52 protein-coding genes, 2 tRNA genes, 1 other RNA gene and 2 pseudogenes (2 of these 57 only partly in view) are annotated in these 57671 nt (G+C 47.4%); 14 read left to right on the top strand and 43 right to left on the bottom strand.

Annotated elements, in window-relative coordinates; translation table 11 throughout:
• Both BUQ78_RS08885 and purE read left to right on the top strand, forming a co-directional pair.
• On the top strand, positions 1–129 hold the 3' portion of the coding sequence (locus BUQ78_RS08885; RefSeq protein WP_074199954.1) for a LysR family transcriptional regulator. Its footprint begins 795 nt before the window's first position; only the last 129 of its 924 coding nucleotides appear in the window; its start codon lies beyond the left edge, outside the window; its stop codon occupies positions 127–129.
• Between the two features lie 18 nt (positions 130–147).
• Positions 148–666, top strand: coding sequence for a 5-(carboxyamino)imidazole ribonucleotide mutase (gene purE, locus BUQ78_RS08880; RefSeq protein WP_074199953.1), 519 nt, complete (start codon positions 148–150; stop codon positions 664–666).
• A gap of 66 nt (positions 667–732) precedes the next feature.
• Here purE and BUQ78_RS08875 read toward each other — a convergent pair whose 3' ends face one another.
• Positions 733–2007 carry a serine hydroxymethyltransferase gene (locus BUQ78_RS08875; protein ID WP_074199952.1) on the bottom strand — a complete coding sequence of 425 codons (1275 nt, stop codon included), beginning with the start codon at positions 2005–2007 and terminating at the stop codon, positions 733–735.
• 233 nt (positions 2008–2240) lie between these two features.
• Between BUQ78_RS08875 and deoC the strand changes: the two genes are divergently transcribed.
• The gene (deoC, locus tag BUQ78_RS08870; RefSeq protein WP_074199951.1) at positions 2241–2903 is read left to right on the top strand and encodes a deoxyribose-phosphate aldolase; all 663 of its coding nucleotides are present in this window, start codon (positions 2241–2243) and stop codon (positions 2901–2903) included.
• 97 nt (positions 2904–3000) lie between these two features.
• Here the strand turns inward: deoC and BUQ78_RS08865 are convergent, their stop codons facing one another.
• On the bottom strand, positions 3001–4389 hold the full coding sequence (locus BUQ78_RS08865; RefSeq protein ID WP_074200217.1) for an alanine/glycine:cation symporter family protein: 1389 nt from the start codon (positions 4387–4389) through the stop codon (positions 3001–3003).
• A gap of 207 nt (positions 4390–4596) precedes the next feature.
• Between BUQ78_RS08865 and BUQ78_RS08860 the strand changes: the two genes are divergently transcribed.
• On the top strand, positions 4597–5850 hold the full coding sequence (locus tag BUQ78_RS08860; protein ID WP_318259598.1) for a B12-binding domain-containing radical SAM protein: 1254 nt from the start codon (positions 4597–4599) through the stop codon (positions 5848–5850).
• 48 nt (positions 5851–5898) lie between these two features.
• On the opposite strand, the gene BUQ78_RS08855 is transcribed toward BUQ78_RS08860, so the two are convergent.
• From BUQ78_RS08855 to BUQ78_RS08805, 11 genes are all read right to left on the bottom strand, one after another.
• Positions 5899–7158 (bottom strand): argininosuccinate synthase, encoded by a 1260-nt coding sequence (locus BUQ78_RS08855; protein ID WP_014807207.1) that lies wholly within the window; start codon positions 7156–7158, stop codon positions 5899–5901.
• Positions 7159–7594: 436 nt separating this feature from the next.
• Positions 7595–8929, bottom strand: coding sequence for an NAD(P)-dependent malic enzyme (locus BUQ78_RS08850; protein ID WP_074199949.1), 1335 nt, complete (start codon positions 8927–8929; stop codon positions 7595–7597).
• Between the two features lie 33 nt (positions 8930–8962).
• Positions 8963–10039: a poly-gamma-glutamate system protein gene (pgsW, locus tag BUQ78_RS08845; protein ID WP_074199948.1), complete on the bottom strand. Its 1077-nt coding sequence runs from the start codon at positions 10037–10039 to the stop codon at positions 8963–8965.
• The gene (locus BUQ78_RS08840; protein ID WP_074199947.1) at positions 10026–10424 is read right to left on the bottom strand and encodes a poly-gamma-glutamate biosynthesis protein PgsC/CapC; all 399 of its coding nucleotides are present in this window, start codon (positions 10422–10424) and stop codon (positions 10026–10028) included. Before BUQ78_RS08840 ends, pgsW begins: the two co-directional genes overlap by 14 nt.
• Positions 10424–11419, bottom strand: a complete 996-nt coding sequence (locus tag BUQ78_RS08835) for a Mur ligase family protein (RefSeq protein WP_014807218.1) — start codon at positions 11417–11419, stop codon at positions 10424–10426. The genes BUQ78_RS08840 and BUQ78_RS08835 overlap by 1 nt, the downstream gene beginning before the upstream one ends.
• Before the next feature lie 107 nt (positions 11420–11526).
• Positions 11527–13170 carry a dipeptidase gene (locus BUQ78_RS08830; RefSeq protein WP_074199946.1) on the bottom strand — a complete coding sequence of 548 codons (1644 nt, stop codon included), beginning with the start codon at positions 13168–13170 and terminating at the stop codon, positions 11527–11529.
• A gap of 108 nt (positions 13171–13278) precedes the next feature.
• Positions 13279–14442, bottom strand: coding sequence for a M14 family metallopeptidase (locus tag BUQ78_RS08825; RefSeq protein WP_014807220.1), 1164 nt, complete (start codon positions 14440–14442; stop codon positions 13279–13281).
• A 188-nt stretch (positions 14443–14630) separates the two neighbouring features.
• Positions 14631–15959 carry a C4-dicarboxylate ABC transporter gene (locus tag BUQ78_RS08820; protein WP_041459789.1) on the bottom strand — a complete coding sequence of 443 codons (1329 nt, stop codon included), beginning with the start codon at positions 15957–15959 and terminating at the stop codon, positions 14631–14633.
• A 77-nt stretch (positions 15960–16036) separates the two neighbouring features.
• The gene (locus BUQ78_RS08815; protein WP_074199945.1) at positions 16037–16627 is read right to left on the bottom strand and encodes a DUF6305 family protein; all 591 of its coding nucleotides are present in this window, start codon (positions 16625–16627) and stop codon (positions 16037–16039) included.
• 134 nt (positions 16628–16761) lie between these two features.
• On the bottom strand, positions 16762–18378 hold the full coding sequence (locus BUQ78_RS08810) for a dipeptidase (protein ID WP_404792158.1): 1617 nt from the start codon (positions 18376–18378) through the stop codon (positions 16762–16764).
• A gap of 526 nt (positions 18379–18904) precedes the next feature.
• Positions 18905–19585, bottom strand: a complete 681-nt coding sequence (locus BUQ78_RS08805; protein ID WP_014807225.1) for a GntR family transcriptional regulator — start codon at positions 19583–19585, stop codon at positions 18905–18907.
• A 278-nt stretch (positions 19586–19863) separates the two neighbouring features.
• Here BUQ78_RS08805 and nifS point away from each other — a divergent pair, with 278 nt between their 5' ends.
• Genes nifS through BUQ78_RS08790 form a run of 3 tightly spaced genes read left to right on the top strand, consistent with a single transcriptional unit; the run spans position 19864 to position 21896 of the window.
• Positions 19864–21033, top strand: coding sequence for a cysteine desulfurase NifS (gene nifS, locus BUQ78_RS08800; RefSeq protein WP_074199944.1), 1170 nt, complete (start codon positions 19864–19866; stop codon positions 21031–21033).
• Between the two features lie 6 nt (positions 21034–21039).
• A complete protein-coding gene (nifU, locus tag BUQ78_RS08795) occupies positions 21040–21453 on the top strand; it encodes a Fe-S cluster assembly scaffold protein NifU (protein ID WP_014807227.1) in 414 nt (137 codons plus the stop codon).
• Positions 21438–21896 carry an MOSC domain-containing protein gene (locus BUQ78_RS08790; protein ID WP_014807228.1) on the top strand — a complete coding sequence of 153 codons (459 nt, stop codon included), beginning with the start codon at positions 21438–21440 and terminating at the stop codon, positions 21894–21896. The genes nifU and BUQ78_RS08790 overlap by 16 nt, the downstream gene beginning before the upstream one ends.
• A 55-nt stretch (positions 21897–21951) precedes the next feature.
• Here the strand turns inward: BUQ78_RS08790 and BUQ78_RS08785 are convergent, their stop codons facing one another.
• The 9 genes and pseudogenes from BUQ78_RS08785 to BUQ78_RS08755 all read right to left on the bottom strand — a co-directional run bounded on the left by BUQ78_RS08785 (position 21952) and on the right by BUQ78_RS08755 (position 30693).
• A complete protein-coding gene (locus tag BUQ78_RS08785; RefSeq protein ID WP_041459790.1) occupies positions 21952–22887 on the bottom strand; it encodes an oxalate oxidoreductase subunit beta in 936 nt (311 codons plus the stop codon).
• Positions 22888–22901: 14 nt separating this feature from the next.
• Entirely contained in the window at positions 22902–24089 is a 1188-nt protein-coding gene (locus tag BUQ78_RS08780) for an oxalate oxidoreductase subunit alpha (protein WP_014807230.1), read from the bottom strand.
• Between the two features lie 12 nt (positions 24090–24101).
• On the bottom strand, positions 24102–25061 hold the full coding sequence (locus BUQ78_RS08775; RefSeq protein WP_014807231.1) for an oxalate oxidoreductase subunit delta: 960 nt from the start codon (positions 25059–25061) through the stop codon (positions 24102–24104).
• Positions 25051–27105: an AAA family ATPase gene (locus BUQ78_RS08770; protein ID WP_074199943.1), complete on the bottom strand. Its 2055-nt coding sequence runs from the start codon at positions 27103–27105 to the stop codon at positions 25051–25053. Before BUQ78_RS08770 ends, BUQ78_RS08775 begins: the two co-directional genes overlap by 11 nt.
• A 102-nt stretch (positions 27106–27207) precedes the next feature.
• Positions 27208–27378 (bottom strand): hypothetical protein, encoded by a 171-nt coding sequence (locus BUQ78_RS10045; protein WP_159432097.1) that lies wholly within the window; start codon positions 27376–27378, stop codon positions 27208–27210.
• Positions 27379–27397: 19 nt separating this feature from the next.
• Positions 27398–28501 carry an L-lactate permease gene (locus BUQ78_RS09965; protein WP_318259596.1) on the bottom strand — a complete coding sequence of 368 codons (1104 nt, stop codon included), beginning with the start codon at positions 28499–28501 and terminating at the stop codon, positions 27398–27400.
• 43 nt (positions 28502–28544) lie between these two features.
• Positions 28545–29024 (bottom strand): annotated as a pseudogene (locus BUQ78_RS09960) (L-lactate permease); the annotation flags it as partial.
• A gap of 318 nt (positions 29025–29342) precedes the next feature.
• A complete protein-coding gene (locus BUQ78_RS08760) occupies positions 29343–29981 on the bottom strand; it encodes a cysteine hydrolase family protein (protein ID WP_074199942.1) in 639 nt (212 codons plus the stop codon).
• The gene (locus BUQ78_RS08755; protein ID WP_074199941.1) at positions 29974–30693 is read right to left on the bottom strand and encodes a class I SAM-dependent methyltransferase; all 720 of its coding nucleotides are present in this window, start codon (positions 30691–30693) and stop codon (positions 29974–29976) included. The genes BUQ78_RS08760 and BUQ78_RS08755 overlap by 8 nt, the downstream gene beginning before the upstream one ends.
• Positions 30694–30840: 147 nt before the next feature.
• On the opposite strand from BUQ78_RS08755, the gene BUQ78_RS08750 reads away from it, so the two are divergent.
• The 3 genes and pseudogenes from BUQ78_RS08750 (at position 30841) to BUQ78_RS08740 (ending at position 34147) form a co-directional block, all read left to right on the top strand.
• On the top strand, positions 30841–32040 hold the full coding sequence (locus BUQ78_RS08750) for a hypothetical protein (RefSeq protein ID WP_200779706.1): 1200 nt from the start codon (positions 30841–30843) through the stop codon (positions 32038–32040).
• Between the two features lie 46 nt (positions 32041–32086).
• Complete coding sequence (locus BUQ78_RS08745) at positions 32087–33694, top strand: gamma-glutamyltransferase family protein (RefSeq protein WP_074199940.1); 1608 nt, start codon at positions 32087–32089, stop codon at positions 33692–33694.
• A gap of 14 nt (positions 33695–33708) precedes the next feature.
• A pseudogene (locus BUQ78_RS08740) lies at positions 33709–34147 on the top strand (pyridoxamine 5'-phosphate oxidase family protein).
• 56 nt (positions 34148–34203) lie between these two features.
• Here BUQ78_RS08740 and BUQ78_RS08735 read toward each other — a convergent pair.
• From BUQ78_RS08735 to hpf, 10 genes are all read right to left on the bottom strand, one after another.
• Positions 34204–35631, bottom strand: a complete 1428-nt coding sequence (locus BUQ78_RS08735) for an RtcB family protein (protein ID WP_074199939.1) — start codon at positions 35629–35631, stop codon at positions 34204–34206.
• Positions 35632–35647: 16 nt separating this feature from the next.
• The gene (locus tag BUQ78_RS08730; RefSeq protein ID WP_014807241.1) at positions 35648–36052 is read right to left on the bottom strand and encodes an archease; all 405 of its coding nucleotides are present in this window, start codon (positions 36050–36052) and stop codon (positions 35648–35650) included.
• On the bottom strand, positions 36053–36832 hold the full coding sequence (gene surE, locus BUQ78_RS08725; protein WP_074199938.1) for a 5'/3'-nucleotidase SurE: 780 nt from the start codon (positions 36830–36832) through the stop codon (positions 36053–36055).
• 35 nt (positions 36833–36867) lie between these two features.
• The gene (locus tag BUQ78_RS08720) at positions 36868–37470 is read right to left on the bottom strand and encodes a site-2 protease family protein (RefSeq protein WP_014807243.1); all 603 of its coding nucleotides are present in this window, start codon (positions 37468–37470) and stop codon (positions 36868–36870) included.
• Positions 37471–37477: 7 nt separating this feature from the next.
• Entirely contained in the window at positions 37478–40108 is a 2631-nt protein-coding gene (locus BUQ78_RS08715) for a CBS domain-containing protein (protein WP_074199937.1), read from the bottom strand.
• Positions 40105–40998: a dephospho-CoA kinase gene (gene coaE / locus BUQ78_RS08710; RefSeq protein WP_074199936.1), complete on the bottom strand. Its 894-nt coding sequence runs from the start codon at positions 40996–40998 to the stop codon at positions 40105–40107. The genes BUQ78_RS08715 and coaE overlap by 4 nt, the downstream gene beginning before the upstream one ends.
• The gene (locus BUQ78_RS08705; RefSeq protein ID WP_074199935.1) at positions 40958–42943 is read right to left on the bottom strand and encodes an ATP-dependent helicase; all 1986 of its coding nucleotides are present in this window, start codon (positions 42941–42943) and stop codon (positions 40958–40960) included. Before BUQ78_RS08705 ends, coaE begins: the two co-directional genes overlap by 41 nt.
• Before the next feature lies 1 nt (position 42944).
• The gene (gene hypB, locus BUQ78_RS08700; RefSeq protein WP_014807247.1) at positions 42945–43604 is read right to left on the bottom strand and encodes a hydrogenase nickel incorporation protein HypB; all 660 of its coding nucleotides are present in this window, start codon (positions 43602–43604) and stop codon (positions 42945–42947) included.
• Positions 43582–43950, bottom strand: coding sequence for a hydrogenase maturation nickel metallochaperone HypA (gene hypA / locus BUQ78_RS08695; protein WP_074199934.1), 369 nt, complete (start codon positions 43948–43950; stop codon positions 43582–43584). Before hypA ends, hypB begins: the two co-directional genes overlap by 23 nt.
• A 97-nt stretch (positions 43951–44047) precedes the next feature.
• Positions 44048–44584, bottom strand: a complete 537-nt coding sequence (gene hpf, locus BUQ78_RS08690) for a ribosome hibernation-promoting factor, HPF/YfiA family (RefSeq protein WP_074199933.1) — start codon at positions 44582–44584, stop codon at positions 44048–44050.
• Between the two features lie 171 nt (positions 44585–44755).
• Here hpf and BUQ78_RS08685 point away from each other — a divergent pair, with 171 nt between their 5' ends.
• Positions 44756–45949 carry a pyridoxal phosphate-dependent aminotransferase gene (locus tag BUQ78_RS08685; RefSeq protein WP_074199932.1) on the top strand — a complete coding sequence of 398 codons (1194 nt, stop codon included), beginning with the start codon at positions 44756–44758 and terminating at the stop codon, positions 45947–45949.
• A 143-nt stretch (positions 45950–46092) separates the two neighbouring features.
• Here BUQ78_RS08685 and arcC read toward each other — a convergent pair whose 3' ends face one another.
• From arcC to rpsB, 5 genes are all read right to left on the bottom strand, one after another.
• Positions 46093–47061 carry a carbamate kinase gene (arcC, locus tag BUQ78_RS08680; RefSeq protein ID WP_074199931.1) on the bottom strand — a complete coding sequence of 323 codons (969 nt, stop codon included), beginning with the start codon at positions 47059–47061 and terminating at the stop codon, positions 46093–46095.
• A gap of 184 nt (positions 47062–47245) precedes the next feature.
• A complete protein-coding gene (frr, locus tag BUQ78_RS08675; protein ID WP_014807252.1) occupies positions 47246–47809 on the bottom strand; it encodes a ribosome recycling factor in 564 nt (187 codons plus the stop codon).
• Positions 47796–48551: a UMP kinase gene (pyrH, locus tag BUQ78_RS08670; RefSeq protein ID WP_014807253.1), complete on the bottom strand. Its 756-nt coding sequence runs from the start codon at positions 48549–48551 to the stop codon at positions 47796–47798. Before pyrH ends, frr begins: the two co-directional genes overlap by 14 nt.
• Positions 48552–48630: 79 nt before the next feature.
• Positions 48631–49224 (bottom strand): translation elongation factor Ts, encoded by a 594-nt coding sequence (gene tsf / locus BUQ78_RS08665; RefSeq protein WP_014807254.1) that lies wholly within the window; start codon positions 49222–49224, stop codon positions 48631–48633.
• Between the two features lie 3 nt (positions 49225–49227).
• Positions 49228–50079: a 30S ribosomal protein S2 gene (gene rpsB, locus BUQ78_RS08660; protein ID WP_074199930.1), complete on the bottom strand. Its 852-nt coding sequence runs from the start codon at positions 50077–50079 to the stop codon at positions 49228–49230.
• A 208-nt stretch (positions 50080–50287) separates the two neighbouring features.
• On the opposite strand from rpsB, the gene BUQ78_RS08655 reads away from it, so the two are divergent.
• Positions 50288–50599: a metal-sensitive transcriptional regulator gene (locus BUQ78_RS08655; RefSeq protein WP_014807256.1), complete on the top strand. Its 312-nt coding sequence runs from the start codon at positions 50288–50290 to the stop codon at positions 50597–50599.
• 56 nt (positions 50600–50655) lie between these two features.
• Here the strand turns inward: BUQ78_RS08655 and ffs are convergent.
• The 5 genes from ffs to BUQ78_RS08630 form a co-directional block, all read right to left on the bottom strand.
• An RNA gene (gene ffs, locus BUQ78_RS08650) (signal recognition particle sRNA small type) lies at positions 50656–50755 on the bottom strand.
• Between the two features lie 31 nt (positions 50756–50786).
• Positions 50787–50880 (bottom strand) — tRNA-Ser (locus tag BUQ78_RS08645).
• Positions 50881–50933: 53 nt separating this feature from the next.
• Positions 50934–51026: transfer RNA gene (locus BUQ78_RS08640), tRNA-Ser, on the bottom strand.
• Entirely contained in the window at positions 50980–51489 is a 510-nt protein-coding gene (gene tadA, locus BUQ78_RS08635; protein ID WP_084532393.1) for a tRNA adenosine(34) deaminase TadA, read from the bottom strand. The genes BUQ78_RS08640 and tadA overlap by 47 nt, the downstream gene beginning before the upstream one ends.
• Positions 51490–51611: 122 nt before the next feature.
• Positions 51612–52916 carry an acetamidase/formamidase family protein gene (locus BUQ78_RS08630; protein ID WP_014807258.1) on the bottom strand — a complete coding sequence of 435 codons (1305 nt, stop codon included), beginning with the start codon at positions 52914–52916 and terminating at the stop codon, positions 51612–51614.
• 170 nt (positions 52917–53086) lie between these two features.
• Between BUQ78_RS08630 and BUQ78_RS08625 the strand changes: the two genes are divergently transcribed.
• Together BUQ78_RS08625 and BUQ78_RS08615 are read left to right on the top strand one after the other, a co-directional pair.
• A complete protein-coding gene (locus BUQ78_RS08625) occupies positions 53087–53605 on the top strand; it encodes a DUF4113 domain-containing protein (protein ID WP_074199929.1) in 519 nt (172 codons plus the stop codon).
• A 256-nt stretch (positions 53606–53861) separates the two neighbouring features.
• On the top strand, positions 53862–56888 hold the full coding sequence (locus BUQ78_RS08615) for an ATP-binding protein (RefSeq protein WP_074199928.1): 3027 nt from the start codon (positions 53862–53864) through the stop codon (positions 56886–56888).
• Here the strand turns inward: BUQ78_RS08615 and BUQ78_RS08610 are convergent.
• Positions 56873–57671 carry the 3' end of an HAL/PAL/TAL family ammonia-lyase gene (locus BUQ78_RS08610; RefSeq protein WP_014807263.1) on the bottom strand. 878 nt of this gene lie beyond the right edge of the window, so the window shows 799 of its 1677 coding nt (coding positions 879–1677); its start codon lies beyond the right edge, outside the window; its stop codon occupies positions 56873–56875. The genes BUQ78_RS08615 and BUQ78_RS08610 overlap by 16 nt on opposite strands.

Here is a 57671-nt window from a genome sequence, read left to right as displayed (position 1 = left end):
GAACTGAGCTTTAATTTTTTGATGTTGACCCATAGATATGAGGAGCCAAGTTACGCTTCCTGGGCCTTCCAAAAAATCTTAAAAAGCCACTTAACAAAATCTGGCCTTGAAGTAACGTTAAAACAATAAACATTGGGAGGAATGAACATGGATAGACCGCTAGTCGGCATCGTGATGGGATCAAACTCCGACCTGGATAAACTAAGGGGGGCCTTTGACATCTTTAATGAATTAGACGTTCCCTTTGAGGTCACCGTGGCTTCTGCACATCGAACCCCCGATGACGCTGCAAATTACGCAAAGAACGCAAGGGACCGCGGCATCAAGGTTATCATCGCTGCTGCCGGTTTGTCTGCCGCTTTACCGGGGGTTTTGGCTGCCCATACTACTCTCCCGGTCATAGGGCTTCCATTGGAGGCAGGGCCATTGAAGGGCGTGGATGCCCTGTTGTCCATCGCTCAGATGCCTCCTGGAGTTCCCGTTGCGGCGGTGGGCATAGGCGGAGCGATTAACGCCGCCTTGCTTGCCATAGAGATGCTTTGTCTGTACGACCGGTCGTTTGAGGATAAGATCCGCGAATATCGGGACAAATCCTCAGAAAAAGTGCTCAAGGCCAGAAAAGATTTGGGCGACCTGCCAACGGCACCAATTGAGGCCTTCTCCTAAATTTAACGCGCGATAAATCAAAAGCCCTGTGCTTTAAGACACAGGGCTTTTGCTGGTTTAATTACTTTAACACCAAGGGTTGCTCAGTTCCGGATAAAGGGGAAAGCGGTGAGCAAGCTCCTTGACCTCACGGCGCACTTTTTCTTTTTCGCTTTCGCTGTCGGGATGAGACAACGTCCTGTCTATCAGGTCAGCGACAAGGTCCATCTCCTTTTCCTTCATTCCCCGTGTGGTCAGGGCGGGCGTTCCTATGCGAACGCCGCTTGTCACCATGGGCTTTTCTGGGTCGAAGGGTATCATGTTCTTGTTTACGGTAATCCCGACGCTCTCTAGGACCTTTTCGGCTTCCTTACCCGTGATCTTCTTGCTCCTAAGGTCTACCAGCATCATGTGGTTATCCGTGCCTCCTGACACGAGCCTAAATCCCCTGTCGCTAAGACCCTTAGCCAAAGCCTTTGCATTGGCGACAACCTGCTTGGCATACTCCTTGAATTCAGGTTGCATGGCAAGGTGGAAACATACCGCCTTGGCCGCTATCACGTGCATGAAAGGGCCTCCCTGGATACCGGGGAAGACCGTCCGATCAAGCTGTGCGCCGTATTTTTCCTTGCACAGGATCAAGGCACCTCTAGGCCCGCGCAAGGTCTTATGCGTCGTGGTCGTCACGAAGTCTGCGTATGGAACCGGGCTTGGATGTGCTCCCCCTGCAACTAACCCTGCAATGTGGGCCATATCGACCATCAAGATGGCTCCCACTTCTTGGGCTATGTCGCTGAAACGCTTAAAGTCTATGAAACGCGGGTAGGCGCTCGCACCTGCCACTATTACCTTGGGCTTATGCTCTTTGGCCAAGGCCTCAACGGCATCGTAGTCGATCGTCTCGGTATCCGGTTTGACTCCGTAAGGTACGACCTTATACCACCTGCCCGTGAAGTTCAGGGGATGTCCGTGCGAAAGATGACCACCCTGGTCAAGATTCATTGCAAGAAGCGTATCTCCCGGCTCCATCACGGAAAAATAAACGGCCATGTTGGCCTGGGTGCCTGAGTGAGGCTGAACGTTTGCATGCTCTGCCCCAAAAAGCTCGCACGCCCGCTTTATGGCCAGCTCTTCGATGTTTTCGACATATTCGCATCCGCCATAGTATTTCTTGTGAGGATATCCTTCTGCGTATTTATTGGTAAGTACCGAACCTTGGGCTTGAAGGACCGCTAGCGAAACGAAGTTTTCCGAGGCTATGAGTTCCAAACCGTCGCGCTGTCTGGCCAACTCTCCTTCCATCATCCCGAAAACTTGGGGATCCGCTTGAGTAAGCGATGAGATTAAGCTCTTTTCGATCATTTTTCTCCCCCTTAACGACGCTTTTTGTGATGCTGTCCCGCAATGACAGCAATGTACACTTTACATATTATTTTAGAGCTTCATCTTTTAAGAAGCAATTCATAATACCTTCTGTTATATGATAGTAAAAGCTAATGTAAAAGTTATTCAACGGAAAGGTTCTCATCTCGACATGCCCTTCTTGCAATGCTATTGTGAAATAAATATGCCGATATGACCAAGGAGGCGCTGATATGACCCGCGAGGAAATAGCAAGATATATCGACCACACAAATTTAAATCCGAAGGCCTCAAGCCTTGACATAGAACATTTATGCAAAGAGGCGTTGCAATATGGTTTTGCGGCTGTATGCGTAAATCCCTGCAGAGTAAGACAGGCCGCGGAGCTTCTTGAGGGAAGGGGCGTAAATGTCGCTTCGGTAATCGGTTTTCCCTTTGGGGCGACCCTTTCCGAAATTAAGGCACTCGAAACTGAACACGTCATAAGAGACGGGGCAAACGAGATCGACATGGTAATTAACATCGGGGCACTAAAGGACGACAATTGCGCGCTTGTTTTAAAGGACATATCAGCTGTGGTTAAAGCTGGCAGCGCTGCGATCGTCAAGGTGATATTAGAATGCTGTTATCTAACGAATGAGGAAAAAGTATTAGCCTGCCGTCTCTCAGCCGAGGCGGGTGCCGATTTCGTCAAGACGTCGACGGGTTTTGGAAGTGGCGGGGCTACAATTGAAGATGTAATGCTGCTTCGAAGAAGCGTACCTGCCCATATGGGAGTGAAGGCCGCGGGAGGCATCCGTGATTTTAAGACCGCTTATGCATTCATAGAGGCTGGGGCGTCCAGGATAGGCACAAGCAGCGGCCCTCAAATAGTATCTTCCTGCAGTTTGGCCTAATCCTCGGCGTGCCGACACAGCACATATCAAAGCTGGCCTTTAAGTCACGCAAACATCGTGACTGTCGCGGCCAGCTCCGTAGCGCTCAAATGCAATCTCAATCTTTTCTGATGTATACCGGCTCTACCTTGGGGTTTGCCTCGAGCTGGCGTTCATAATCTTTAAACATCTTTACAACCAGGCCGGACAGACAAAGGATGCCCACTAAGTTGAGCAGGGCCATCAATCCGTTGAAGAAGTCCGCAAGTTCCCACACGAAAGGTACCGAACTTACGGCTCCAAATATAACCATCCCAAGCACGCCAATTCTGTAGATATAAAGCATTACCCTTCCTTCCGAACCGGGGAAGAGATACATTAGGTTGCTTTCTCCGTAGTAATAGTTGCCCAATATCGATGTCCATGCAAAAAACGTCAAAGCTATGCTCAAAAAATAGGCCCCCCAGGAGCCAACGATATCAATTAGCGAAGCTTGAGTCAGTTCCACTCCTGTCAGGCCGCTGCCAAGCTGGTTTGATAGCAATATGAAAAGCGCCGTAGCAGAGCAAATCACTATGGTATCCACGAACACTGCGAACATGGCCGTAAACCCCTGCCGAACAGGGTGTTTTACTTCGGCTGTGGCATGGGCGTTCGGCGTAGACCCCATGCCGGCCTCATTGGAAAAAAGCCCCCTTGCCACTCCATATCTCAATGCCTCAGACACCGTGTGACCCATTATGCCGCCCGCGACTTGTCTGACGCCAAAGGCACTCTTAAAGATCAAGGTGATGATATCCGGAACGTGATGAATGTTTAAAATCAAAGTCACAAGAGCGATGCTTATGTACATGATAGCCATAAAAGGCACGACTACCTCAGCCACGCGGGCAATTCTTCTAAGTCCTCCGAAGATGACTACGGCCGTAACGGCTGCAACGCCTATGCCAAGATAAAGCTCTATATTTTTGGCCGAAGAGTCCCTAAAAAACGCCCCTCTGATGCCTGCAACTATCGAGTTGCACTGAACTGCGTTGAACACCAATGGCATGGCCAGTATGATGCTTATCGCAAAAAGGATGCCCATCCACCTCTGGCCAAGCCCTCTTTCAAGATAGTAAGCAGGCCCACCGCGATAAGTCCCGTCCTCGTTTTTTACCCTAAAAAGCTGGGCCAAAACGGCCTCGGCCGAAATAGTCGCCATGCCGACCAGCGCTGTCATCCACATCCAAAAGACAGCACCCGGGCCACCAGAAACAAGTGCTGTAGCTACACCTGCTATGTTTCCCGTTCCCACCTGTGCAGCCAAGCCGGTACACAGGGCCTGAAACGACGAAATTCCCTTTTCCTCGGCCTTCCTGCTTCCCAGCAGGATCTTAAACATATGTCCGAAACGCCGAAATTGCGGGAAGCCAAGGCGAACGGTGTAAAAGATCCCAGTCCCAAGCAACAACCAGATCATCAGGTTACCCCACAGGATGCCATTTGCAGCTCTTACAAGTTGCATCAACAAGACCAACACCTCCGAACGACTAAATGAAGATAACGCAGACACAGTTTTTTATTTTAGCTGCTACCAGCATTTGGGCAACCTTTCGCGGGCCAAAAAAATGCTTTGACGTGCGTTTGTCGAACTTCCTGCTTTTGGGCATACTCCGACCTACATATCAACATAATTTGATATACTTTAAACATGGGCGATTACTCATCGTTTTTGAAAAGCTTGAGCCACAAAAATATTCTCGGGATTAACCCGCCGGTCTTCGACTTCGCCTTCTTCGATCTCTGGGCAAAGCCCTTAGGTCTACTTTATATACTGGATTACTTGAGGGACTTGGGAAACGATGTCAGCCTCATAGATTGCATATACGAGGGACGCAGCAAGCCTAAAACCTTCGGACGCCATAAGACCCAAAGGGCAAGGGTCGAAAAGCCCGATGCTTACCGGGACATCCCGCGCAGGTTTTATCATTTTGGCATGACGAAGGAAGCTTTCGAGGAGAGGCTTTCCCAAGTAAAAAGGCCCGACGTAATTTTAGTCACCTCGGGCATGACGTACTGGTACCTGGGAGTAAAATGGTGTATCGACATAATAAAAAGGCATTTTCCCGATATCCCATTGCTACTTGGAGGCATATATGCTCAACTTTGCCCCGATCACGCCCAGACCCTGGGCGTCGACGGTGTTCAAACCTGTCAGCTTAACCTGCCCTTGCGTCGGCCCGCCCTGGACCTCTACGACAATCCGGAATATGGCGTCACGGTCACATCGATAGGCTGTCCTTTGCACTGCAGGTACTGCGCTTCCGGGAAGCTATGGCCACAATACAGCAGGCGTCCGACAGAAGAGGTAATCGCCGAGATATCCTTTCAGGCCAGCATCCCGACCGTCAAAGATATGGCCTTCTACGATGATGCTCTTTTGATGGACAAAGAAAGGCATTTTTATCCCTTGTGCGAGAGGTTAAAAGACGGGTTTAGCGATTTACGCTTTCATACCCCTAACGGCCTTCACGTGAGGGAAATCGACGAACTTTGCGCCCGCTATCTTTTCAAGGTGGGTTTTAAGACGATACGGTTGAGCTTCGAAGGCACAGACCCGGCCGTTCAAAGGGCAAGCTCCGACAAGGTCTGCAACCTGCAGTATGTCCAGGCCGTAAAAAACTTGCTGAAGGCGGGTTACTCCTTAAACGACATCGAGACGTATATACTGGTTGGGCTGCCAGGTCAAAGCTATGAAAGCGTAAAAGAGGCTATTTTATTTGTAAAATCCTTGGGCGCAACCGCCAAGCTGGCTGAGTACTCCCCAATTCCGGGAACGCCAATGTTTGATGAATGCGCCAAAAGCTTTCCCCAGTTCAGGACAGAACCTTTGTATCAAAATAACACCGCTTACTGCGGGTACATGACGCCTGATATCACGCAAGATCAGCTTCAGGAGCTTAAAGACCTCGCAAATGGCAGATAAAAGCGGGGTGACGTCAGAAAATACTTAGACGCCACCCCGCTTTTATCTTTAACCTTTCTGGCTCGAACCTACGGCCTCCTTGTCAACGTTAGCACCGCATGTACATTCGCCTTTCTTGGATCCGTGCACCTGCTTCCATGTGACTATGGGAAGCCCCCAAATATTTATGAAGCCGACCGCCGAAGAATGGTCGAAGGAATCTCCGGCAGAGTACGTAGCAAGGTCGTTTACATAAAGGGAATTGGGGGACTTAAGGCCTACTACTACGCTTTGACCTTTATACAACCTCACCCTCACGACGCCGTTTACCACCTTTTGGGCATCGTTGAAGAAGGCATCTAACGCTTCCCTCAGGGGCGAAAACCAGTAGCCCACGTAGGCAAGCTCTGCATATTTCAGTTCAAGGTCTGCTTTGACGGCTAGTAAATCCTTGGCCAACGTCATCTTCTCCAATGCCTTTTTAGCCTGAAGCAACACGACCGGCGCCGGGCATTCGTATACTTCCCTGCTCTTAAATCCGACAAGCCTGTCTTCGATCATGTCTATTCGCCCGACACCATATTTGCCGGCGATGTCGTTTAACTTGGCGATCAAGGTGACGCCGTCCATCTCCTCGCCGTCCAGAGCAACGGGCAACCCTTCCTTGAAGGTTATCTCGATATATTTTACGTCCTCAGGCGCCTTCCAGGGATCAACGGTAAGCGTAAAGGCATCGGACGGTGGTTCTGTCCAGGGATCCTCAAGAGGACCGCATTCGATGGCCCTGCCCCACAGATTATCGTCGATGCTGTAGGGGCTTTTCTTCGTGACCGGAATGGGGATCCCGTGCTCTTTGGCGTAATCTATCTCGTCATCCCGGGAGAAGTGCCAATCCCTTACCGGTGCCAAAACCTTCAAATCCGGCTTTAATGCCCTGGTGCAAACTTCTATGCGAACCTGGTCTTGGCCTTTGCCGGTACATCCGTGAGCAACTGCAACAGCTCCCTCGATTTCAGCGATTTTTGCCAAATACTTGGATATCAGAGGCCTCGAAAGCGCTGACGTCAAGGGATACGTTCCCTGATACATGGCATTTGCCTTCAGTGCAGGCCAAACGAAGTCATGTACAAATTCTTCCTTCAGATCCATGACGTAAGCATTGCAGGCCCCTATGAGGAGCGCCCTTTCCTTGCAGGCCTCCAAATCCACGGTCTGACCCACATCGGCAGTGAACGTCACGACATCATACCCCTGATCCATGAGCCACTTTATGGCAACGGAAGTATCGAGCCCTCCACTGTAAGCTAAAACTACCTTTCCCTTATACATCACAATTCCTCCTTCTTTGAATTATGTTCATAAAATAAAAAGGCCCGTCCCACTTAAGGGACGAGCCTTTAATTGCCCGCGGTACCACCCTTTTTGGCTAGGACCTCTTTGGTCCTGCCCTCTTGCCGGCCCTTTGTCGGAGGCCACCCGAGTTCCTACTTGGTCTTAACCTTTCTTCGGAACTGGCTCGGGAGCTCTCTTCGGTCCGGCTACTTTCGAGGAACGCTCTCAGCTACTGCATCCCCTCTCTGTCGACGAGCACAGACTTACTTTCCCCCTCATCGCCCTATTATGGGACAACTGAGCGGAACAAGGTCTTATACGTCTAGCTCGTCTTATTCGAAGAGATGTCAACATCAACATTCCACGCTCCTCAATGAACTTGAGGTTAGTTAACCAAATATTATAAAATTTGTCAATAGCCCTTTGGCCAAATTTACAGAGATTTTATCAACCCCTCTTTCATGAGAAGTTTCGTCATCTCCTGGGCAAGCCTTATCCTTTCTTCCGCCATCTTGACCAGATCCTCTCTGGAAGCGGTGAGTTTTGCCACGCCCTGTTCGATTGCCTTGACACCCACCGACGCAGCGACCTCAGGGTATACCCATGTCTGATCCATGGTAGGAATCAGGTAATCCTCGTTCAAGCCTATCTTTTCGGCGCACTCTGACAACGTCTTTGCCGCAGCTATGCACATTTCATCAGTTATGACCGATGCCCTGACGTCAAGGGTACCTCTAAAAACCGCAGGGAAGATCAAGGAATTATTTATCTGGTTCGGAAAATCGGACCTTCCTGTGGCAACTATCCTGGCACCGGCTTTTTTGGCCTCCCAGGGCCATATCTCGGGAATGGGGTTGGCGCAGGCAAAAAGCATTGCGTCCTTGGCCATCCTGGCGACCCATTCCTTTTTTACCACGTCGGGGCCTGGTTTGGTGTAACAAAACACCACATTAGCATCCTCAAAGATTTTCTCCGGTCCTCCGCTGACGTTATCGGGATTGGTAATTTGGGCAAGGTGCCGCTTTATGTCGTATTTTACGTCGTCAAGGTCGCTTCTTTCCGAGTGCAGCACTCCCTTGCTGTCTGCAATAAGTATGTTTTTGGGATTGACCCCTGCGCTTATTAGGATCCTTACCGTAGCGACGTTAGCGGCCCCGCAGCCAAAAAAGCCGACCTTTATATCTTCGATCTTCTTGCCGGTTATCTTAAGGCCGCTGTAAAGGCCTGCCAGGTTAACGGCAGCCGTTCCCTGCTGGTCGTCGTGCCATACCGGGACCTTGCAGTCCTTGCGAAGCTCGTCGAGAATATAAAAGCACTTCGGTTGGGCTATGTCTTCCAGGTTGATCCCGCCGAAGGCAGGAGTAAGCATTCTGACCGTCTCTATGAACTTATCGGGGTCTTTGGTATCAAGGCAAATTGCCACGGCGTCCACACCACCCAAGTACTTAAAGAGCATACACTTGCCTTCCATGACGGGGAGCCCCGCTTCGGGCCCTATGTCGCCCAAGCCCAAGACCCTCGTTCCGTCAGTTACGACCGCTATGGTGTTTGCCTTATTAGTAAACTCGTAAGCCAGCTCAGGGTTTTTGTTTATCTCCTTGCAGGGTTCAGCCACACCTGGCGTGTACCAGATGGCAAAGTCAGATATGTCCCTGATGCAGCACTTGGGCACCGTTTGCATCTTGCCATGGTAAAATCGATGCAGCTTTAGCGCTTCCTCGGCCGGTTTTTTAGCCTTTTCGATCATTTCGTCATTGGTAAAATCCATCAAAAACCACCTCGCTTGTCCATGAGATACAGGCTATTCAATTGTCCAACGCTCATATTTATATAAAAATACCGCAAAACACATGAGACCCAATAAAGCTCTCGGCAACCTAAAAGGAGTAGGACCAGCTTTCACAAATATTGCCCTTTCGGGGACACCGGTAATCCTGCACAGCCTTTTCACATTAAGAATATGAATTACGGGCGTTTTCCTCTTAAGCATCAAAGATATTATCCCGTTTCCGGCATTTTTTTCATGCCTCGAGCTTAAAATGCCGGGGGGCAAGGAAAGCACGCTCTCGTCAGTTCCAATGTTGGAATGGGCACCCCCAATGTGTATGACCAATGAGGGGTTAAACTTATCTAAATATCTCATCTTGGATTCAGTAATCTCCTGCAGCGATTTGGCTCGCAATACAGGAACTCCTTCCGCTTGAGCAGATTTTAACATTAAATCTATGCCCTCTTTAGGTATACCTCCGCCTATTTCGTAGTCTCCGCCTAAAGTATAAAAGGCAGCCTTCGAGGAAATGTACCCAGCCTTGCGCAACTCCGCGAGGATGCGGGATATAGGAAAATCCGGATCGTTAGCCCCGTAGGTAGAAGCACCCAGCGATATCTGAAGAAATACATCCAATCCCTTTGCTTCGGCCGCAATGATGGAAGAAATCAGAAAACCAGGGAAGGAGCCAGAACTCAAAATCGCCACACGATCGCCTTTTTTCAGGCCCAGTTCATCAAACCATCGCAGGAATATGACCGCCCAAATTGGATTGCAGGATATCTGCTTGGATTGAAGCGATCCTATTGTCGTAGAAATCGGACTCCATTCCACGCCTATCAACCCGCACTTCATAGGGTCTAATTCTTCAGGTGGAACATGTCCTTCAGTTTGAACTTTAAGATTATACAAGTAGGATTGGGCATCCCTGACCCTATCCCAAATCCTTTCCTCTTCGATGGTAAGGTTTCCTGATGGCCATGCCCATATTAAAAGACCTACGACTGTTGCGAGGATAATTAGTTTAAGATTACATTTCTTCGACAGGGGCGTGTTGCTCCCAAAGAATATGTTAAATAAACCATGAAAGAAAGCACTAAAATATCCCATAGATCAATTGCCCCGTCAAAAGCGATAGTCCAGAAACCACCAACAGCCCCAAAGTCGTAGGAAGAATACCTTGCCTTTGCATGTCTGCCGCCATGAGCCCGGGCACGATCCATCCAATCCACGGCAAGCTTGAACTTGAAATTATACCCAAAAAAGCTGCCAAGAGCAGAGCAAAACATGTCCTTTGTCTTCCATATACACCGAAGACTCTGACGAGAACTTCTAATACCAACAATATGATCATTGAATATGCTATTGCTATCGCGAATAATTGCCATGAAAAGTATTTGATGGCCAATAAACCAGGCGAGATGATGCCTCCGGTTGCTATGCCCGTTCTGTAATAAAAAATCATGCCAATAATTATGCTTATGGCGATAACCATTAAATCCTGCTGCAGTTGCCTTTCACCTCTTCACATGACAATAGTTCTAATATAGGTAGACCGGCTATATTGCCACATCCGAATACCAAGCCTCTTTTTCCCACAAACGAGACAATCTCTTCCTTGTTTTTAAAATAAATCCAACTAGCGCCCCTTATCAACCGCAGGGGGTGAGCTCCGCATATAAAAACACCATCCCATCGTTCGCTGCGAAGCCAGGGCTCAAAAGCCCTAAGCCTTCCCGGCCTGTCGCGCCTATTATTAAAAAGAATGGACGTTTCCTTTTCGTCCCAACCAAGTGACGCAAAAAGATCAACGGTGCTTTCCAGATCGTTGGCAGCAAAAGCAAACGCCAGGACGCCGTTGCCCGCCTTTAACACCTTGAACCTGCCGGGATCGTCGTCTAAATAAGCATATATCCTCTCTTTGGTCACATTTAAACCTAGTATTTTAAACGCCTGTATTGCGAGCGCAACATTGGCATCCTCAAAATTAGAAAAATTACCTTGCGTAAAATAAATTGCATTTTGATTTTTTTTCAAAAGTTCAAGCAGTCTTTTATCGTCATCCATGTTCGGCCCTAGGATAACCGCAACTTTCCTTGGTATACCCGAAAACAAAGCCATTCTTGCTCCAGCTTTAGTCGGACCCCAAGCTTCAAAATGATCTTCTCTCAAATTCGTCCAAATCACCAGGTTCGGTTCCAGCCATCTTGCAGCCAGAGGTTGAAATTCTTCCGAAACAGCACTATTTTCTGCAACTATTGCATCAGCAACCGGAGGCACTGTTGAAAGCCACCACTGAAGTTCTTTTATGTGCCCTTCCCTCGACCTTATAATCCTCCTGACACCATGAGGCGACAGCTCGGTAGGTATGACTCCAGTTATGCGAGAAAAACATGCCATGCCTGCGGACCTAAAACCTGCTGTCATTAGCCTAACCAGGCTACTTTTACCCCGTGTGCCGGTGACAAGCACCCTGTATTTCGCCTTCAAAATAATCCCCTTTCGATCAAAACCTCAAAACCAGAAGCAGTCCGACGGGAAGTTATTATCATCCCCGTCGAACTGCCGTAAGGCATAATGCCTATGCCATAGTTAATTTACTGCTTAGGTTCCATCTCTTCCTTTCCAAAATCGACAGTCTCAAGCCACCACGTCGGATAACCAACGGATTCTTGCTTGCCGTCAGGGTAGGTGATGAATCCGTCAGAGTATTTCCCAACGAGCTGCTGAGCTAAGTTCCACCATCCATCTACGACCTTATTCATACTCTTGTTTACATAATCGGTCAAATAAGATTTAGCTTTCGATGGATCTTCTTTGTAAAGCGCAACTGCCTTATCTTCAACGACTGGTTGATACATGAAGAACTCATCCTCATAAGCTTTTTGTGCCGCCTTGATGTCCTTCATAATATAGTTAAACTTTAAGTCGGCCCAATTAGAGACAAAGTTAAATGCCCAGTATGCGGAGTTCCTGTCGAACTCCGCTCGCTTGCATTCCGTAATGCTCTGAGGAAGGCTCGCAGTGCCTGCATAAATCGGCATATACACCGTGGAATGAGGCGCATCTTCTCCAAACCATAAAACACCTCCTACAGGATCGGGCAACCAACTTCTTGCCTGGGCTACAAAGCTGTAGGAGCAACGGAATATGGAAATTGCTCGAGTCCAATCTACATCCTTCCTGCCTTCAGGACGAACTTCCTTGGGCGTTGAATAACGATTTGGAGTGCCAAATGGTCCTGCTGCAAGTCCCTTCGTAAGATCAAAACGAGTTCCTTCGTAGTAATCCCTGTTTATGCTCATGAGATCTCTTGCGGATACTTTCTTATCGGGTTTTACCATAAGGGGATACATATCTGCAGCATTTTCCTTCAAATTCAAAGATGGAGCCAAAATGCTTAAGACTCTCCATTCCCTGCGTTGCTGGTAGTAGGGGCTTCCATACGGTTCGGGATTGTAAATCTTATGGAAGACAAACTGCTCTCCTGGTTTCCACCACCCCATCTCCTGGGCAAACGTCTTTATGTTGGAAGAATACATGAAGTTATCTTTATCGTTCCAATCTATCGTTCCAATCCTTGTGCGATTGGAGACAACTGTTACGCAATCATCGGGAACGCGTTGAGCAACCCAAATGGCCCCTGGTTTCCTGCTATCTTGTGTCCAAAGAGGACCCGGACCGCATATATCGAATATCCAACCTTCGTTTTTATCAATCACAAGGAGAGTTTCGCCACCATCGCCATATCCATACTTCTCTGCAAGTTGCCCCATGATTTTTATTGCATCGCGAGCTGTAGATGCCCTCTGCAGTGCAAACACTTGAAGTTGCTCTATCATCATCCAACCGTTCGGGCAATAGTTTTCGTCGCGTCCGGTCCATGTCGCCTCTCCCATTATCACTTGATGCTCATTCATAAACGGATATCCCACATGGAAATACGTATACGTTTCTTTCGCTTGGGGAATTTCACCCACCTTCACCAAGGGCATATCTGGCCTGGTGCCATGACAAAGTTCTTTGTATACCGGCGTCATTTCTCCATCTTTATGAATGCCTCCCGGAACCACTCTAACCCTGTTATCGTACCAACCGTCGCATGTGTGCGTCACCATTACGGATCCGTCCGTGGAGGCTTCTTTCCCTACAATGATCGTGGTACAAGCATCAGCTACAGGACTGAGCAAAAAAACAGCCAGCACGGATAACGACAAAATTTTTGCCAACCTTCGACTCATCTTTTTCTCTCCCTTCTCCTTGTAACCAAAATATGCTTACCTAATGCTATGCTACAATATTAGTCTTAAATAAGTTACCCCCTCCTTTCCCATCTAAATCAAAAGCGCTCAATCGTAAAAGACATGGCCATCCTTTGCTTCTTGTGGGTTATGAAGATAAGTCCCTAAAGAATTTGCAATAATCTCTTTATAGCCAGGGACCCCTGATACGACTATTGGCTTATCTGGGTACATCATAGTAAAAAACTGCAACATTGTCAGAAAGGTCGATGAATGACGCCCTACCCTAACATCTATGGGCCAACCCTTTTCATCTATTGGCGAGTAAAGCAATCCATGCTCTCCCGCTTTTACAACAAACTCATCTTTACCCGTCATGAGGAGGTACTCGTCGGTAATGCCCCTTATGCGATCAAGCATGGGCTCGGCTGATTCTACAAGCAGTGACATAGCATTGGAATGATCTCCAATTTCTCTGTGAGATAAACCTCTCAACGCTTTCGGCGAAAATTCCATGTTAAGAGGAACATCAAACAGTTGAGCAGTCAGCGTCATTGAAGTCATCGCAGCTACTGCCTGTCCTTTTTCATGCGCTACTATTGTATTGATGACAGGATACTCAAGCTCAGCCTCATGTAGGTCTACAACCATATCCATATTTTCTTCTCTAATGAGTTGCATCATGGCCCATGTAGTGCGCTCAGTAATGGCACTGTTATTTCTGCCTGGCCAACATCTATTTAGGTTTCTAAAATCCATATACGCCAGCATCTGCCTTGTCGGGTAATGAATGTATACTTCAGGGTCGGGCCAAGAATCCAAAGGATTAGAGACCCTATCTCCCATACGAAAAATTTTTGTTCCCCATGGAGTCTTTACATGGTAGAAATCAGGGTATGCCTCTCCCATTCTTGTTCCCGTAGAGGCGCTCCTGTTTGCTCTAATTATGACAAACAGGCGTCCCTTTTCTATTTTTACATTCTCTGCCACAAGAAGCGCGGTTAAATTAGTAGCCGGTTCTTCAGGATGTGTCCCCCCCAAAAGCAAAACCGTGCCACCGGGAATGCCACTATCGAAGACGTATATGTTACTGTCATTAACAGTGCCCTTGAGGGAAGGCTCATAGTCAGACAGATGTCTAACTTCTGTCAAGGATGAGGAAGGCACCATTGCTTCTTTAAAGTGCCTGTGAACATAAAAATCATGTCCACCGATTGACGCAAAGACGATAAGAAATATTATTGTAAAGATCTTTACATATTTATTTGGCATAAGTAAGCCTCCTAATTGCTACTTAAGTCTTGCTAGTCTAAGGACAAAGGGAAGCAAGACAATGCCATAAAGGACAATATCTTGAGCATTTGTCGATTTGACAAAATTACGCAGAATAGCTCCTGTAAAAAACAGGACTATACCGTAATATAGCCACATTATGATAGTATTTGCCAGTATCATCTAAGCTATCCCTCCAAGAAAGACAGATTTGTACTAAAAATAAGAAATAGCGTTCCAATTAACGCTACAAATGCCATGGGTATCAGACAAGTTTTAAGGAATTCTCCGTAATACTTACCCTTGTATTCCAATTCAATTACAGTTGCCCGACCCACAATTGCAGTTGGTGGCAAACAGTCTCCAATTGGCCATATTACAGCCATAGCTGACAGGGCAATTACCGGATCCATTCCCTTCATGTTAAAAAGCATGATGAGCGGAACTCCAATCAAGGGAGCCACAGCATACTGAAGGGCACCCTCTGAGATGGGCAAGATAAAGAAAAGCGTTGCATACAGCACTCCCAAGGGCAATGTAACTATCAACAATGACAACAATCCCCTCGCGCCGCTTAAGGCCATGATCTGGATCAACACGCCTACCACTACCATAATGCCAACCAACGGCAATAGCGAATGTACGGTAGAGCATGCAATCTGCCATATGGGCAACGGTTTTGGGCTTAGAATGACAACAGAAAGAGAGGCAAGCATAAACAATAACGGCAGCCCCAATACGGGCATATTGAAAAACCATATTCTACCGGCCAGTATTAATGCCAACAACAAAACAAAGGGGAATCCAACCCTAAACCAGTTTTGTCTCTCGGGTACCTCGGGAAGCATGCTTAAAGCTTCTTGCAACTCCAATTTTTTGTTCGCCTTACCCGCCAACCAATAGGTAGAAAACAGGGCACCCAATAACGACAGCACCAGCAACGGCTTGCCAAAACCTACGTAAGGCATATTAGCACCCGCTGCAGCCATCATTGCCCAAAGGTTAATTGGTGGTGCAGCTGCACTCATCGCAGCTCCCATAAATATAATTGCAGCCCTTTTGGTCTCATCAATCCCCATCGAGGTCAATACAGAACCCACCAGCGCACCGACAGTAAGAACTGTTGTCGCGCCAGAGCCTGTAATAGCTCCAGGAAGTAATAAAACCAATGTTAAGAACAACAAACACAAATTTCGTCTGGTGTGAAAAGCTGATACTATTTTTCTCACTATGAACGCAACGCCACCGCTATCCCTAAAGAGCGCCATAAAAAACGTCGCCGTAAGAAATATCAGACATACATCAAAATAAGTGAAAGCTCCCTCAACGATATGACGTACCGGAATGAGCGGCACAATACCCCTAGGATCAGATGCCAACCGCAAAAGAATCGAATGCGCTATAGCGGCCACTATAGCTGAAAGGAACATGGACAGTTCAGTGGTAAGTTTTAACAACTTAAATATGGCAAAGGCCACAACAATAACTACCAGAACGATCTCTGCATGTGCAAACATATGAACCATTTTCCCTTCTTAAAGATTTTAGTGCCAATAAAAGTACGTCCCGCCCAGGGGGCAGGACGTACTTTTCACTACTTTTTCACCTCAACGTATTCTTTCAACTTTGCCCCAATCTCCAGGGCATCCTTAGCTTCTATCAACGGTTTGTTATATTTTCTGGCCAATTTAGTGAAATATCCGTCAGAGTTGCTGTCTGCCACAACCAACATTACATCTCCAAGCGGCATGATTTCATCGATTGACTGCTGATCGGCACTGTCGGTGCGTCGTGCCATTCCTTCAACATGTGCAGTTATCACCAGTATTCCTTCTTTTTTGGCCTCTTCAATAACTTCCTTGCAACGAGCGATCTCCTTGTTTACGTTGGTTCCAGCAGCGCCCATGCCTTTACCGCTGGTACCTGTCGTAACGATCAGCGTCTTGTAACCCTTGCCTTTCAATTCGGAAGCCGTGATCGTATTGTTGTTCTCCACAGGCGCGATCTGAGCCTGCATTATGGACATCTTTACCATAACGGCACCAGGACTCTGGCCACAAGTCGTGATGATGATTGGCGGCTTGATAGGCGGTATCTCATTGCCTATGGCAACCATCGACAAACACAACACACAACATACACATACTAAGCTACCGAGCGCAAGAAATCTTGCTAGTTTCTTCATATTTTGACCCCCTTTTCACTAATTTCATAACGCTAGCGACGCCTAATATAATATCAGTCAAAGTTTTAAGGTCAATTGTTTTAATATTTTTGCTAATGTTAAAAAATATAAGCAAAATTAGGCTTTAGAAAATTTTATTTGACTTTATTATTATTATACTTCGTTATCAAAGTCCAATTTAAATTCCACCATGCCTTCTCTACCTTTTCCATGCAGCTTTTCGTGTATTCCGTCAAATAATCTTTTGCACTTTGCAGATTCTTCTTAGACAGCTCCAAAGCCTTTGCATCTACATCCTTTTGTTCTTTGAAAAATGTTTCTTCAAGGGGATCACGCACTTGATGCAGATCCTTAATTGCATCCTGATATCGCTTGTTAACCAGATCATCTGCCAGTATAAAGGCCCATTGAGCGGAATTCAAAGAAAAGGCATCCCTATCAAATGTGCGCCAATTTTCCCTTGTATCCAAAGCGCCGCAGTATATAGGAACATAACAGGTAGTATTAGGGTTGTCATATCCAAACCAAAGTACTGTCTTAAGCGGCGTAGGATATCCGGACCGTGCCTGAGATACAAAGCTGTATGCACAATCGTACTTGGCAACCGGTCGATAGTAAGGTATATTGAGTAACTTCCTTTGATCTGACGTCATGAAAGGAGTGGCCAAGGGGCTTTTGACCATTTTATCCCCCTCGCGCACGTACCATGCGTTATTCTCCGTCATATCAAAAGGCGTACCGGCCATGTAGCTTTTTAACATCTCCATGACATCCTGAACAGACAAGTTCTTTGCGGGCTTAATAGCGAAAGGATAGGACATCGTCTCAGCATAGGGATCCCATTCCCTGGATGGGTCTAACTTACTGTAAAGGGTATGGAGCCGATCGCGAACCCATATGGAAGACAAGGACCAATCGTCGTTGCCAGTAAGCGGAGAATAGGCTTCCTGCCAAACGAAAGGTTTTCCGTCTTTAGGGTTATACCAACCATTCTCTATAGCAGGTTCCATATAATGTTTGCATACGATAAAATTACTCTTGTCATTCGGATCTATATTGCGAATCCGACTTATGTTGGGCACGACAACTACGCAGTCATCAGGCACTCTCTGGGCTGCCCATATCGCACCCGGTTTCCCGCTTTCGGGAGTCCACATGAAGCCTGCGCTGAACATCTCAAACACCCAAGCCTCGTCGGAATCGGTAATCGTAAGGCATTCTCCCTCGCTGCCACAGGACGGCAAAAATCCATACTTTTCGGCCAATTCTCCTATAACTTTTATGGCCTCGCGAGCCGTTTTTGCTCTCTGTAGAGCAAAAACTTCCAGCTGCTCGATCGTCATTATAGCCTTACCATCCGGATAAAAGGTCTTTAAGTTTTCTTTCTGAGGTATTGTCGTTTCCCCTATGGCAACCCCGTGCTCGTTCATAAAAGGATATCCCACATGAAAATATGTATACGTTTCTTCGACTTGAGGAATTTCCCCTATCTTCTTCGGAGCATAATTCTCCTCACCAATTATGTTCCAAAAGACATCCGCCTTTGACCCCTTAGGAAACTTTTTACCCTTTATGACCCGAACATTAGCATCGTAAAACGCTCCATCCGCAGTATGAGAGGTCATTACAGAGCCATCGACGGAAGCCTTCTTCCCAACTACTATGTCCGTGCACGCTGATACTGATCCAACAAATAAGGCAACAACAGCTAATGCGGTACACAATCGGAAACACGCTTTCCTCATGTTCATTAAACTTACTCCCTTCTCTATTTTAATGTAATAGCATTCAGGAATGGAAATATACGGAAGAGGACTGGAAATTATGGTGGATACATTGACTGATATCGCTTAAAACCGAAGCTTCATTTTGTTTCTTTGCAAAAACAATTTTTAAGTTACGATAGTTATAATAGCAACTATTTCAACATGATTATACATCAAAGTTCGTTACAGTCAAACTAAAAATTGCTTATTTTAAATGTACTAAATTTTACAATGATATACAATCTTCATAAAGTTATATACTTACACGACGTGATGCTGCAGTCGCGATAAATTATTAATAATTACCTAATTTAAAAAATAAGCACCTTCAATTATGTAGCAATATAATGAAACATCGATGCTACTCTACGCTTTAGATGTAGCGATTAAGATAGATAATATGTTGATCTTATATCTACTTGATATTGATCTACAATTGGCTAGACATATTCTGAGCTCACCTTTAAAATTGCACCGAGATAGCCATGTCATCCTATCCATCGACAAATTTCTAGTATTCTTTTGATTTCTGCAGCTCCTTTATATACGCTTCCTTGGATCTTTCAATATGCTTCCTGGCCCAGTCTTCGGCCTTTTTGGGATTACGCGATATCAAGGCCTCTAAGATCTCAGCATGTTCTTTTGCGGCCTCCAATTTTCTGCCTGGAAAAGAATAACCCACGTGTGTGTAAGCCTTTATGCATTCCCTAAGGTCCATCAATATTTGATGAAGCTTTTTGTTTCCCGATAAACTGTACAAACGTTCGTGAAAGAGCATGTGGATTCTTTCAAGCCCTTCGTCGTCGTTTGTTTCGATACATCTATGCATATCGTCCATCAATTTCTTGAGGTAAGAGATATCCTCGGCAGTAACGTTATCGACGGCTTTGCCCGCGGCAAGCCCTTCCAAGACCTCCCGGACGTCATAGGTATCTATCACTTCCTTCGGCGTGGGCCTTGCCACGATTACGGCCTTCTTTGAAATCTGAACAGCCAGCCCCATTGACTTTAGGCGCTGTATTGCCTCGCGAACAGGCGTGCGCGAAACTCCCAGTTTTTCTGCAAGATCACGCTCTATAAGGACATCGCCCGGCTTTAGCTCTCCGCACTGTATTGCCTTTTTAAGTACATCAAACACCTTATCGCTGATGTTTACATCAACCAATGGTCTGATAACACTTGAATTCTCCATCCTTCATCCCCACTTAAAATAATATGTCGATCTGGATTATTGTTTTTAAATATACCAAATATCAAAGACCAATTCCAACTAAAACCTTGACCAATAACACGAGTTAAACTCGCACAAAATCCTAAACAACAAATTTCATGCTCATTCATAGGCGAACAGCTTACTCAAAGCAATATTCGAAATACGCTTATTGCATGGTATCATTGACAACCGGCGTGTCAAGGAATAAACTTCCTAATAGAAGTTAGGTATCTCTAATAAAGAGAGGCGATACAAAAATGAGCCGTTTCGTTTACTTGGACCATTCGGCAACGACGCCGGTCGATCAAAGGGTAATTGATGCTATGATGCCCTTTTTTGCGCCGGATTTCGGAAACCCCAACAGCCTGCATGCCTGGGGCAGAAAGGCAAGACAGGCAGTGGATAAAGCCAGAAATCAGGTAGCACAGCTGATAAACGCCTATCCTGCAGAGATAATTTTTACGGGAGGCGGAAGCGAGGCTGATAACCTCGCCATAAAAGGCGTAGCCTTTGCCAAAAAAGACAAGGGAAGACACATCATAACTTCTGCCATAGAACACCACGCTGTGTTGGATACATGTAACTGGCTCGCCAAGGAGGGCTTCGATATAACTGTCTTGCCGGTCGACGAGTACGGCATGATAAGACCTGATGAGCTTGAACGCGCCATTCGCCCTGACACCATACTGGTATCCATTCATTTCGCTAATAACGAGATAGGCACTATTGAGCCCATAGAAAAAATCGGAAACATATGTCGCAGCCACGGAGTGCTCTTCCACAGCGATGCCGTCCAGGCTGCCGGGCACATACCTATCGACGTTAAAAATCTTCCCGTTGATCTCATGACGATGGCAGCACACAAGATGTACGGCCCCAAGGGCGTGGGGGCACTCTATATCAAAAAAGGGGTCAAAGTCATCCCGCTCATTCATGGTGGCGGCCAGGAAAGAGGGCTACGCTCCGGCACGGAAAACACCGCAGGAATAGTGGGCTTCGGCGAGGCAGCCGCATTGGCAGCAGAAAGGCTTGCAAAGGGTGAGATGGAAAAGGAGACGCGCCTTAGAGACAAGCTGATCGATGGAGTTTTAAAAAACATCCCGGACGTCATTTTGACCGGCCATCGCCTTGAGCGGCTTCCATTTCACGCAAGCTTTTGCTTCCGCTACATCGAAGGCGAATCCATGCTTTTGCGCTTGGATGCATTGGGAATAGGGGCAAGCAGCGGCTCGGCCTGCACATCGGGAAGCTTGGAGCCCAGCCATGTGCTTCTTGCTATAGGGTTGCCCCACGAGGTGGCTCACGGATCGTTGAGGTTGACGTTGGGTAAGGACACAAGCGACGAGGACATCGATTACGTATTGGAAAATCTGCCCAAAGTGGTAGAGTCGTTAAGGGCAATGTCTCCTTACGGCAAAAGGGGGTAAAATATTATGTACACCGAAAAGGTCATGGAGCTGTTCATGAATCCCAAAAATGTGGGACGAATAGAGGATGCGGACGGAATTGGAGAGGTCGGCAATCCCGTATGCGGCGACGTGATGAAGATATATTTAAAGATAAAAGATGATCGCATTGTGGACGTCAAATTTGAGACCTTCGGCTGCGCCGCTGCCATTGCAACAAGCTCAATGGTAACCGAGATGGTCAAGGGCAAGACGCTGGACGAAGCACTTAAAGTCACCAATAAGGACGTTGCCGAGGCTTTAGGCGGGCTTCCGCCGCAGAAGCTTCACTGCTCTCTGCTTGCAGAGGAAGGAATCAAAGCTGCCATCGAAGACTACTTGGCAAAAAGGGGCAACGACAATAAGAAAGAAAGCGGAGAGAAACAATGTGCGAAGGCGTAGTGTGGGCGGTATGCATGTCTAAGGAAAAAGGCACCGTCAAGGAAGACGTGGGCGAGGCCTTACTCGTCGAAGGCCTTGGCTTGGTAGGTGATGCCCATGCAGGCTTCATGCACAGACAGGTAAGCCTGCTTGCCCTTGAGGATATAGAAAAAATGCAAGAAAAACTCCCCGATCTTAAAGCGGGAAGTTTTGCCGAAAACATCACGGTAAAGGGCTTCAATACGGAATGTTTATCCGTCGGAGATAGGTTGCAGGTAGGCGAAGCTTTGCTTGAGGTGACACAAATCGGCAAGGAATGTCACAGCAAGTGTGAGATCTACAGGATAACAGGCGATTGCATCATGCCAAAGAAGGGCATATTTTGCGCAGTCATCAAGGGCGGCAAGATAAAGAAAGGCGATAGGGTTAAGAAGCTTCCTACGAAGGATAAGATAAATAAATAGACTATAAAAACAGGCCCTCACGTAAAAGAGGGCCTGTTTTTGCTAATCCTACACTTTACGAAAGGGCAGCTATCTCTATCTCTATTGCCTTGACCTTCTGATCGACGAAGTTTTGAATCTTTTCGATGTGCTCAGGTTTCAGATGTTTAAACCTTCCCTGCAACTTGAGATACTCATCCACCGGTTTGCGCTGTTTAGGCATGTAGGATATTTTATACTTGCCGTTTTCAAGTTCATACAGCTGAAACATGCCTGTATCTAGGGCAAGTTTTGCCATCTCTATCGTCTTGCTTGAAGGGAACTGCCATCCCTTTGGGCAAGGAGCTTGAATATGGAGATATGCCGGTCCCTCTGCGTTTAGGCCTTTTCTTACCTTATTGAAAAGATCTACGGGAAACGCCGGAGACGCCGTTGCCAAATATTTCAGTTCAGGATGTCCGTGAGCTATCATCTGGGCGTTATCCTTCGGCCACAACCTTTTACCTTCAGGAACAGCAGGGCCGGAAGGCGTAAAGGTGGTAACCGCTCCCCAAGGAGTGGTCGGCGAAGTCTGAATGCCCGTGTTGGCGTAAGATTCATTGTCGTAGCATATGAAAAGCACGTCGTGTCCCCGATAGATCATCCCTGATAAAGCCTGTAGCCCAATATCCGTAGAACCACCGTCACCGGCCATCACTATGACATGTGGGCGCTCGCCTGTATATTTTCCCTTTCTCATCATTGCCTTGTAGGCAGCCTCTATGCCGGAGGCCACGCCACCGCCGTTTGTGATCTGAGCATGGATCCAAGGCACAGCCCACGGACCACAGCCGTAGCTCGTGTTAGCGACGTACATGCAACCTGTGGGACCGACGAAAATGGTGTTCGGGCCTGCAGCCTTTGCCACCAATCTATACACCAAAGCAGGGCCACATCCGGCACATGTCCTGTGACCAGGAACGTAATATTCTTCTTGAGGCATATCACGAAGGGTCTTTATGGTCTCTAACATCATCTTCACCTCCTTTAAAGCTCGTACGGCAGCCAGTAAGAGTTCTTCTCAACCTTACCGGTCTTGGCGATCTCTTTTAGCTTGGCATACATCTTATAGAATTCTTCCATCGTTATGACTTCTCCGCCGAGCCCGCCAACGAAGCCGACGGTCTTGGTCTTGTCGCCCAAGCCGTACAGGGCTGTCCTTGCTTCACTGAGCAATACCCCACCGTCGCCGGCTATTCCGAAGTTAACGGAGTTGTCTACGACTCCGACCACCTTAAACTTAGACAGCACATCTCTGACCACCTCGGTGTTGAAGGGCCTGAAGGTGCGAAGCTGTACTACTCCGACTTTTTCGCCGTGATTCCTAAGTTTCTGGGCCACGTTCTTAGCCGTAATGGTATGTGCGCCCTGCATGAATATGACAACTTCGGCATCATCGGTCATGTATTCTTCCACGAAGGGGCTGTATTTGCGCCCAAAGATCTCGCCAAATTCCTTGTAGGCTTCGGCAATGACCTTTTTGGCTTCCTGGACGGCAAGATATCTTTGATACTGAAGTGGCGGTCCCATCTCAGGTTCTATTTGGGCACCTATTATCATCGGATCGTAGATGTTAAGGGAATGTTTGTTCTTGTACGGCGGCAGAAACTCCTTGACTTGACCTTCGTCGGGGATCTCAACTTCGCCAGCTATGTGGGAGACAAAGTAGCCGTCCTGACATGCATATTGGGGAAGCAACACGCGAGGATCCTCTCCTATTCTGTAGTATAGTAGCGTAAGATCAAGAGCTTCCTGTGGCGTTGCTGCCCATCCTTGGATCCAGCACTGGTCGCGGCACGACTCGGCCTCAGTATGCTCAGATCCGAAGTCTCCCGGAGGATCAAGTGTCCTGTCGGCAATCGCCATCTGGACAGGGAACCTCTCTCCCGATATCGGGGAGTAAACCTCCATGGCGTAAGTAACGCCTACGCCCGAACTTCCGGTAAATGTCCTTGCACCGGCTGCAGAGGCGCCGTAGACAACGCTGAGCTGGGCGTGCTCGCCTTCGGCATGGACGAACTCGGCATCAAGCTCACCGTCTGCAATCATCCTTGCAAGCTCGGACATTATGCCCGTGTAAGGCCTGATAGGATAGGATGAAATCACATCTACGTCAGCAAGCCTGACGGCTTCGGCGGTGGCCACCACTCCAGTTATAAGTCTCTTCTTTCCCATGGATCTCACCTCCTAATCCTCAAAATCCAACTCTGGTACCATGGTTATAGCCTTCGTCGGACACACAGCCGCACAAAGGCCACAACCCTTACAGTATTTCAGGTTGTTAAATTCCATGGCCTCGGGAGTCTTGTAGGTTATGACAGCATCGGGACAGCTGGCCCAACACAGCAAACAGCTGGTGCAACGTTCCTTTGACCAAACGGGCCTTTCGGATCTCCAGTTGCCCGTTACCCTCTTTTCGTTTTCCTTGTTCACGGACGGCACTGTGCCGGCAAAGGGAAGGTCATCCACCCCTAGTTGTTTTTTAGGTGCAGGGACAAAGGCAGGAAAAGTAGTATTTACGGTCATCAGGTGGACCTCGTTGTAGCCATATCTGCAGGCTTGCTCGTTCTTCACCGAGGAGAATACGCTTTCGGGCTTAACGAACGGTTTAGCCTTTACAACTGCTCCTGCCAAAACCGCTCCTGCGCCTACGCCTATACCCGATGCGTCCGTAGCTCCTTCTGCTCCCGAAAGCGTCTGGACGTAACCGGCAACTCCCGTAGCATCGACGCACCCTATGGTTCCAAGATAGGTAGTGTCCTTCAAGAACTTAAGTATATACTGTGGATCCCTCTTGGTGTTTACTATCAAGACACCACCCGGCTTCATCCCTGCCAATACGTCATTTCCCTTTACCAACGCCTCTTCCGTAAGGACTACCACATCCGGATTTTCGTTCTCATATATGTACTTGCTTAAAATGGGCTCTTCGCTCACTCGAGCATAAGCACGCACAGGAACGCCCACCCTGTCCGGAAGATCGACGTAATTTTCCCATGCCTGAACATACTTGCCCTCTTTGGATCCGGCGTTAGCTAACGCAAAGACAACATCCCTGGCATCCTTGTTTTGCAGGACACCGCGCGCCCAAGTCGTGATCTGAATCAGACTAGGCTCTTCAAACAACTTCTTTGCATCAAGACTCATTAAAAAACACCTCCTGTCCTTTATTGATTTCCTGCAACGCCTCCATCATCTCTTCGTTGGTCAGGACACCACCTCCCCCTTTGAATATCATCTTATAAATCACCTTGCGGCAAGCTCTTTCCACAGACGCTTTGAGGTCCGCTCCGGAAAGGCCTTCGGTGATCTCTGCCAAATAATCCAAGGACACATTACAGTTAGGTATTTTCTTGAAGATTATTTGAAGTATTTCCTTTCTCTCCTCCAGGGTTGGCATGTTAAAGGCAAGCATCGCCGTTAACCTGTCGGCGGATATCAAAGAGGGATCTATGTTTTCAAGGGAGTTGGCGATGGCTATTATGATGTTATTGACTTCTTTATTAGCATCGAGTTCTACTATTAACTGGTTTGTAAACCGCTTTCCCAAAGCTGCGACCATTCCGTCTATTCTGTCGAAGAGCAGTATGCAGGGAGATACCCTTTTTGCCAGCTTGAACAGGTCGCTTACAGACTGCTCTATTCCCCGCTTGTGGGATAAAAGCATTGGAGGAGTGACGTGAATTAGGTTTAAGCCGGCTTCCTTTGCAATAGCATTTGCCATCAAGGATTTGCCCGTGCCGGAAGGGCCCAAAAACATGATGAAGCTGGATTTCTTTAAGCCGAATTCGTCGTAGACTTCCGAATGTTGAAGGGGTATTTTGACCAGTTCCAATAAACTCTTTTTTACATCAGCAAGCCCGCCTACGCTTTCAAATCCCACAGACGGGATCTCAACGATCATCTCTCTCAAGGCCGAAGGCTCTATCGCTTTAAGCGCCCTTTCGAAGTCTTCCTTTGTTACGGTTACGTCGCCCGTCTCGCGGCGATCCATGTATCGCTCCAAGGCGCGAATTCCGGCTTCCTTGCAAAGCTGGGCCAAGTCTGCTCCTGTGTAACCGTGCGTGACTTCCGCTATCTTTCGGAGGTTGACGTCAGGCGCCAGGTTCATCCCCCTGGTATGAATCTTGAGTATCTCTTCCCTTCCCTGAGTTCCCGGAACACCTATGAAAATTTCTCTGTCAAACCTCCCGGGCCTCCTTAAAGCCGGATCGAGCAATTCCGGCATGTTCGATGCTCCGATCACGATGACGTCGCCGCGAGATTTAAGTCCGTCCATGAGCGAAAGAAGCTGCGCGACAACCCTCTTTTCGACGTCGCCAACGACTTCAGATCTCTTGGGAGCTACGGCATCAAGTTCATCTATGAATATGATGGCGGGGGAGTTTTTCTTTGCCTCCTCGAAGATCTCCCTTAACCTTGCCTCACTTTCCCCATAGTATTTGTTCATGATCTCTGGACCGTTAATGGCGATGAAGTAAGCCCTTGAATCGGAGGCAACTGCACGCGCTATAAGGGTCTTACCAGTTCCTGGGGGACCGTAAAGCAGTATTCCTTTCGGCGGTTCGATGCCCAATTTTCTAAAAAGATCTGGGCGGGTCAAGGGAAGTTCGACAAGCTCTCTTACTTTTTTTACTTCTTCCTTGAGGCCGCCTATGTCCTCATAACTTACTCTATCCTTTTTGGAATCGAGGGTTTGATCCACCAGTATTATGCTCGTATCCTTCGTGACGAGCCCTATTTCAACGGAAGGCGCCATTCCCTGGATCCTCAGGGCAATGACGCCTCCGCTATAAAGTAGGACTGGCACTTTATTGGAGATGACTACAGCTCGACCCAGTAAGTGTTTTTTAAGCTCTTCGCTGGGAGGGACTTCATCGGGGGCAAGACCACCCTTATCCAACATTACCGTCTTCAACGGAATTGGATTGACTTTCGATACCTCAACGGCATCTCCTATGTGAACGCCTAAGTTGTCGCGGGCAACGCTGTCTATCTGGATCAACTTTGAACCGCGAAAGGCAGTGGGGCTGGGAAAGACCTTCAAAGCCACCTGCGATTTTCCTTTGACCAGGATAAATTCGCCGCTTTGCACCCCAATGGACTTCATGTCCTCGGGATCCATTCTGGCTATGTCCTTCCCCTTATCCTCTGGCAAACCTTCCTCGACATAAAAATACTGTCTATCCACATTAATCCCTCTTATATTATTTGGTATATGGTATGCCAATCTTTCGTTTAAGAATAACCTAATCTTTGGTTAACGTCAAGTCATCAAATAAGCTTGTCGAAATCAACCTTTAATAATGGGAACCAACATTGAAATGATAAGCACCAAATACCCAACTGTCTCCAAGGCAACATTTTGATGTGTAGCTCCAGGGTATAACAAAAGAGGTGGCGCTATTAACATCCCGAGGAGCGATAAACCCAGAACGGTTTGATTACTTCCCTTCTTTGCCACTTTGAACGCCCCCTTCTTCTTAATAAACGTGCTTATACAGTATGAAAAGCATGCACCATGCTATGACGCCCAAAATGAGCGCCAAGGTGACGCAATATTTCAATGTCTTGCCTATGACCTCTCCCTCGCGTCCGGTCAGGCCAACGGTCGAAGTACCGACTATGACCTTTGACGGCGCCAGCATGCTTCCAATGGAGCCACCTGCAGTTTGAGCGGCAGCGCTTATCAATGTGCTTATGCCGAGTATCTTGGCTATTTGAACCTGGAAAGCCCCAAACATGACGTTAGAGTTGGTATTGCTGCCGGTCATAAAGGCCCCAAGCACTCCTACGAGGGGGATAAAAATTGGATATATCGATCCGAAGGCATTGGCCACGCCCTTTGCCAGGGTGTAGGTCATGCCGGATTCGACCATCATGAAGGCCATCAAAACCATGGACGTGGTGGCGATGCTGGAGCTAACTCCTCCTTTTACTACCTTGGATAAGACTGCCTTAAACATTCCTGGCTTCCATACTCCCTTTGCGCGATAGATCAACATGCCCACAATGGAAGCATACACAAGAAATGCGCCGGCATGAGAAAAGATGCCCACGCTCGTAGATGACCCGGCAGGAGTAACCCATCCCAGGCCTGTTGAGTACTCGCCAAACTTGAGCTTGAGCACAAGTAACCCCTTTAGCCAATCCTCAACGCCCGGTATGAACTTTACCAACAACACTATGACTATCAAAGAGTAATAGGGAGCGAAGGCCAAATTAAAGGGTAGCTTTTTAGTAACGACCTTGCCCTTTGCCCCAGGGTTTGGGTTAGGAGTGTTAGATAAAACAGTAGACGAGAATGAAGCATTTATGGCCTCCTCTGTATTGAAGACCTTTGCCCTAGCTAAAAGGGCTGTTACAAGCATCCCGACGATTCCCGATAAAAACGTGGCCAAGGTGGGCTCCCATTGCGCAATGAACCACAGGGCGATCGACATGCTAAAGGAAACTACGAGGGTCGGCACAAGCCCTTGCCGTAAGGCCTTCATGCCTCCGTAAGCATGTACCGCAAACATTCCGCAAAAGATACCAGCAAGGGCTATGAAAAATCCACACCAAGGCGCAAGATCGGCTGCCGGCAACCCCCGTAGCTTGCTGTAAGCTTGCAAAGGATGCAGCCATATCGCCGAAAGTAACCGCCCAGGAATGTCCGATGAGAGCAATTGCCACAGCGCTTACAGGGTCAAACCCCATGCCTATGAGCAGTGGTGCCCCAACAGCTACCGGGACGCCAAAGCCGGCTACGCCCTGCAAAAAAGTGACGAAGGCAAAACCTATCATGAGAAGCTGCAAAATTTTGTTTCGCGTCATCTCTATGAAGGTAGCGCCTATACTTTCGATCCCACCGGTCACGTCTACGACGTTATATAGCAACAAAGCACCCCATACGATATAAAGCACGTAAAAAGCCATGACAAAACCCTTGGCGTTCGAGTTGGCCAACAAATGGAAGTCAGCCTTAAAGACGACCAAAGCACCAATCAGGGCCACAAAAAAACCGATAGGCCCCGCCTTTGAGGCGCTCCACTTAAAACCTATCATCAAGACGAGTATGGCCAGAATCGGAAGAGAAGCACAAATCCACCTAAAAACGTTAACTTCCATACGACACCCCTCCCATCTTATACTAAAGGCTTTAACAGGGTATCATCGTGAAGTCAAATGAAGGGGCGATCATTCGAACTTTCTCAAAAGGGGACCATAAAAGTCGAGGAATAAAGTTGTTTTTTAACGCGATCTTTGGCATACCGAATACTGCGTTCCATGCGTGTATAACAGTAGCATTATCAATTTCTTATGTCAAGAGGATGATTGGGCTTTTTATTATAAGAATATTGTATGATATATACAAAATAATCCAAAATAAAAGGGGCATACCGACCTTTATTGACCTTCGGCATGCCCCCAGAAATGGCCAAAGAATTACAAGCTACCCTTTTTCCGCTCCTCCAGATCTCTCCTAATCTTTTCTATAAGCCCATCTTTCGGCGGATTTGGCAGGCTTTTGACGAATTCATCCACGGTCATCAGTTTAGCACCGATGTTTTTCATATCGGTTAAGTTTGCCTCGTGGACCTCTTGCATATTGGCCCCCGTTCCGTCGACGAGCACGATTACCTCGTAGTCAAGCGAGTTGGCATCCCAAACCGTACCTCTTATGCAGTTGGGCGTTTGAACGCCCGTTACCACCACTTGATCCACGCCAAGCCGTTTAAGCAAGCTGTCCAGTTCCGTCTGAAAGAAAGCGCTCCACCGCCTCTTGCAAACTAAATATTCGCCTGCCAGGGGCTTGAGTTCTTCGACGATCTCTCCCCCCTTTGTACCTTCAATTAAAGCGCCGCCTACCTGCATAAATTTATCGTATCTCGTTATCTCAACATCGCTTCCGTCCGGCCTGTAATAACGAAACACATGCACTACAGGCAGTTTGTGCTGACGACAGGCCTCCAAAGCCCTTCGTATGTTCCTTGCCACCCCCATGGCTCCTTTCACCTCGAAGGGCGCCCCGGGCAGACAAAAATCGTTTTGCATATCGACGATCAAAAAGGCCGTTTTACCCATTTTCACTCAACTCCTTTTTAGGCTTATAAGATAGGGCGCAGACGAATCCTCCGTCCTTCCTTCCCTGTCTACGTGCTTCCTCCTCCAACATCAAAGCTTCATTTACCCTTTCAAAGTCAAAATCGGGTGGCACAAATAAGACAGCCTTGCCCCGCACTCCCTCTCCTGGCATAGCAGACACAAGTTCGTCTAATGTGGGAAAATGGGCGAAACGGAAGACGCTTTTGGGGTCCTTCTTTGCCTTCGCCTCGTAGTATCTGCTCCAGACGCTGTTTCCGCCTATGATACCTATCACCAAACGTCCGCCATGTTTCAGCACACGATAAGCCTCTTTAAGGGCTTCGCTTAGATCGGACACAAACTCCAAGGCGGACAAAGACACAACCGCATCGAAGGTCTCGTCATCGAAGGGCAAATCATGGACGTCAGCCTTATAAAATTTAACATCGAGCTTTTCTCGCAATGCCTTTTGGCGCGCTATGGCAAGCATGAGCTCGGATATATCTACACCTGTAACCCTTGCCCCAAGCCGTGCCAGCTCAAGCGATAAGTTCCCGGTCCCGCATCCTATATCCAGTATTTCCATACCGGGCTGTGGCTTTAAAAACTCGTACATCACCTCCTTTTCGATCTTGTCTACCAGTCTACCCTTTGGCGTTTTATACCAAGAGTCGTACTCGTTTGCCATTTGATCGTCAAAGATATCGGGCAAATTGTATCTCCCTCCTTAGATCAGCTAGTGAAAGTGATTAATTGGTATTCAAAACTAGATTTATTATACAATACATGTTAATATACGCAGCATGACATACCATATGCAACACACCATTATTTTTTCACCTAAAGGAGGTATTGTGTTTTGGTCCAATCTATGTTTCTCCTGTTCATTTGCTTAATCATTTTCACCATAGGCGATGTCTTGGGAGTCGCAACAAAGGCTAAGCTTTCATCTGTTTTTGTGGCTCTGATGATCTTTTTGGTGGGTTTTTTGACGGGCGTGCTCCCCAAGGACATCATCAATCAGGCCATGTTGTCTGATATAGCCCGTTGGAGTTCTGGTTTTATCGTGTTTCATATGGGCACAATGATTAACATGCGCGAATTGGCCCGCGAATGGAGGACGGTTGTGATGTCCTTAATAGCAATGGCCATTGCAGCTTTATCTATCATCGTCATAATACCGTTCATAGGAAAACAGGCAGCTGTCGTCAGCATACCCATAATCAACGGCGGAATAGTGGCAACACAAATAATGACCACTACTGCACTGGACAAGGGCTTGGGATTGGCAGCGGCTTTAGGGGCCATTATCTACGCTGTCCAAAAGTTCGTCGGAACGCCCCCGGCTTCGCTCTTTGGCCTAAGAGAGGCCAAATTGATATTGAAGGAGTATCGTGAAAAAGGAATGTCCGAATCGAGCGAAGTGTCAAAGGACGATCCTAAAGAAGCCCAAAAACCGCTGTTATATGAGAGATTGGGTTTGGGCAAATACTTCACTCCATTCACATGTCTCGGGGTGACGGCCTTTTTCGCTTGGCTTTCTTACTACCTCCAGTGGGCATCAAAGACAATGGGTGTCGAGATAAATTACTCCATATGGGCTCTAATCTTGGGCGCCGTCATAGGGCAAATCGGGATCGTTCCGCCAAAGATACTTGAAAAGGGCAATTCAGCCGGATTGCTCAATATGGCAATCTTTGCCGGGATCATACCTTCACTTGCCATGATAAAGGTCGGCGATCTGATGACATTGCTTTTTCAGACGGTCGCCATCTTTGCAGCCGTTCTGATCGGCACCTTCCTATTGGTATATTTCCTTCCTCTTTGGAAGATTGTCGGCTCAAGGAACCTGGCCGTTGGAATATCGATGGCACAGCTTTTGGGATTTCCCGCCACATATCTGATTTCAAATGAAATTGCCACGGCCGTAGCGGAAAACGATGAGGAAAGAGAGATAATTTTAAAGAGAATAATGCCCGCATATGTGATAGCAGGTTTTGCATCGGTTACAACGCTATCTATCGTAATAGCAGGCATATGTACTAATTTCTTGCACTAGTTATGAGTTCGAGCTGTCATAAAAATTTCTAAAGAGGTGAATATTAATGACTTTTAACCCCTACTCCCATCGCTACCCCTCGAGGAGAAATTTGGTCTTCGCCAAAAAAGGAGTTGTAGCAACAGGACAACCTTTAGCTGCAGAGGCAGGACTTGAAATTTTAAAGAAAGGCGGCAACGCCGTCGATGCGGCTGTGGCCACTGCTGCATGTTTGACCGTCGTTGAGCCGGCCTCTAACGGCATAGGAGGAGATGCCTTTTGCATGGTCTGCGTCGACGGAAGACTTTACGGCCTCAATTCCAGCGGGCCTGCACCTCAAAACATCTCTATCGAGGCGCTGAAAGACAAGGGATACAAAGAGATTCCTCCTGTTGGTTGGCCGCCTGTGACCGTGCCGGGCATTCCGGCGGCATGGGCATCCCTAATAAGGCGTTTCGGCAAATTGCCCTTGAGCGAAGTGTTGAAGCCTGCCATTCGATATGCCTCCGAAGGTTATCCCATATCTCCCGAGCTTGCGGAAAATTGGGGAAGGCGCTTTGAGTGGTACAAGAGGGTCGCCAAAGACGAAATATTCAAGCATTGGTTTGATACATTTGCTCCAAGGGGACGTGCCCCAATCCCTGGAGAGCTATGGAAGTGTGAGGTCATGGCCGACACCTTACGGGAAATTGGACAGACTCAGGCGGAGTCATTCTATAGGGGTACGCTTGCGGAAAAAATAGTTAATTTCTCTAGGCAAACCGGGGGATTTTTTGAGCTAAGCGACCTTGAAGCTTTTAAGCCTGAATGGGTAGAGCCGTTGCACATCAACTATAGAGGAATGGAAGTATGGGAGCTCCCCCCCAATGGACAGGGGCTTGTGGCACTCGTTGCCCTTAATATACTCAAAAACTTCGAGATGACCGACAAAGAAGATCCAAGATCGTACCATCTTCAAATAGAAGCGATAAAATTGGCTTTTGCCGACGGTTTGTCACTCATTGGAGATCCCAAATACTTTAAGACGCCCATAGAGGAAATGCTTTCCGAGAACTACAGCAGAAAAAGAAGTTCTGAGATAGGCGAAAGGGCAAAAGTTTACAACCCTGGCGTCGTTCCTGGAAGCAACACGGTTTATCTGGCCACGGCAGACGAAGAGGGCAACATGGTATCCTACATCCAGAGCAACTACATGGGCTTCGGATCGGGGCTGGTGGTACCCGGGACAGGAATTGCCCTACACAACAGGGGCCATTGTTTCGTGATGGATCCGAGACACCCGAACGCCTTGGCGCCCGGCAAACGTCCTTATCATACGATCATTCCGGGATTCTTAACAAGGGACGGTTCACCCGTAGGTCCTTTCGGAATTATGGGAGGCTATATGCAACCCCAGGCTCACGTGCAAGTCCTGTCTAACTTGCTCGATTTTCATTTGAACCCGCAGGAGGCATTAGACGCCCCGCGCTGGCAGTGGATAAAGGACAACGTTGTCTCGGTGGAATACGGAACACCCGAAAACATCGCGGCGGCTTTATCTCGAATGGGGCATGACGTGAAGTTAGAGCTGGAACATCATTCCTTTGGTAGAGGGCAGATAATATGGAAGACGGAACATGGTTCGTACTGCTGTGCCACAGAACCTCGAACTGACGGACATATTGCTGTCTGGTAAGAAGGCGAACTGCCATGAGGAGGAAGGACCGCGAAATAACGGACCAAAAATGGATAGAGGAAGTTTTAGAGGAAGGTAAGGTTTGCTTTTTGTCGCTCTGTAGGAATAATGAACCGTACATCGTGCCTATGCATTATGCATGGAAAGACGGCTTTCTTTACCTTCACTATTGTCAGAGAAAACCCTAGAGTTTCTTTTTGCGTAGTTCCCGAATGGAAGATTATCGAGGGACCAAGGCCTTGCGATTGGACGACACATTATCGCAGCGTGATAGGCTCAGGGATCGTTTCATTCGTCGAAGACGAAACCGAAAAAAGAAAAGCGCTGACCACCTTCGCTGAAACCTTCGTCCAAGGGGATTTCGAGCTTCCAAAGCCCATGTTGGACCGTGTGTTAGTATGGAAAATCAAGGTAGACGACATCACAGGAAAGCAAAATCCCAACCCTCGGTAAAACATCAAAAAAAGTTGCAAGGCCAAAAGCAATTGCTTTTGGCCTTGCAACTTTGCTTACCCCTTGATGACGGCCAGCGGGCGCAAACGTGCGACTTTTCTGCTAATTCCTGCTTTCTCCACGACATCCACCACGCGAGAGACGTCCTTATAGGCCTCAGGTATTTCTTCCCTGATTGTGCCCATTTGGTCGGCCATGACCTTTATGCCCTTTTGTTCAAGCCGTTTTAAAACCGTATCCGCATCCTCGGACTTCATCGCAGCCTTTCTGCTCAAGACCCTTCCTGCGCCATGACAGGTCGAGGCAAAACATTCCTCCATGCCCCGTTTGGTACCCACGAGAATGTAGCTTTCTGTGCCCATGCTCCCGGGTATTATCACGGGCTGACCTACAGGGCGATACTTTTCGGGCAACGACGGATGATCGGGAGGAAACGCCCTTGTGGCGCCCTTCCTGTGGACGCATACGTCCATAATTATTCCGTCCAGCTCGTGTTTTTCTATATGGGCCATATTGTGACTGACGTCATAAAGGAGCTTCAACTCAGCCTTTGGGAAAAACCTCAAGAATACATCCCTTACCATATGGCCGATAATCTCCCTGTTTGCCAGCGCGTAATTTGCCGCTGCCTGCATAGCCCCAAGATATTCACGTGCTTCTTGCGACTTCAATGGTGCGCAACACAGTTGCCGATCCGGAACCTTTATGCCGTACTTGGTCATGGCCCTAAGCATGACCTTGATATAGTCATCACACACCTGATGGCCCAACCCGCGGCTTCCACAGTGTATCATCACGGTAACTTGTCCTAGGTTTAGACCAAATCGCCTTGCTACGTTTTCGTCGTAAATCTCATCTATCACTTGTATCTCAAGGAAATGATTGCCACTTCCCAACGTCCCAAGTTGAGGCTTGCCCCTTTCAAGCGCTTTTTTGGAGACGTAAGAGGCGTTAGCGTGCGGGAGCCTGCCACTCTCTTCGATGCATTCTAGGTCTTCCTTAGTTCCATATCCTTTCTTTACTGCCCAAAGGGCACCGTTTGCAAGCACATCAAGCAAATCAGATTCCCCTATCTTTATGGCACCCTTAGAGCCTACGCCGCATGGAACCTTGGTGAATATAGCCGCAGTAAGCTCATCGATATGGGGTTTCACCTCGTCCTGATCCAGGAAGGTGAGCATTACCCTAACGCCACAAGATATGTCGTAGCCTACTCCTCCAGGCGAAATGATTCCATCATCCATGGAAAAGGCAGCAACCCCGCCTATGGGAAAACCGTACCCCCAATGGACATCGGGCATTGCATAGCTGTGTTTCAATATGCCAGGCAAGCAGGCAACATTTGCGATCTGCTCCAAGGCGCCTTCCTTTTCCAATTTCTGGATTATATACGAGTCACCATATATCAACCCTGTAACTCTCATCCCGGCCTTGAAATCCTTGTCCAGCAACCATCTGACGTGGTCCAACTGTTTTAACGCCATGATACTTTCCTCCCCCTCAAAGGTCGAGATATACCCGAAACCTCCACGTCGGCTTGGTCGTTATCTCTGCACTACCGTATGTAACAGCCTTTATGGCCCTGACCGGTTTAGGTGGAATACACAAATTTCCATTGACGCTTAACCTCATGCCTTGCAGGTCTATGCTCACGTCTCTCGGATAAAATATTCTTTCCCTGACGTCGTATATATAAAGAAGTTCATTAAGCCAGGAAACGAAAAGCTCCAGCAAATCTAAAGATTCGATCTTTATGGTATCTTCCTGGTCGGGCTTTAAGTCGGAAAATTCGCCAAACATAAAGGAATACAACGCCTTCGCCGACTCCAAGACTAATCCTTCAGCCGAGTCGGCCTCTATCTCCAACCCGGCATCAGCCGTATGCGGTAATTCCTTCCAAGGCATTTACAGCCTCACTTCCTCTAAACCTTCATTTTTTAACTTTCTTAAAGAAGGATAATGGGTCATATCCAAATGTACCGGCGTTATCGATACGTAGCCATTGGCCACCGCCCAGACGTCGGTGCCCTCAATAAGCTGATCTGTCGGTTTTCCTGCTATCCAATAAAACACCCTTCCGTGAGGGTCCCGCAACTTTGTGACTTTGCCCTCGTATATCCTTAGGCCCTTCTTAGTAACTTTAAAACCTGCTAGCATACCCGTCTCCTTGTTTGGGACGTTTACGTTCAAAAGCAACCCTTTCTCCAACGGATGACCCTCGATCCATCTCACCAACTTGGCCGCAACGACGCCTGCAGCTTCAAAGTGTGCGCTCGTCTCATCTTCGCAGTCCAAGGAAAAGGCTATCGACGGACGTCCAAGCACAACTCCCTCCATTGCTGCCGAAACCGTCCCTGAATAGGTTAGGTCATCACCTAAGTTTGGACCTATATTTATGCCGGAACATACCAGTTCAACGGAGGGATCTAACTCCTCAAGGCCCAGGACAACGCTATCTGAAGGCGTGCCGTTACAGGCATAGACCGTTACCCCGACCGGATAAGGCCCGTTACTGACTTGCCATAGCCTCAAGGGACGATGAAGTGTTATTGCGTGTCCTACGCTGCTATGCTGTCTTTCGGGAGCCACGACCAACACCTCATGTCCTTCTTTCTTTAGGAAGGTAGCCAAGGTAATTATGCCGGGAGAAAGGACGCCGTCGTCATTAGTCACCAATATCCTCATTTACCAAAGACCTCTCTTGTAAAACTTGTCATTCATTATAGCATGATCTGAAATATGGCCATGATCACAGGCGTCATGATAACCTGGATGACTCCCAACAAAACCAAAAGGAGTATTATCAACATGCCGTACCGCTCCAAGAAAAAATATGCATTCATGGCCTTAGGTGGCAAGATGACATAAAGGATCCTGGAACCGTCCAGGGGTGGTATGGGTATGAGGTTAAATACCGCCAAACCAACGTTTATCATGATCATGAGTAACGCGAACCTCGAAAGAGCGAAGTTCGTCAAGAACACGGAAGGAAAAAACCTCACAATTAGCGCACAGACTATGGCCGTAATAAGGTTGCCCGCTGCCCCTGCAAGGGACACCAAGACAAGGTCTCTCCGCGGGTTCTTGAAATTTCTAGTGCTAATCGGCACGGGCTTTGCCCATCCGAACCTGAATATCAAAAGCATCAACGCCCCAATCGGATCCAGGTGCGCAAGTGGATTGAGCGTAAGCCGTCCTGATTTCAAGGGAGTATCGTCTCCCAGCTTGTAAGCCACGTAACCGTGGCAAAACTCATGAAATGTAATAGCCCAAAGCACGGCCGGCAAGCTCAGTAGTATATCTGCCCAACTTGGAAATCCCATTACATCCCTATCCTTTCTTCAAAACATAAAGAGGGTAATTGCTTTTTACCCACTTGATCTCGTCCTCCCTCGTCTCGACTTCACCTCTAAGACGAGCCAGCAGCAATTCCTCCAGTATTTTCCCGATCAAGGGACCCTTCGGGTAGCCTAACTCTACCAGATCCCTCCCCATTAGTATAGGATTGACCCTGTGCAGCCTCGTCAAATAAAGCAATATCCTCCTTCTTACGCGCCACTGCTGCGTAGCGGCAGCCCAAAAAAGGGCAGTCACGTAAGGAGCGTCCCGCAAAAACAGGTAAATCTCCTCGTAGCTTCTCATGCCCTTTCCGCCAATGGCGTTTTCTGCTGTGCCAAGATCATCCAAGGCCTTTTCTACGATCTCCCTGTTTGATTTGGACAAATGAAGCTTATCCAAGGTAGCGTGTTGCACCCAATCGGCCGACGAAAAAATTACGGCTGCCAAAAAAGCAAGCCAAACATCTTCTTCTATATCTGGCAGATCATAGCGAAGCCGCCTTAAAAAAAACGACAACCTTCGAACTATCCTGATGCAATTTCGGTCGACCTTGATCCCCGAAAATAACGCCTCGAATATGTTTAAACGCACCATCTCAAGTACTATTGGATAAACTTTTTCTTCCATAAAGATTAACTTTAGCTCGTTTTTAACCCGAGTGCCGGAAAGAAGTCCAAGCAATCCGCCTTTAACGGCGCTTTTGATCAATCTGAAGGTGTTGTCCTCGAACTCAAAACCAAGCCTTTGTTTGAGACGAAGCCCCCTCAATACCCTGGTAGGATCTTCCACGAAGCTCAGATTGTGTAAAACGCGCAGTTGTCTGCTTTGGAGGTCACGTCGTCCGCCAAAGTAGTCGATCAAAGTACCCCATGACGTCCTGTTTATGGATATGGCCATTGAGTTTACGGTGAAGTCCCTCCTATAAAGGTCATGCTTGAGACTGTCTCCCGCAACTTTGGGAAGGGCAACGGGATACTCGTAAAACTCCCTCCTCGCCGTGGCCACGTCAACCTTCTTGTCGCCCGGAAATACTATCGTACCCGTCTTGTAGCGCTCATGTACGGCCACCTTGCAACCGTCAGTTTCCCATGACTTGATGAAAGCTAAAGCGTCACCTTCGATCACTATGTCAAGGTCTTGATTTTCCTTCCCCAAAAGCAAGTCCCTGACGAAACCGCCGACAACGTATGCCTTAAGAGACATCTCCTCGGCTCTCCTGCCCAAACGCCTGAGGGTTTGTGTTATCCACGGAGAAAGCCTTTGCGCCATAAGCTGCGATACATCTTCCGTCCAAGGCAGTACGCTCCCCAAGGATCTCTCCTCGACGGGGATGGATATGGGATAAAGAGCCCTAAGCATATCGGTCCTGGTCACGATGCCAACGAGTGAGCCATTTTCCTTGACCGGCAGGCGTCCTATGTTGTGAAAGACCATCAATCTGTGAGCTTCTGAGATCGAAGCATCGGGATGCACTGTAATGACTCCCTCAGTCATAAACTCCCGCACCTGGGCACCTCCAAATCCGTGAAGGTGAGCCTTGTCCAAATCTTTTCGGGTTATGATGCCAATCAAGTTGCCATCCTGGACAATGGGTAGCCCCGAATGTCCATAACGAATCATGAGTTTATAGGCCTCGTCAACTTGAAGCTCTGGGGCTATGGCCATGACGGGGCTTGTCATGACGCTTGATACGGTCAGCAGTGGTCTTATATCGTGGGCCAGCTTTTTCTCAATATCCTTGATCAAAGCGTAAGGATCTATACGTTCAAGCGTTACAGCTGCAGCCTGAGGGTGTCCGCCTCCACCCCACCATGCCAAAAAATCCGCCACGTTCAGTATCTCTTCTCTGCTCCTTGCCACGATGTAAGTCTTTTGACCCATTGAAACTGCGGCCACAGCCACGTCCGCATCGAAGTAATCGCGCAAGCGATGTACAAAAAGCGATAAACCTTCAACGTATCGGCTTGCATTCAATGCCGACAGCACCACTTTAGCTCCGTTGATGTACCTCTCCCATGAATTGTCTATGAGATCGTTCAAGAGCTGCCTTTCCGCGGGAGTGAGTGATTGCTCGACAAATATGGGAATCTGCGTAAGGTCCGCTCCCAATTCCTTCAATGTTGCGATGGTCTCGTAATCCTTTCTGCAGGTACCCCCAAAGGTAAGGGCTCCGGAATCCTCGTATATGCCCATGGCAAATAGCGTCGCTTCGTGTGGAGAAATGGCTATGCCTTTCTCGAGGATAACCTCGACGAGCAATGTGGTACATGCCCCAAGCGTCTCTATTCTGCTGTAGGAAGCGGGCAGTTCGTCGAGCACGGTCCCCGGATGATGGTCATAGACGTGAATAACTACGTCCTTTTTGCCTACAAGAGAGGCAAAGGGACCTATGCGCGAAATAGAACGTGTATCCACGACTATCAATGTCGTGACTTCGTCCATCTTAACCTTGCGTGGCGTCAACACGTTATATCTGCTCGGGTATCGTTTCAGAAAATCCCTAACGTTCCTTGAGGCCGAACCTGAAAAACACGCGACAGCCCCAGGATACAGCTTAGTGGCGGCAACCATGCTGGCAAGAGAGTCGAAGTCGGCCCCGATATGAGTAGTAATTACCTTCAAATATCCAAAACCTCCCTAAGCCACAACAACGCCTTTGGGTTAACCCAGGTCAAGGAATGAGCAAGTATGACCGGAGTGTCATAGCTGTGTCTGCTTAATATCTCCTTTTTCAACTGATACAGCTTACATCGAAGGGTCTTTAGCTCGGCTTTCCATTCTCCCTCATCTTCTATGTCTCCATGCCATGAGTAGATGCTCCTTACGGGAACAATATTGACGCACGCGGCCAGCCTTTTTTCGACACATGTTCTGGCTATGGCCTGGGCTTCACTTTCACTGCCGCAGGTCACGGAGACCAGCATTGGGTAGGCAATTTTTAGCAAAAGCTCACCCAGTCTTTCGACCTCTTCTCGAAGCGCTTTTAGGTCTCCGCCATTTTCTATGACCCAATCGGACATCTTTTTCTTCTCTTCTGCGGGCAAAAGCCATCTTTCCCTAGCGGCAATGGCTTCCTCGTCAAGGCCTCGCATCGCATTTCTCCTTGCCCTAACGTCCTTGGGTGCCGTTACGTAGATCGCGAAATCTATCCAATCGGGCCTTCCGACCTCGAAAAGCAATGGAATCTCAAAGACCTTGAGACCTTCACCGCCTTCGAGCAACGATCTTTCCATCTCCGCCATAACCAGAGGATGTATCAGGTCACACATCCACCTGTATTCGGCCTCGTTGCAAAATCCTTTAGAGGCAACTTCGCTAGCAACGATGCGGCCTTCGCTGTCTAAGATGTCGTTTCCCCAGCGCTTGCGCGCTGCTTCTATTATCTCCGGCCTTAACCAGATCTGCCTCACTATCCTGTCAGCCTCTACAACGACGGCCCCCATCTGTTGCAGTAAACTGCATACAGTGCTTTTACCAGCTCCAATATCTCCTGTTAGACCTATGACCAACATCTGCAGGCACCTCTTCTTCCAAGCTCGCATCGTAAACTACCTTATACCTATCGGGGATCTCTTCCAAAAACCTTGAAAAGGCATTGTACTGCACATTGCCGAATAACATCCTTCTTTGTGCACCGGTCAGGTACAGCTTTTCCATGGCGCGAGTCATCCCCACATAGCACAGCCTTCTTTCCTCTTCAAGCTGCGACTCCTCCATCTTTGCCCTTGCGTGCGGAAAGATACCCTCCTCCATCCCCACCAAAAAGACTACGGGAAACTCAAGCCCTTTGGCAGCATGAAGCGTAAGCAAATTGACCCTGTTTCCACCGCCATCTTCTACATCGGCGTCGGAATAAAGGGTGACCATGGACAGAAACTTGGCCAAATCACCGCCTTCCGCGTTGACCGAAAGCAGCTCATATATGTTTTCCATCCTGGATTCCCAATCGTCAGGGTATTCCTCTCTCAAATATGTGCCGTAACCCGTCTCTTCCACTATAAAGGAAATGACATCCCTTACGTCATCGCTGCGCGACAAAATTTGGATCATGTAGCCGGCAATTTCCTTAGCTCCCGCCTTCGCCTTTCCCTTAAGAGGCAGATCTTCTGCCTGGACAAGCCATTGCCAGAGATCCAGGGGATTTTCGAATTTGCTGGATATACTCGCGATCCAATTTCCCAATGCCTGTAAGCTCTTTGGGCCCAAACCGCGAGGCGGCACGTTTCCAATCCTGTTGAGCGCGGCACCGTCTAAGGGGTTGACTGCCAACCTCATGTAGGACAATACGTCCTTAACTTCCCTTCTTTCGTAGAAGGATACGCCCCTCACGATTTTATAGGGGATGCCCCGGGTCATGAGATCCTGCTCGTAGCTTCGGCTCATCGCGTTTATCCTGTAAAGGATGGCCATGTCGTCGTAAGAATATCCCGACTGACACAGCCTTCTAATCTCGTCGGCGATAAATTGCGCCTCCTGACGGTCGTTGCCCGCCAGGTAGACTGATACAGGGGTACCGCGTTGATTTGCGGTCCACAGCTCCTTAGGTCTCCTTTCGATGTTATGCTTGATCACCGCGTTCGCGGCATCCAATATCATGCCCGTAGATCTGTAATTTTGGTCTAGAGTGATGACCCTGGCTCCTGGGAAATCGCGCTCGAAGTTCATGATTATCGACATGTCCGCACCGCGCCAGCCGTAAATGGATTGGTCAGGATCTCCTACGACCATTATGTTGCCCGATTTGGCCAACATCTGTATCAACCTGTACTGCGGAGTATTTACGTCCTGATATTCATCTACCAGCACCCACTTAAAGCGATCGCGCTCCTTGGAGATCACCTTTTCATTTACGCTAAGCAGATGTAGCGGCAGAAGAAGCAAATCGTCGAAATCAACTGCTCCCTGTTTCTTCAGTTCTTCATTATATGCATCATAAAATTCCTTCCACCTAGCCTCAAGTCCAAAGCCCGGCGAAAGCGTCTTCGGATCGGCGCTGGCCTTTGCCCTAGAGATCATATCGACCATAAAGGAGACCTCAAAGCGCTTTTTGTCGATGTTGAAGTCCTTCATCAATTTTTCTATGACCTTTTGAGCGTCACCCTTGTCGAAGACGGTAAAAGGCACTTTTATGCCCGCTTCGTTGGCCTCCTTGGCGTAACGATAAAGCATCTCTACTCCATATGAATGAAACGTCGAGATCTGCAAATTTTTGATGCTTGAACCCAATAAACTTTGAACCCTTTCCTTCATCTCCTTGGCAGCTTTATTGGTGAAGGTGACTGCCAAAATCTGCCAAGGAAGTGCCAACCCTGAGGCAACCAAGTAGGCAAATTTGTAGGTCAACACCCTTGTCTTGCCGCTTCCTGCGCCAGCTAAGACCAATAGAGGGCCTTTCGTATATAAAACGGCTTCCCTCTGCTTCGGATTCAGACCAGAAACAATCTCTTCAACGCGCAACTTAATTTCCCCTTACCTCGCTCAACCACGTCTTTATCGAGACACTAACTTCATCTAAGCCTTTGCCCTCAAGAACAGCGAGCTCAAACCTGGCGGCCTTCGGATTGAGCTTTTCGACGTCACTCCAAAAGGCCGACTTATCGAACTTTATGAAGGGCAGCACGTCAATCTTCGTAAGCAATACGGCCTTCGCCTTATGAAAGAGGGATGGATATTTCAGGGGCTTATCGTCCCCCTCCGGCACGCTTGAAATGGCCATCTTAAACGATTCTCCCAAGTCAAATTCAGCTGGACACACCAAATTTCCGACGTTTTCTATAAATAGGACATCTATGTCGTCAATGGGTATCTCTCGGAGGGCTTTTCTTACGAGATGAGCCTCTAAGTGACAGCCTCCCTGGGTATTTATCTGAACGACGGGCGTACCGGTGGCAGCTATCCGCTCGGCATCCCTGGACGTAGCTACATCGCCTTCGATCACGGCACATCGAAGGTCCAACTGTGGCAATAGCTTTTCGAGTAAGGTCGTCTTGCCAGATCCGGGAGAACCTATCATATTTATCATCAGTATACCTTTTTGTCTCATCAGGCTTCTTATAAAAGAAGCGTGCTCTTCGTCCGCCGCCATGACGGACTTCCTAACGTCCACAAGCTTCGGCATTTCTAATTTCCACCTCCAGGTTGGTCAGCTCCAGTTCCATTCCATTTAAGACGTTCACGTCTATTGAATTGCATTTTGGACACAAACCCAAAAATTCCTTATCGTCCCATTCATATCCGCACTCATCGCACTTTATGCTTAAAGGCACCTCTTCTATATCGAGTATAGCGCCGTCCATTATCGTTCCCTTAGAGGCAACCTCAAAGCAAAACTCAAGTATGTCGGGTACGATCTGTCGCATAACCCCAACTTTTAGCCGCACCCTAGTTACGGCCTCCCATTTTCCTTCTTCGGCCATTTTCATTATTTGTTCCATCAATGCCTCTACAATGGACATTTCATGCATATCATGGACACCTTAATTCGATTTTATACCAAAATTAAGGGGGCCGATCGCCCCCTTAGCAAAGTTCAACTTCAACCAGCAGTTTTAGTGTAAAAATTTATGCCTCGGGCTCGATCAGGCCATAACCCCCGTTTTTTCTCCTGTATACTACGTTTATCAATCCCGTATCGGCATTCTTAAAGACGAAGAAATCGTGGCCCAGCAAGTTCATCTGCAGCGTAGCCTCCTCGGGAGTCATGGATTTTACGGGAACTCTCTTTTTTCTCTCGAAGATTATCGTCTCTTCCTGCTCCGGATAAACTTCCATCGGCTCTATGCCGAAGGAAATATCGTGGGTCTTCAACTGGACCCTGTCCTGCAAATAAGACTTGTGGCGCTTGATCTGGCGCTCAATATTCTTCAGCGCCTTGTCAAAGGCCTTGCGGATATCGGGAGCGTAATCCTCGCCTCTCATGATGACTCCGTTTACGTTAGACGTTATCTCGACGACGTGCATTCCTCGCGTGAAGCTCACCACTACTTGAGTGTCGAGAATGCGATCGAAGAACTTCTCCAGCTTTGACAGCTTCGACTCCATATACCCCTTAGATGCGTCCGATATCTCAACATTACGCGTAACGAACCTGATATCCATCAATATCGCCTCCCGTTGTCTCCGGTGCAATGGTACAATTATTTTACCATGGATATGTATTTTCCTCGAGCCACAAGCTAAATTTGCCGCTGAATGCCTGTTAAGCTGTTGTGGTCCGTTTTAATGCTCTATAATAAATTTAAAGCATGAGATTTCAGGAGGGATGTTTCGATGAAGTTATCGACAAGGGCAATGAACATGGAGCCATCTGCGACCTTAGCGATCAGCGCAAAGGCCAAGGCGATGAAGCGCGAGGGAAAACCAGTGATATCCTTTGGCGCAGGCGAACCCGATTTTACTTCTCCGAGGGCAGCTTTAGACGCGGCAAGGGAAGCAATGGAGCGAGGAGAAACCCACTACACACCAGCAACGGGAATACCCGAGCTAAAAGAGGAAGTAGCAAAATATTACGAGAGGCGCTTTGGCCTTAAATACAACTTTTCAAAAGAGGTCATCATAGGTTCAGGCGCTAAGCCGCTCATATATGAGGCGCTTGGATGTCTTGTAGATCCCGGCGACGAGGTCATGATATTTGCACCCGCATGGGTGAGCTACGTGGAACAGATTAAATTATGCGACGGAAAGCCCGTTATCATAGATACCACACGATCAGGTTTTTTGCCCACCGCTTCGCTGATCGAGGCTTCGCTGAGCTCTCATACCCGTGGCATGATAATCAATACACCCTCCAATCCGGTTGGCGTCATATATCCTAAGGAAACTTTAAACGTCATAGCAGACCTGGCGATAAAACACGACCTGTGGATAATATATGACGAGATATACGAAAGGCTGGTCTACGACGGTTTGGAACATATAAACATCGTTTCAATTAGGCCGGAACTGCGCGATCGTACGATAATAATCAACGGAGCCAGCAAGGCCTTCGCCATGACGGGATGGAGAATAGGATATGCCCTTGGCCCTCAGGAAATCATGTCTAAGGTTGGAGATTTTCAGGGACATCTGACATCAAATGCGTCTTCCATATCTCAGTGGGCTGCTGTTGGAGCCTTAAGGGGAGCTGAGGAAGATGTTAAAAGGATGCATGAGGCCTTCGACGAAAGGCGTAAAAAGATGATTGCGCTCCTCAAAGAGGTCCCGAACATCTCCTTCGTCGAACCTAAGGGGGCCTTTTACGTGTTTGTCGACACAAGAAATTGCTTAGGGAAGACCTACGAAGGCAAAACCATCGATGACGATATCAAATTTTGTGAGATGGCTTTGGAGAATAAATACATAGCCTTAGTACCGGGAAGCGCTTTTCTGGCCCCGGGTTTCGTCAGGTTCTCCTACGCAAACTCCATGGAAGAGATTGAGGAAGGAGTAAGGCGTTTCAAGGAAATGGTAAGCGAGATAAAATAGCGCTTCTACAACCTACGCCGATAGCTTGATCTTTTTAGCTCCTGCTTGTAGCAAATGCATATATATAAAACCGCGAGAAGCTTTAAATCCACTTTCTCGCGGTTTTATATCTTATAAGCTCTTAATTAACCGTAGCCTGTTTTTTATATAACACAAGTTTTTTCTTTAACCGGAACTACCTGTGTTCCAGATTTACCCTCCAGGGCCTCAAGGGCGGAGTCAAGTTTGGCTATGATAGCCCTTTTACCGCCGCCTTCGACGAACCTCAAGGCTGCCTTTACCTTTGGCCCCATGCTTCCGGCCTTAAAGTGGCCTTCGGCCTCGTAAGCCCTTAATTCCTCTGGCGTAACGACGTCAAGCCATTTCTCGTCAGGCTTCCTGAAGTTAATGGCAACCTTAGGCACATCCGTCAATATCATGAACACGTCAGCTCCAACTTCCTGCGCAAGCCTTTCGCCTGCCAGGTCCTTATCGATGACGGCCTCCACGCCCCGGTAAGTGCCATCTTTTTGTCTGACGACGGGAATACCGCCACCACCGCAGGCGATCACCAAATATCTCTCGTCAAAAAGGTGTTTTATTATCTGACCCTCTACTATGCGCTTGGGATCGGGTGAGGGGACTACTCGGCGCCACCCTCTACCGGAATCCTCGATCCAAACTTCATCCCTTTCGCTCATCCTTTTTTTGGCTTCTTCAGCCGTATAGAAAGGACCAACAGGCTTTGTGGGCTTGAGAAAGGCAGGATCATTCGGATCAACTTCCACTTGAGTCACTACACAACAGGGCTCCCATCCGATCAAATTCTTGCCACGCATACAATTCCTTAAAGCCTGGCAAAACATGTATCCTATCATGCCCTGGCTTTCGGCCCCGCACACGTCCATAGGCATGGACGGCACCAAGCTGCTGCCGGCTTCATTCTGTATTAAGATAGCGCCCACTTGTGGGCCGTTGCCGTGCGTGATGATCACTTCATAACCAGCCTCAAGCATCCTTACTATCTGCACTGCCGTAGCATGAACATTTTCCATCTGCTCTTCAAAGGTTCCCTTTTGCCCGCTTTGAAGTATCGCATTGCCGCCAAGGGCGACTACCACCTTTTCAGCCATTCTAAACCCTCCGTTATCTCAGGTTTTATTCAAAGTCGATAGAACAAGGTCATTATACTATCTTTCAAGTAATTGTCCACTGGTCATTTAAAAAAAATAAACCAATATGAGCACCTTGGTATCCTTGCTCATATTGGTTTTTGGTAAAATTAAATTAAGAAAGCGCGCTAAAGGTACGTAACCGTTATCCTTCCATAATTTCTTTCTCTTTTTCCTCGAGCACCTTGTTCACCATTTCGATATGCTCATCGGTTATATCCTGGATCTCCTCTTGGATGCGCTTAAACTCGTCCTCGCTAATGATGCCTTCCTTTTCCTGACGTCTCAATTCATCGAGGACATCACGTCTTATGTTGCGTATTGCCACCCTCGCATCCTCGGCGTATTTTTTAACTATCCGCAGCAGCTCCGCCCTTCTTTCCTTGGTCAGCTCCGGTAACGTGATTCTGATATTTTCGCCGTCCACTTGGGGCATAACTCCAAGCTGTGATGCCTGTATGGCCTTTTCTACTGCCTTTGTGGCCGTCTTGTCCCAGAGGGATATCAAGATCTGTCGCGGTTCGGGGATAGAGATGGTCCCCATCTGTTTGATCGGGGTCTGCACTCCGTAGTAATCCACCTTGATGTTTTCCACCAACGCCGGATGGGCTCTTCCCGCCCTTATGCCTACCATCTCGGCTCTAAAGTGTTCAACGGCCCTCTTCATAGACTCCTGCATTTCCTTCAAAATCTTTCTATCCACAACCATAGCCGTCATTCCCCCTTTTTGATGAGACTAGCGTGCCGATCGGTTCTCCATCTATCAGCAGCTTCTTTAAATTTCCCTCTTGAAGTATATCAAAAACTATAATCGGAATTGAATTCTCCATGCAAAGCGAAAAGGCCGTGGCATCCATCACCTTAAGCTGTTTACTCAGCGCCTCGAGATACGTGATAAAGTTGAGCTTTCTTGCGTCATCGTACTTCATTGGGTCCTTATCGTAAATGCCATCCACCTTGGTTGCCTTAAGCAAGCAATCTGCCCCTATCTCGGCGGCACGAAGCGAAGCGGCGGTGTCCGTAGAAAAATAGGGAGAACCTGTCCCGGCAGCAAAAATCACCACGCGCCCCTTTTCCAAGTGTCTTAAGGCTCGTCTTCTTATAAAGGGTTCGGCAATTTCCTGCATCACGACGGCCGTTTGAACACGAGTAGGCAACCCTAGACGCTCGAGGTTATCCTGAAGCGCCAGGGCATTTATGACGGTGGCAAGCATTCCCATGTAATCCGCCTGGGGCCTGTCCATGCCCATGCTAACGGCTTGAGCACCGCGAAATATATTTCCTCCCCCTACAACCATGGCTATCTGAATTCCATGTCGGGCAACTTCGAGTATTTCCCTGCAAATCTTTGAGACGGCATCAAAATCGATGCCAAATGTCCTGGTGCCTGCCAATACCTCGCCCGATAATTTAAGCAATACGCGCTTATACTTGAGTTTGTCGCCCTCCAAAGCACGTCTACCTCCGATATCGTATATTTATTAAATAAAAGAGGGGCCAGGAAAAACCCAACCCCTCTTAAAAACTAAGCTATTCTCCTATGGCAAATCTGGCAAACCTTCTTACCACTATGTTTTCGCCCAATTTCGCGATAGCCTCGGTGATGAGATCCTTGATCTTCTTCTCGGGATCCCTTATCCAAGCCTGTTCGAGCAAACAAGTGCTCTCATAAAACTTCTGAATGCGGCCTTCGGCTATCTTGTCAACTATGTGCTGAGGCTTACCTTCCTCCAAAGCTTGCTTGCGATATATCTCCTTTTCCCGCTCCAGATCCTCGGCAGGCACATCTTCCGGTGAAATATAATAAGGGGAAGCAGCAGCGATATGCATCGCTATCTCCTTGCCAAGGGTCTGGAATTCCTTGGTCCTGGCCACGAAATCAGTCTCGCAGTTTAGCTCAAGAAGCGTTCCGATTTTGCCAGTCATATGTATATAGCTGAATATCAGGCCCTCAGATGCAACCCTTCCGGCCTTCTTGGCGGCCTTTGCAATGCCCTTCTCTCGCAGATAATCTATGGCCTTCTCTATGTCGCCTTGGCATTCCTCCAAGGCTTTTTTACAATCAAGGATACCTGCACCCGTACGTTCACGTAACTGTTTTACTAGCTCTGTATCAACGGACATCGATTATTCCTCCTTCCAGCCTTTACGCTCTTCAAGTTCATCCTCGACGAGTTCTTCTTCGAATTCGCCGTAAACCTCGTGCAGCTTCTCCCGCACTTCTATCTCATCAGAAGGCTCTTCCTCTTCGCCGGAAGCTGTGGCGACAGCTGCCTTTGGAGCAGCAACGCTGTCGACGCCCTGGCGACCTTCGATGATGGCGTCTGCCATTAGGGAAGTTATCAACTTTATAGCCCTTATCGCATCATCGTTTCCGGGAATCGGGTAATCGATCAGGGTCGGATCACAGTTGGTGTCGACGACTGAAATTATCGGGATGTAAAGCCTTCTGGCTTCAGCAACGGCAATGTATTCTCTCCGAGGATCGATCACAAACAGGGCATCTGGCACGTCCTTCATATCCCTAATGCCACCCAGATATTTTTCAAGCCTTTCCTTTTCCTTGCGGAGCTTTATGGCTTCCTTTTTGGGGTACTTCAGAAACTCCCCTTTTTCCTCCATCTCCTGAAGTTCGATCATGCGACGTACTCTTTTAGAGATGGTGGAAAAATTGGTTAAAAGTCCACCGAGCCATCTCTGGTTGATATAGAATTGTCCACAGCGCTGGGCTTCCTCCTGGATGGTCTCCTGGGCCTGGCGCTTAGTGCCTACGAAAAGCACGGTACCCCCACCCTTGGAAACCTCCCTTAAGAAATCATACGCCCTTTCTATGGCCCTAACAGTCTTCTGCAGGTCAATTATGTAGATACCGTTGCGTTCCGCGAAGATATAGGGCTTCATCTTCGGATCCCATCTTCGAGTCTGATGCCCAAAGTGGACTCCGCATTCCAAAAGTTGCTTCATGGAAACTACAGACACGCTAATCCCTCCCACGGTTTTATTCTTCCACGGCCATCATCCGGCTTCGGAACCCAAAGGGCACCCCGATGCCGTCCAACCGTGTGCTTTGTAGAAGCCAATGGGAAGTATAGCATATAACCCAATTGACCATCAAGGTTATTATTGTTAAAATGTGAATAAAATGGTTTTTTAAGAGTGTATCACATTAATAAAGGAGGCATTATAAATGGCAAAAAGGCCCGCCGAAAATAATATAGAAGAATTACCCGCCGAACGTAAGGCCGTACTGAACAGGCTCAAGAGGATAGAAGGACAACTCAGGGGAATACAGCGAATGATCATAGAGGAAAAACCCTGCGTGGAAGTGCTGACTCAGCTGACGGCAGCAAGAAACGCCATGCAACAGGCGTGCGTGGAGATAGTAAAAAACAACCTCTATAAATGCATAAGAGAGAACACCAATACCGAAGAAAATATAGGGCAACTGGAAAAACTCATAAGCGCACTCATAGATTCAGCACCTCAGGCAACGAAATGATATGAGCGCAAATAAAATACGCCCTCGTTTATTGGAAAATAAAAATGCGGCCCTCTTTCGACCCAGCTTTTCCATGGCACCCGATGTACACTGCTTACCGTTGCTCCCTTCCGGGCCTGGCGGGTTTCACAGGACATCGCCGCATGGAACTGAGCCTACAGAGGACCGCAACTTGACCCCAAAAAATTGGCGGAGAGGGTGGGATTTGAACCCACGAAGCGGTTTTGTAGCCGCTTACTCGCTCTCCAGGCGAGCGCCTTCGACCGCTCGGCCACCTCTCCTCATGCAAATTTAACCACCCTTACGCGTCAATTGTAGCATAATTTATATCATTTGGCGGAGAGGGTGGGATTTGAACCCACGAGACGGCTCATCACCGCCTAGTCGATTTCGAGTCGACCGCCTTCGACCGCTCGGCCACCTCTCCATCCGCCACGTAGCAACCGAAAAAAGTCATCCAAGATCTTCTTGCATTCTACAGCAAGCACTCCGCCTTGTATCTTGCAGCGCCAGGGAAGCCTTTTATCCTCTGGTATTCTATAAAGAGACCAACATGCACCTGCCCTAGGATCTAGGGTACCAAAAACGATCCTTTCAAACCTGGCCTGCAGGACAGCGCCGGCACACATTACGCAGGGTTCAAGCGTTACGTATAATGTGCATCGAGCAAACTCTTCCTTGGACAGCTTCAAAGATGCAGCCCTGATCACGTTAATTTCAGCATGAGCAGTTGGATCGCCATTACGCTCCTTGGTATTATGGGCACTAGCAATTACCGTATCGTTAAGCACTATCACGGCACCCACTGGGATTTCCCCTTCGTCGAAGGCCTTATTTGCCTCCTGGAGGGCAATCCTCATAAAGCTCTCATCTACACTGCGATCCTGCACCTATGTATCACTGCTCCCCGCATAGTGCCGGCAATGACCGACGCTCTAGAAAGATACCACGAGCTCACAAAAACGTCAACAAAGATCGTCAGCGCTAAACGTATTGGCTGTGGATATTAATCTCAAGCCCTTTGACATGCGTAGTCATATTGTGAAGCTACGACATTCCACAGGCCAACTTTTTCGAGTATCTTTCGAGGAACGAGCATGGAAACGTGGACGACCCCCGGAAGCCTTCCAATTTCCACCTGTCCGGTGATCGTGCACCTGTTTTTGACCTCATCCAGCGATAACCCCGTCAACTCAGATAATCTCTTTAGGCCATTGTCACAAGCCTCGTTAAGGTTTTTACCGCTCCCTACCATTTGTATTGGAAGAGCTTCGTCCTCCACCTCGAAACCATAAAGGCTTGCAATTCGCCTTGCCCTATTCAATATTTCTTCGCTTCGCCTTGCAACTATAGCCGGAAGATCGCAAGCCCTGGGCAAGACGATAGGACCGTCCAGAGAAAGGCCCTTTAATACTTTTACCTCCAGTATCACCTCAGCTGTTACATCGGTGGTATGCCCGGCTATCTCCCCATCTCCCATCATGGCGTGGACATCACCGACGTATACTCCACCACCTTTGACCTTTACAGGAGCAATTACGACGGAACCTTCTACGACTTCGTTTATGTCCATGTGCCCATCGGTGCGAAGTCGCAGCTGTTCTTCGGTAAGGCCATATTCATGGGGCGCACCCACGAGAAAGCTTCCAAAATCACCTGCGTTATGAGAAGATGGCATCGCTACGGCAGGACAAGTTCCAAGGTTTCCAACCATTGGGCGCAGAGGAGCTATAAGACCAGGAAGGTCTCCCCTTGCCATTAAGTTGGCCGAGTATTGTTTAGACTCAGGCGGCAGTGCGCTAAAATGAGCTGCATCACAGGCTATTTCCCTCGCGACCTGCGGTGGGACTGTCACTCCAACTTTCCTTTCGTCATCCATGAGTATTGTATAAGTGTTGCCATAAAGGAACGGATGTACGGGAGCTCCGCATTTCTTGCAACGTATGGCATCTTCGCCAACGCCTTCGACGTATGTCTCGGGATTTATCGTGCCGCAAGAGGGACATTTTTTGGCAACAAAGGGATCGCCCACGAAATGCCCTTCCTGAGGCACATCGGTACCCGACGTCGTGGCAAGCGAAAGGACGTTGATCTTCCTGACCCTTATCATTATGGAATCCCCAACGTCTGCTCCTTCTACTGCTATGGGTTTCGTGACTTCATGTCCGCTCGGGTAATCGGGAGTTATCATAGCTCCCCAACATCCGGGACTAACCCTTGCGACTATAATTCCTCCATCCCTGACCGGCCCTGCGAAGGGCTGATTTGGATCCAACACCCAGACCATTTCTTTTGCATTGATTATTGTTTGCGCCATTTAACCCCACCTCCATGGTCGCAATATTAAGATCTTTTAAAATGATTTTAACATCCCACATCGGAATGGACAAGAAAAATTTTAGGTATGGCTAATTATTTGAGGGCCTTTCATTGGAAATGAGATATCAAAATTCCTTCTTCGGCTTTCCTATGACAGCCCTGGTGTAGATGTACTTAACGGTCCACTCGTTCCCGATTGCCATCAAGATTGCAAAGCAGGCTGACGAAGGCATATATAATATCGCAGCGAGGACACAGAGGTCGCTGGCTAATGTTGTTACAACCTACATATCCACGAGCTTTCACGTTCCAGATTGCTACTGGGGCAGCAAAAGGGTTTGCCTTGCAACTCCTAAAAACGATTCCCCCTCTATTGTAAGGGCCGCATTAGAGGGGCTAAGGCTAGCATACATTGAAGGAAAGAAATATAAAAGGGTTGGCGTCCTGCTTTCTGAAATCTCCTCATGTAAAGAACTGCAAAAGGGGTTATTCTGCGACATAAAACAATCCAAGAAATTAGATATATTAATGCGAGAAATTGATAAAATCAACCTCGAAGCCAATAAGCCCTTAGTTTGGCTTGCCGCTGGAGGCAAACCAGAAAGCCAAAAATGGGTCACCAGTGCATCCATGCGTTCGCCTCGTTACACATCATATTGGGATGAACTACCTACTATAAAGGTCTAGTCGAGGTGTCGAAAATGGGTCGTTTCAACACCACCACAGGTTTTCCGACGCCCGCAGCAGAAAAGGCTCACTCCTTGGATTTAGTGGGTAATCCACAAAGCTAAATGACCAAAAATGATAAACAACGTAACGCATGCGCTCATTTAGAAGCTCCGTTAAAGCTTTATGCTTGGCAAGTTGTCTCTTTTGTATGGGCATATGAAACTTCGTAATGCTATAATGATAAGCAAGCTCTAACTAGGAGTTGAGCAAATATATGCATTTACGAGTTAAACTTTTGGGATCGCCTCAGGTGTTTTGCGATGAACATATTATCCAGTTTCCATTTCGAAAAGCAGAAGGTCTTTTCTATTACCTAATCGTCGAAAAAGTAGTGTCTAGAGAAAAATTGGCCGGAATCTTCTGGGGCGATTTGGATCAGGTTTATGCGCTAAAAAATTTGAGAAATGCTCTCTATGTCCTCCATAAAACATTGTCACCAGACTTAATAATACAGGACAATCAGTGGATCCGTATCAACGATTCTGCGCCCCTATCACTTGACATAGATATGTTGCATGACTTGAACAAAATTCATAGACACTCGCTTGAAGGCATCGCAGACGAATTTTTGGACGGCTTTTACATATCCAAATGTCCCGAATTCGAGGAATGGGTTTTTGCCAAAAGGACGCAAATTAAGAGCTTTTGTATCGAAAATCTCAAATCTCGCCTCGCATTGTGTTGCAAAAGCAAATCATACGACACCGCCCTCGAGATGGCCAAGCTAATTTTAAAGCTTGACGAATTTGATGAGGAAGTCATTAAGTCGACCATGAATATATACGTTTCCCTGGGACAAATTACGAAAGCTTTGCAAACATACCAAATATTCAAATCAAAAGTTATCGAAATTTTAGGAGTCAGTCCCGATGTATCGACAGAATCACTATATGATGAAATATGTCTGATGCATCAAAAGAATATGGTCGATCGCCTAAACAATACGAGGCCTTTGTCTTTGTATGGTTCAATTTTCGGAAGGGAGGACGAGCTTGCCCGGTTACACGCCTTCTGCAAGATATCAGATCCATCGCGAATTCCTAAATGCATCTTAATAACCGGAGTGCCCGGAGTCGGCAAGAGCCATCTAATACGCCACTTTTTAGATACATATTTAGAAGCGGGTGACTTGTTGCTATCATGCAAAGCGATCGAGATCAATGGCTCCCAATATCCTTTGGGTCCGTGGCATGAGCTACTATCCAGATTATCAACATCAAACCTTTCTCTAGTTGGCCTTCATACACCCGGCACGCTATCCGATATGCTCGCGAAAAGCATAGAGCAAAAGAGGAAAAGGGACAACAAGGTAGTTCTGTACATGGAAAATTTGCACGATTTCGATTCTGCTTCCATAGAGGTATTTCGCTGTTTTTTAAATCGTTTACCCGCCTATATTAGGATAATAATCGAATCTCGTAACGATGATGCTCACCATATCGACGCATTGCTTAAAAGCGCTTATCGAAGAGATAGCCTAGATTATATGCACATAAAAATTTATCCATTTACAAAAGAGGGCACAGAGAATTTTTGCAGATTTTTGCTCCCCTCCTACAAGGTGTCACCAGAACAACTTGAGGTAATTTACAATTACACAAAAGGAACTCCGTTATTTTTAAAGGAGATCGCAAGTTTAATTGCAGAAGGCAAAAATCTAAATTTGTTTTCTCAAAAACTGCAAGATATAGTAAAAGAGCACTTTGTTTTACTTCCCAAGCTCGAGGGCGAACTTCTCAAGGTCATATCCGTCTTCAATGTTGATGCCAGTTATAAATTACTCAAATCAATCCTAAATAATGCAGATGAACAGGAACTCGCCGAGGCAATCAACTCTCTGATGAATAAAGGTTTTATCATCGAAAAAATAGAGGACGGCGATCGACATTATGCCTTTTCGCACTCAGAGATCAAAAGTATTATATACAACTTTATTGAACGAGAACACAAGCGATCCCTTCACGAAAGATTGGCATATTTAACTCGAGAAGACATGGGCGATTGGTCAAACATAAAATGGAAAGAAGGTTTAAATTCAATTTACCATTTACATCAAGCTAATTTATTGATAGAGGAACTTAAAGCTAGGTTAAATTTGCTCAAATTGCACTTAAGCTTTAACCATGAACTGTTTCCAATGCTGAGTGACGAAACGCTAAAATCAGCTAGGGTTCCCTTCTCCGAAATGGAGTCTATGGCTACGTATGGAAAGGATGTTCGAGATTTACTTTATGAAATTCACTGTACTATTGGGGAAAGCCATGAACTTGAAGTTCTAGAAAGGACATATTACTGGCTGGATGGCAGCTATCTTATATGGTATGGAAAATACAGGGAAGGATTAAAGAAAATCTACGATACCTTGTACTGGGCCAAAAATAGAGGAGAAACTAAATTGGAATTGGATTGCCTCCTTGGCCTTTGCTATTTCGGCATACAAACTGAGAATGGACAAATGCTTAAAAAATATGCACTGGACATGCTTAAGGCTGCTCAGTCAAACTTTTTAGATTCTTATATAGGAGTCTCACTGAGATTTCTTGGGCTAGGATATCTGTTAACTGGAGATCTGAAAAGGGCAGAGAGATTATTTAAGGCATCGATAAAAACTTTCGAAAGACTGAACACTACTAGGCCCAGAAACAGCTTAAGCATTATAGCAGCTCTAAACTACCTTGGCGATGTAAGGCACTGGGAAGGTCGATTCGAAGAAGCGCTAAGTCTCTATGAATATTGTATATCCTTATGTAATAAACAAGGTCTATATCATGGCTTAAGCTTGTTTCACGCAAATGCCGGCCATGTTGCCTTCGATTTAAAAGACCATTCGCTTATGCTTTATCATCTCAATAAATCGATACAGCTAAACGAACAACATAATGGCGGAAGAGGGGCCGCGATATCGCACACCCTCTTAGCTTTATATTGGGCCACAGAAGGCGAACCAGGAAGGGCTATCGATAACCTTCGCAAGGCAAATCATATCTGTGCAACATTAAATAAAAAATACTGGATAGGTATGTTGTTATATACTAAGGGAATAATGCGGAATATTATGGATAATCGCGATGAATTCAAACATTTATGGATCGATGAGCTTCCTGAAAGTGCCGTAGAATATGCTAAAGAAGCAGTTTGTATCCTCGAAGGCCTTCATATAGAACACGAGAGACAAAAGGCTTGCAAGTTGTTGACAAGCCTTTTGTCCCATGAAGATATTTCGCGTTATTTAACAGTATAAGATTTCAAGAATTCATATCCCTTAGTAAAGTCAGCAGTATATATTCTGTCAAACGATACGAAGGGAACTACCTTGCGATATGCATCGTACAACGCCTTTGTCTTTTTGGCCAATTGAACCTTACCGCGAAGGTCAACTGCTTGGGCGGTATGTAGCATCTGAATCGAGGAGATGTAGTACATATTATCAGTTATCTTTTCCAGGTTGCGAATGGCCAATAAGCTGTTTGCAAATGTATCTTCTATGTTGCCCGCAAGGGCAAAGCCATCCATGGAAACGGGCATTGCCAATTGCCTGTTTTCTGCATACAACTCTCCCAAAGGCTTCTGGATGGCTCCAAAGGCATGGCCCAACGTATTCTCCTCTGAAGCCAAAAATCTGCTTAACCCTGTAATATTTGGATTTTCAAACCTTATAGTCTGCATGACTATGTTCTGAGACATGCGGGCTAACGAATGAGATAATTGCTCAATTCTCGCAACTACGGGCAGCATATCGAAATTGGCGGTAGGATAGATCGCCCCTTTTTGCTCGCCTTTCACCAAATAGTTAGTGATGTACTCGCTGTCCGGTCGTTCAACTTCAGTTACTCCTGCAATAACAGCTGGGTTATCGTCGCTGCTGTTTATTTGAATAATGAGGGCTTTTTCCGCTTCTTCAATTGCATCCAAGACATTCCCGAGGGCATAACCCATTGTCCTAAACGACAAAGGGTCCTGAAGTGGTCTTCCTTCTGCCGGTTGCCACAAATAACTTCCTTCTAAAGTATCGCGAATCATTTTA

This window comes from Acetomicrobium flavidum (assembly GCF_900129645.1).
In the GTDB taxonomy this organism is placed as follows: Bacteria; Synergistota; Synergistia; order Synergistales; family Acetomicrobiaceae; genus Acetomicrobium; species Acetomicrobium flavidum.
The sequence above is the reverse complement of the archived record's forward strand: the minus strand, read 5'-3'. Positions and strand labels throughout refer to the sequence as shown.

Coding starts and splice junctions, on each gene's coding strand:
- BUQ78_RS08810 (WP_404792158.1), bottom strand. CDS start 18,378: ATGAACATGAGGAAAGCGTGTTTCCGATTGTGTACCGCATTAGCTGTT.
- BUQ78_RS08850 (WP_074199949.1), bottom strand. CDS start 8,929: ATGGATTTTACCAATGACGAAATGATCGAAAAGGCTAAAAAACCGGCC.
- tsf (WP_014807254.1), bottom strand. CDS start 49,224: ATGTCCGTTGATACAGAGCTAGTAAAACAGTTACGTGAACGTACGGGT.
- BUQ78_RS08685 (WP_074199932.1), top strand. CDS start 44,756: ATGAAGTTATCGACAAGGGCAATGAACATGGAGCCATCTGCGACCTTA.
- BUQ78_RS08830 (WP_074199946.1), bottom strand. CDS start 13,170: ATGAGTCGAAGGTTGGCAAAAATTTTGTCGTTATCCGTGCTGGCTGTT.
- surE (WP_074199938.1), bottom strand. CDS start 36,832: ATGAGGATATTGGTGACTAATGACGACGGCGTCCTTTCTCCCGGCATA.
- BUQ78_RS08615 (WP_074199928.1), top strand. CDS start 53,862: ATGCATTTACGAGTTAAACTTTTGGGATCGCCTCAGGTGTTTTGCGAT.
- BUQ78_RS08825 (WP_014807220.1), bottom strand. CDS start 14,442: ATGCCAAATAAATATGTAAAGATCTTTACAATAATATTTCTTATCGTC.
- BUQ78_RS08840 (WP_074199947.1), bottom strand. CDS start 10,424: ATGGTTATCGCCATAAGCATAATTATTGGCATGATTTTTTATTACAGA.
- BUQ78_RS08785 (WP_041459790.1), bottom strand. CDS start 22,887: ATGTTAGAGACCATAAAGACCCTTCGTGATATGCCTCAAGAAGAATAT.
- BUQ78_RS08790 (WP_014807228.1), top strand. CDS start 21,438: ATGTGCGAAGGCGTAGTGTGGGCGGTATGCATGTCTAAGGAAAAAGGC.
- BUQ78_RS08630 (WP_014807258.1), bottom strand. CDS start 52,916: ATGGCGCAAACAATAATCAATGCAAAAGAAATGGTCTGGGTGTTGGAT.
- BUQ78_RS08625 (WP_074199929.1), top strand. CDS start 53,087: ATGTACTTAACGGTCCACTCGTTCCCGATTGCCATCAAGATTGCAAAG.
- BUQ78_RS08820 (WP_041459789.1), bottom strand. CDS start 15,959: ATGTTTGCACATGCAGAGATCGTTCTGGTAGTTATTGTTGTGGCCTTT.
- BUQ78_RS08875 (WP_074199952.1), bottom strand. CDS start 2,007: ATGATCGAAAAGAGCTTAATCTCATCGCTTACTCAAGCGGATCCCCAA.
- BUQ78_RS08655 (WP_014807256.1), top strand. CDS start 50,288: ATGGCAAAAAGGCCCGCCGAAAATAATATAGAAGAATTACCCGCCGAA.
- BUQ78_RS08735 (WP_074199939.1), bottom strand. CDS start 35,631: ATGGCGTTAAAACAGTTGGACCACGTCAGATGGTTGCTGGACAAGGAT.
- purE (WP_074199953.1), top strand. CDS start 148: ATGGATAGACCGCTAGTCGGCATCGTGATGGGATCAAACTCCGACCTG.
- hypB (WP_014807247.1), bottom strand. CDS start 43,604: ATGCCGAAGCTTGTGGACGTTAGGAAGTCCGTCATGGCGGCGGACGAA.
- pgsW (WP_074199948.1), bottom strand. CDS start 10,039: ATGGGATATTTTAGTGCTTTCTTTCATGGTTTATTTAACATATTCTTT.
- BUQ78_RS08815 (WP_074199945.1), bottom strand. CDS start 16,627: ATGAAGAAACTAGCAAGATTTCTTGCGCTCGGTAGCTTAGTATGTGTA.
- arcC (WP_074199931.1), bottom strand. CDS start 47,061: ATGGCTGAAAAGGTGGTAGTCGCCCTTGGCGGCAATGCGATACTTCAA.
- frr (WP_014807252.1), bottom strand. CDS start 47,809: ATGGTTGTGGATAGAAAGATTTTGAAGGAAATGCAGGAGTCTATGAAG.
- BUQ78_RS08745 (WP_074199940.1), top strand. CDS start 32,087: ATGACTTTTAACCCCTACTCCCATCGCTACCCCTCGAGGAGAAATTTG.
- hpf (WP_074199933.1), bottom strand. CDS start 44,584: ATGGATATCAGGTTCGTTACGCGTAATGTTGAGATATCGGACGCATCT.
- deoC (WP_074199951.1), top strand. CDS start 2,241: ATGACCCGCGAGGAAATAGCAAGATATATCGACCACACAAATTTAAAT.
- BUQ78_RS08730 (WP_014807241.1), bottom strand. CDS start 36,052: ATGCCTTGGAAGGAATTACCGCATACGGCTGATGCCGGGTTGGAGATA.
- BUQ78_RS08720 (WP_014807243.1), bottom strand. CDS start 37,470: ATGGGATTTCCAAGTTGGGCAGATATACTACTGAGCTTGCCGGCCGTG.
- nifU (WP_014807227.1), top strand. CDS start 21,040: ATGTACACCGAAAAGGTCATGGAGCTGTTCATGAATCCCAAAAATGTG.
- BUQ78_RS08775 (WP_014807231.1), bottom strand. CDS start 25,061: ATGAGTCTTGATGCAAAGAAGTTGTTTGAAGAGCCTAGTCTGATTCAG.
- hypA (WP_074199934.1), bottom strand. CDS start 43,950: ATGCATGAAATGTCCATTGTAGAGGCATTGATGGAACAAATAATGAAA.
- coaE (WP_074199936.1), bottom strand. CDS start 40,998: ATGTTGGTCATAGGTCTAACAGGAGATATTGGAGCTGGTAAAAGCACT.
- BUQ78_RS08865 (WP_074200217.1), bottom strand. CDS start 4,389: ATGCAACTTGTAAGAGCTGCAAATGGCATCCTGTGGGGTAACCTGATG.
- BUQ78_RS08780 (WP_014807230.1), bottom strand. CDS start 24,089: ATGGGAAAGAAGAGACTTATAACTGGAGTGGTGGCCACCGCCGAAGCC.
- BUQ78_RS08805 (WP_014807225.1), bottom strand. CDS start 19,585: ATGGAGAATTCAAGTGTTATCAGACCATTGGTTGATGTAAACATCAGC.
- nifS (WP_074199944.1), top strand. CDS start 19,864: ATGAGCCGTTTCGTTTACTTGGACCATTCGGCAACGACGCCGGTCGAT.
- BUQ78_RS08855 (WP_014807207.1), bottom strand. CDS start 7,158: ATGTATAAGGGAAAGGTAGTTTTAGCTTACAGTGGAGGGCTCGATACT.
- BUQ78_RS08760 (WP_074199942.1), bottom strand. CDS start 29,981: ATGGGTAAAACGGCCTTTTTGATCGTCGATATGCAAAACGATTTTTGT.